Origin of the sequence: Cupriavidus sp. WGlv3 (assembly GCF_023952475.1) — a bacterium.
Taxonomy (GTDB): domain Bacteria; phylum Pseudomonadota; class Gammaproteobacteria; order Burkholderiales; family Burkholderiaceae; genus Cupriavidus; species Cupriavidus phytorum.
In genome coordinates, this window is the sequence record NZ_JALHRX010000026.1 from 1 (window position 1) to 56,949 (window position 56,949).

The 56,949-nt window shown below is 68.5% G+C and carries 46 protein-coding genes; 26 read left to right on the forward strand and 20 right to left on the reverse strand.

The features are described 5' to 3' along the window. Nucleotides 1-54: 54 nt before the first annotated feature. The 3 genes from MKD38_RS27195 to MKD38_RS27205 form a co-directional block, all read right to left on the reverse strand. Nucleotides 55-627, reverse strand: coding sequence for a hypothetical protein (locus tag MKD38_RS27195; protein WP_252681962.1), 573 nt, complete (start codon nt 625-627; stop codon nt 55-57). Between the two features lie 29 nt (nt 628-656). Continuing rightward, a complete protein-coding gene (locus MKD38_RS27200; RefSeq protein ID WP_252681964.1) occupies nt 657-1,814 on the reverse strand; it encodes an acyl-CoA dehydrogenase family protein in 1,158 nt (385 codons plus the stop codon). Between the two features lie 128 nt (nt 1,815-1,942). After that, nucleotides 1,943-3,724: an OPT/YSL family transporter gene (locus MKD38_RS27205; protein WP_252681966.1), complete on the reverse strand. Its 1,782-nt coding sequence runs from the start codon at nt 3,722-3,724 to the stop codon at nt 1,943-1,945. 186 nt (nt 3,725-3,910) lie between these two features. Between MKD38_RS27205 and MKD38_RS27210 the strand changes: the two genes are divergently transcribed. The 3 genes from MKD38_RS27210 to MKD38_RS27220 are packed head-to-tail and all read left to right on the forward strand — an operon-like array spanning nt 3,911 to nt 6,286. Further along, nucleotides 3,911-5,599: an FAD-dependent oxidoreductase gene (locus tag MKD38_RS27210; RefSeq protein ID WP_252681968.1), complete on the forward strand. Its 1,689-nt coding sequence runs from the start codon at nt 3,911-3,913 to the stop codon at nt 5,597-5,599. Further along, nucleotides 5,589-5,816 carry a hypothetical protein gene (locus MKD38_RS27215; RefSeq protein ID WP_252681970.1) on the forward strand — a complete coding sequence of 76 codons (228 nt, stop codon included), beginning with the start codon at nt 5,589-5,591 and terminating at the stop codon, nt 5,814-5,816. Before MKD38_RS27210 ends, MKD38_RS27215 begins: the two co-directional genes overlap by 11 nt. Then, nucleotides 5,813-6,286: a MarR family winged helix-turn-helix transcriptional regulator gene (locus tag MKD38_RS27220; protein WP_252681971.1), complete on the forward strand. Its 474-nt coding sequence runs from the start codon at nt 5,813-5,815 to the stop codon at nt 6,284-6,286. Before MKD38_RS27215 ends, MKD38_RS27220 begins: the two co-directional genes overlap by 4 nt. 4 nt (nt 6,287-6,290) lie before the next feature. Here MKD38_RS27220 and MKD38_RS27225 read toward each other — a convergent pair whose 3' ends face one another. From MKD38_RS27225 to zwf, 6 genes are all read right to left on the reverse strand, one after another. Continuing rightward, nucleotides 6,291-6,746 (reverse strand): YccF domain-containing protein, encoded by a 456-nt coding sequence (locus MKD38_RS27225; protein WP_252681973.1) that lies wholly within the window; start codon nt 6,744-6,746, stop codon nt 6,291-6,293. Between the two features lie 356 nt (nt 6,747-7,102). Continuing rightward, the gene (locus tag MKD38_RS27230) at nt 7,103-8,428 is read right to left on the reverse strand and encodes a sensor histidine kinase (RefSeq protein WP_252681975.1); all 1,326 of its coding nucleotides are present in this window, start codon (nt 8,426-8,428) and stop codon (nt 7,103-7,105) included. After that, nucleotides 8,428-9,141, reverse strand: a complete 714-nt coding sequence (locus MKD38_RS27235; protein ID WP_252681977.1) for a response regulator — start codon at nt 9,139-9,141, stop codon at nt 8,428-8,430. Before MKD38_RS27235 ends, MKD38_RS27230 begins: the two co-directional genes overlap by 1 nt. Nucleotides 9,142-9,143: 2 nt before the next feature. After that, nucleotides 9,144-10,157: a glucokinase gene (gene glk / locus MKD38_RS27240; protein ID WP_252681979.1), complete on the reverse strand. Its 1,014-nt coding sequence runs from the start codon at nt 10,155-10,157 to the stop codon at nt 9,144-9,146. 47 nt (nt 10,158-10,204) lie between these two features. Beyond that, nucleotides 10,205-10,885, reverse strand: a complete 681-nt coding sequence (gene pgl / locus MKD38_RS27245) for a 6-phosphogluconolactonase (RefSeq protein ID WP_252681981.1) — start codon at nt 10,883-10,885, stop codon at nt 10,205-10,207. 34 nt (nt 10,886-10,919) lie between these two features. Next, nucleotides 10,920-12,377: a glucose-6-phosphate dehydrogenase gene (zwf, locus tag MKD38_RS27250; RefSeq protein WP_252681983.1), complete on the reverse strand. Its 1,458-nt coding sequence runs from the start codon at nt 12,375-12,377 to the stop codon at nt 10,920-10,922. 218 nt (nt 12,378-12,595) lie between these two features. Between zwf and edd the strand changes: the two genes are divergently transcribed. Next, nucleotides 12,596-14,443, forward strand: a complete 1,848-nt coding sequence (gene edd / locus MKD38_RS27255; RefSeq protein WP_252681985.1) for a phosphogluconate dehydratase — start codon at nt 12,596-12,598, stop codon at nt 14,441-14,443. On the opposite strand, the gene MKD38_RS27260 is transcribed toward edd, so the two are convergent. The 3 genes from MKD38_RS27260 to MKD38_RS27270 form a co-directional block, all read right to left on the reverse strand. Beyond that, nucleotides 14,440-15,387 (reverse strand): mechanosensitive ion channel family protein, encoded by a 948-nt coding sequence (locus MKD38_RS27260; protein WP_252681986.1) that lies wholly within the window; start codon nt 15,385-15,387, stop codon nt 14,440-14,442. The genes edd and MKD38_RS27260 overlap by 4 nt on opposite strands. Nucleotides 15,388-15,707: 320 nt before the next feature. Next, nucleotides 15,708-16,586, reverse strand: coding sequence for a helix-turn-helix domain-containing protein (locus tag MKD38_RS27265; protein WP_252681988.1), 879 nt, complete (start codon nt 16,584-16,586; stop codon nt 15,708-15,710). Between the two features lie 168 nt (nt 16,587-16,754). Continuing rightward, complete coding sequence (locus tag MKD38_RS27270; RefSeq protein ID WP_115682062.1) at nt 16,755-18,002, reverse strand: MFS transporter; 1,248 nt, start codon at nt 18,000-18,002, stop codon at nt 16,755-16,757. Nucleotides 18,003-18,325: 323 nt separating this feature from the next. Between MKD38_RS27270 and MKD38_RS27275 the strand changes: the two genes are divergently transcribed. Continuing rightward, nucleotides 18,326-20,509, forward strand: coding sequence for a TonB-dependent receptor family protein (locus tag MKD38_RS27275; RefSeq protein WP_252681990.1), 2,184 nt, complete (start codon nt 18,326-18,328; stop codon nt 20,507-20,509). Nucleotides 20,510-20,594: 85 nt separating this feature from the next. Here the strand turns inward: MKD38_RS27275 and MKD38_RS27280 are convergent, their stop codons facing one another. Next, the gene (locus MKD38_RS27280) at nt 20,595-22,196 is read right to left on the reverse strand and encodes a peptide chain release factor 3 (protein WP_018005752.1); all 1,602 of its coding nucleotides are present in this window, start codon (nt 22,194-22,196) and stop codon (nt 20,595-20,597) included. A gap of 206 nt (nt 22,197-22,402) precedes the next feature. Further along, nucleotides 22,403-23,326 carry a YihY/virulence factor BrkB family protein gene (locus MKD38_RS27285; protein ID WP_501985981.1) on the reverse strand — a complete coding sequence of 308 codons (924 nt, stop codon included), beginning with the start codon at nt 23,324-23,326 and terminating at the stop codon, nt 22,403-22,405. 249 nt (nt 23,327-23,575) lie between these two features. Between MKD38_RS27285 and MKD38_RS27290 the strand changes: the two genes are divergently transcribed. From MKD38_RS27290 to MKD38_RS27300, 3 genes are all read left to right on the forward strand, one after another. Then, nucleotides 23,576-23,773 carry a hypothetical protein gene (locus tag MKD38_RS27290; RefSeq protein ID WP_252681994.1) on the forward strand — a complete coding sequence of 66 codons (198 nt, stop codon included), beginning with the start codon at nt 23,576-23,578 and terminating at the stop codon, nt 23,771-23,773. A 430-nt stretch (nt 23,774-24,203) separates the two neighbouring features. Continuing rightward, nucleotides 24,204-24,425, forward strand: coding sequence for a hypothetical protein (locus MKD38_RS27295; protein WP_252681996.1), 222 nt, complete (start codon nt 24,204-24,206; stop codon nt 24,423-24,425). Between the two features lie 99 nt (nt 24,426-24,524). Further along, nucleotides 24,525-24,935, forward strand: coding sequence for a hypothetical protein (locus MKD38_RS27300; RefSeq protein WP_252681998.1), 411 nt, complete (start codon nt 24,525-24,527; stop codon nt 24,933-24,935). A gap of 147 nt (nt 24,936-25,082) precedes the next feature. Here the strand turns inward: MKD38_RS27300 and MKD38_RS27305 are convergent, their stop codons facing one another. The 3 genes from MKD38_RS27305 to MKD38_RS27315 form a co-directional block, all read right to left on the reverse strand. Beyond that, a complete protein-coding gene (locus tag MKD38_RS27305) occupies nt 25,083-26,450 on the reverse strand; it encodes a sigma-54 dependent transcriptional regulator (protein WP_252682000.1) in 1,368 nt (455 codons plus the stop codon). Between the two features lie 125 nt (nt 26,451-26,575). Continuing rightward, nucleotides 26,576-27,034, reverse strand: coding sequence for a hypothetical protein (locus tag MKD38_RS27310; RefSeq protein WP_252682002.1), 459 nt, complete (start codon nt 27,032-27,034; stop codon nt 26,576-26,578). Nucleotides 27,035-27,704: 670 nt separating this feature from the next. Further along, nucleotides 27,705-29,069: an NCS2 family permease gene (locus MKD38_RS27315; protein WP_252682004.1), complete on the reverse strand. Its 1,365-nt coding sequence runs from the start codon at nt 29,067-29,069 to the stop codon at nt 27,705-27,707. A gap of 427 nt (nt 29,070-29,496) precedes the next feature. Between MKD38_RS27315 and MKD38_RS27320 the strand changes: the two genes are divergently transcribed. Both MKD38_RS27320 and MKD38_RS27325 read left to right on the forward strand, forming a co-directional pair. Then, on the forward strand, nt 29,497-29,700 hold the full coding sequence (locus tag MKD38_RS27320) for a cold-shock protein (RefSeq protein ID WP_115699322.1): 204 nt from the start codon (nt 29,497-29,499) through the stop codon (nt 29,698-29,700). 1,566 nt (nt 29,701-31,266) lie between these two features. Then, entirely contained in the window at nt 31,267-32,361 is a 1,095-nt protein-coding gene (locus MKD38_RS27325; RefSeq protein ID WP_010811148.1) for a replication protein RepA, read from the forward strand. Nucleotides 32,362-32,475: 114 nt separating this feature from the next. Here the strand turns inward: MKD38_RS27325 and MKD38_RS27330 are convergent, their stop codons facing one another. After that, complete coding sequence (locus MKD38_RS27330) at nt 32,476-32,679, reverse strand: cold-shock protein (protein ID WP_006159056.1); 204 nt, start codon at nt 32,677-32,679, stop codon at nt 32,476-32,478. A 377-nt stretch (nt 32,680-33,056) separates the two neighbouring features. On the opposite strand from MKD38_RS27330, the gene MKD38_RS27335 reads away from it, so the two are divergent. Both MKD38_RS27335 and MKD38_RS27340 read left to right on the forward strand, forming a co-directional pair. Further along, on the forward strand, nt 33,057-33,716 hold the full coding sequence (locus tag MKD38_RS27335; protein WP_252682034.1) for an AAA family ATPase: 660 nt from the start codon (nt 33,057-33,059) through the stop codon (nt 33,714-33,716). 2 nt (nt 33,717-33,718) lie between these two features. Further along, nucleotides 33,719-34,735 carry a ParB/RepB/Spo0J family partition protein gene (locus MKD38_RS27340; RefSeq protein WP_252682006.1) on the forward strand — a complete coding sequence of 339 codons (1,017 nt, stop codon included), beginning with the start codon at nt 33,719-33,721 and terminating at the stop codon, nt 34,733-34,735. Nucleotides 34,736-34,839: 104 nt separating this feature from the next. Here MKD38_RS27340 and MKD38_RS27345 read toward each other — a convergent pair whose 3' ends face one another. Then, nucleotides 34,840-36,450 (reverse strand): phage integrase family protein, encoded by a 1,611-nt coding sequence (locus tag MKD38_RS27345; protein ID WP_252682008.1) that lies wholly within the window; start codon nt 36,448-36,450, stop codon nt 34,840-34,842. Between the two features lie 530 nt (nt 36,451-36,980). Here MKD38_RS27345 and MKD38_RS27350 point away from each other — a divergent pair. From MKD38_RS27350 to MKD38_RS27400, 11 genes are all read left to right on the forward strand, one after another. Beyond that, nucleotides 36,981-37,826, forward strand: a complete 846-nt coding sequence (locus MKD38_RS27350) for a helix-turn-helix transcriptional regulator (protein WP_252682010.1) — start codon at nt 36,981-36,983, stop codon at nt 37,824-37,826. Nucleotides 37,827-38,044: 218 nt separating this feature from the next. Beyond that, nucleotides 38,045-38,590 (forward strand): DNA-binding response regulator, encoded by a 546-nt coding sequence (locus MKD38_RS27355; protein WP_252682011.1) that lies wholly within the window; start codon nt 38,045-38,047, stop codon nt 38,588-38,590. A gap of 95 nt (nt 38,591-38,685) precedes the next feature. Beyond that, nucleotides 38,686-39,000 carry a hypothetical protein gene (locus tag MKD38_RS27360; protein ID WP_252682013.1) on the forward strand — a complete coding sequence of 105 codons (315 nt, stop codon included), beginning with the start codon at nt 38,686-38,688 and terminating at the stop codon, nt 38,998-39,000. 509 nt (nt 39,001-39,509) lie between these two features. Further along, nucleotides 39,510-40,175 (forward strand): phosphatase PAP2 family protein, encoded by a 666-nt coding sequence (locus MKD38_RS27365; protein WP_252682015.1) that lies wholly within the window; start codon nt 39,510-39,512, stop codon nt 40,173-40,175. 115 nt (nt 40,176-40,290) lie between these two features. Further along, nucleotides 40,291-41,694, forward strand: coding sequence for an undecaprenyl-phosphate glucose phosphotransferase (locus MKD38_RS27370; protein WP_252682017.1), 1,404 nt, complete (start codon nt 40,291-40,293; stop codon nt 41,692-41,694). A 110-nt stretch (nt 41,695-41,804) separates the two neighbouring features. Next, complete coding sequence (locus tag MKD38_RS27375; protein ID WP_252682019.1) at nt 41,805-42,056, forward strand: acyl carrier protein; 252 nt, start codon at nt 41,805-41,807, stop codon at nt 42,054-42,056. Next, nucleotides 42,053-43,252, forward strand: coding sequence for an acyl-CoA dehydrogenase family protein (locus MKD38_RS27380; protein WP_252682021.1), 1,200 nt, complete (start codon nt 42,053-42,055; stop codon nt 43,250-43,252). Before MKD38_RS27375 ends, MKD38_RS27380 begins: the two co-directional genes overlap by 4 nt. A gap of 10 nt (nt 43,253-43,262) precedes the next feature. Further along, a complete protein-coding gene (locus MKD38_RS27385) occupies nt 43,263-44,264 on the forward strand; it encodes an amino acid--[acyl-carrier-protein] ligase (protein ID WP_252682023.1) in 1,002 nt (333 codons plus the stop codon). Beyond that, nucleotides 44,265-45,245: a DUF1839 family protein gene (locus tag MKD38_RS27390; protein WP_252682025.1), complete on the forward strand. Its 981-nt coding sequence runs from the start codon at nt 44,265-44,267 to the stop codon at nt 45,243-45,245. Nucleotides 45,246-45,289: 44 nt separating this feature from the next. Next, complete coding sequence (locus MKD38_RS27395; RefSeq protein ID WP_371925754.1) at nt 45,290-47,863, forward strand: glycosyl hydrolase 2 galactose-binding domain-containing protein; 2,574 nt, start codon at nt 45,290-45,292, stop codon at nt 47,861-47,863. A gap of 434 nt (nt 47,864-48,297) precedes the next feature. Further along, a complete protein-coding gene (locus MKD38_RS27400; protein WP_012354880.1) occupies nt 48,298-49,020 on the forward strand; it encodes a Crp/Fnr family transcriptional regulator in 723 nt (240 codons plus the stop codon). A gap of 76 nt (nt 49,021-49,096) precedes the next feature. Here the strand turns inward: MKD38_RS27400 and MKD38_RS27405 are convergent, their stop codons facing one another. After that, entirely contained in the window at nt 49,097-50,149 is a 1,053-nt protein-coding gene (locus tag MKD38_RS27405; RefSeq protein WP_252682028.1) for a DUF1839 family protein, read from the reverse strand. Nucleotides 50,150-50,562: 413 nt separating this feature from the next. Between MKD38_RS27405 and MKD38_RS27410 the strand changes: the two genes are divergently transcribed. The 3 genes from MKD38_RS27410 (at nt 50,563) to MKD38_RS27420 (ending at nt 56,513) form a co-directional block, all read left to right on the forward strand. Next, nucleotides 50,563-52,137, forward strand: a complete 1,575-nt coding sequence (locus MKD38_RS27410; RefSeq protein ID WP_371925753.1) for a mannose-1-phosphate guanylyltransferase/mannose-6-phosphate isomerase — start codon at nt 50,563-50,565, stop codon at nt 52,135-52,137. A gap of 111 nt (nt 52,138-52,248) precedes the next feature. After that, complete coding sequence (locus MKD38_RS27415) at nt 52,249-54,588, forward strand: polysaccharide biosynthesis tyrosine autokinase (protein ID WP_252682036.1); 2,340 nt, start codon at nt 52,249-52,251, stop codon at nt 54,586-54,588. A 110-nt stretch (nt 54,589-54,698) separates the two neighbouring features. Then, on the forward strand, nt 54,699-56,513 hold the full coding sequence (locus MKD38_RS27420; RefSeq protein ID WP_252682032.1) for an alpha/beta hydrolase family protein: 1,815 nt from the start codon (nt 54,699-54,701) through the stop codon (nt 56,511-56,513). Nucleotides 56,514-56,949: the final 436 nt, after the last annotated feature.

The following is a 56,949-nucleotide window of genomic DNA, read 5'->3' on the forward strand; positions in this document are numbered from 1 at the left end:
CAGGCGGCTTCCGTTACGTTGCGCCGGTCACGCCGGCCACGCCAATCACGCGGATCAATGCCATACCCGCGTCGCGTTGGCCCAGCGCGCCGCGCATGACTGCGCCACCGGCGCGTCGATGATGTCGTTGGCGGCATCGTCGGCCGGCGCCGCCGCGGCAGCCTCCAGCGCGGTGCGCCACAGCACCGCCGACACCAGCGTCTTGCACTGGCGGCGCTCGCCGTGCGCCAGCGCCAGCAAGCGCTCGTAGCCGTCGATCACGATCAGGCGGTCGCCGCGGCGCGGCTGCAGCGTGAGCGTGAACAGGTGGTCGCACTCGCACTGCATGCTGCCGCCGCTGACCGCCACCACGATGGCGCCGGGCAAGGCGATGCCGCTGCCCTGCACCTCGGTACGCAACCGCGCCAGGTGCGCCTGCACGCGCGGGTCCGGGGCGGCGCCAACGCTGGCCGCCATCTGTGCCGGCAGCGCGGAAAGCGCCATCAGCTCGGCCGGCGATACCGCCAGCGTGTACGCCTGCAGCGTGGGGCGATAGGTCGCCACCACCGCGCGCAGCCGGTGCGGCGCGCCGTCATCATGTCCTGCCTGCGGCGCACCGTCGCGCCCGCGGTACTGCATCGTGTCCATGTCGACTCCTGCCACGCGGGCCGTTGGGGTCAGTCGCGCAGCAGATGCTTGGCGATGATCATCTGCTGGATCTGCGTGGTGCCTTCGTACAGGCGCAGCAGGCGCACATCGCGGTAGAAGCGTTCGGCCTTGTACTCGGCGATATAGCCGGCGCCACCGTGGATCTGCACCGCGCGATCGGCGACGCGGCCGACCATCTCGGTACAGAACATCTTGGTGCAAGAGGCCAGCATGCTGACTTCCGGATCGCTCTTGCCGGCGGGCTTGGCGTCGTAGCGCTGGGCGCAGTCGCGCACCATCGACAGGCCCGCGTAGAGCTCGGCCTGGCTGTCGGCCAGCATCGCCTGGATCAGCTGGAAGTCGCCGATCGGGCGGCCAAACTGCTTGCGCTCCTTGGCATACGCCACGGCATCAGTGATGAGCCGGTGCGCCATGCCGCAGGCCAGCGCCGACAGGTGCAGGCGGCCGCGGTCCAGCACCTTCATGGCGGTCTTGAAGCCCACCCCCGGCACGCCGCCGATGATGTTGGCGGCCGGCACGCGCACGTTCTCCAGCACCACGTCGCAGGTCTTGGTGCCGCGCTGGCCCATCTTCTTGTCGGGCTTGCCCAGCGAGATGCCCGGGGTATCGGCCGGCACGATGAAGGACGAGATGCCCGCGGCGCCCTGGCCGCCGGTGCGCGCCATCAGCGTGAAGGCGCCCGCGCGCGGCGCGTTGGTGATGAAGCGCTTGGTGCCGTTGATGACGTAGTGGTCGCCGTCCAGCTCCGCTTTGGTCTGCAGCGAGGCCGCGTCGGAGCCGGCGTTGGGCTCGGTCAGCGCGAACGAGATGATCATCTCGCCGCTGGCGATGCGCGGCAGGTACTGCTGCTTCTGTTCCTCGGTGCCATCCATCAGGATGCCTTGGGAGCCGATGCCGACGTTGGTGCCGAAGACCGAGCGGAACGCGAACGCGGTATGGCCGAGGTCGTACACCACATCGCATTCCTGCGACATCGACAGGCCGATGCCGCCGTAGTTCTCGGGGATGGAGATGCCGAACAGCCCCATCTCCTTCATGTCGGCGACGATCTCGGCGGGCACGTCGTCGGTTTCCTCCAGCGTGTCTTCGGCGGGCTTCAGGCGTTCGTCGATGAAGCGCTGCACCGAGGCGCGCAGCAGGGCAAAGGATTCTTGGTCTAGGGCCATGGTGATTCTCCGGGTCAAGCCAGTACGTCAGTCTGGCCGCCTATGGTACGCCGGTGGCGCGATTTGACAATCCATTGGATCTTGGACAGAAGCGTCAGTGAAATTTGACAATCGGCCGCCTGGTGTTCTCAGCTGACGGACAGCAAGCCGACCATGCCGATGCCCAGCGCCGCCAGCGCATCGCCGGCAATCAGCCCGCCGCCCAGCAGCGACGCAGTGTTCATGTCGCGCGGCAAGCCTTGTCGGCGTACCCCGCGTGCGCCGACCACGGCGCCCATGGTGGCGAGCACACCGCCCGCCGCCATCCATGCCGCCGCCGCCAGGTTGACGAAACCGCCGAACGACGACGCATAGGGCGAAGGCAGGATTACGGCATCGAGCATGAAATCCGCCGCCTGCCCGCGCCGGCCCGACCGCGCAAAGCGCTGCCACGCAGGATGGCCGAGGATGGCGCGGCGCAACAGCGCCGTCGCCAGGCCGATCACAAGCCCCGCCGCGACCGCCAGGTACTGGCCGGCCCGGTCCTGCGACAGGCCATGGAGCACGCCCACGATCTTGTAAGTCATGGCCGAGGTCCAGCGCGCCGGCTGCTGGTCGGCCGGCAGGCTGGTCTGGTCCAGCGCCAGCACCGGATAGGCCTGCAGGAACAGCCGCGCCATCGCCACCGCGACCAGTGCGCCGACCACGATGCCCGCCACCTGGTAGCCGAACTGCACCATGCGGTCGCTGCCCAGGCGCCAGCCGGTGGAGCGGTCCTGCTGCATGTCGCTGGCTTCGGCGGTGGCCACCAGCAGCACCGTGGCGGCGATCAGGCCGACCTGCGGCGCACGCAGGCCGGCGGCCGCCATCAGGATCACCGACAGCACGAACGCCGATGAAATCGGGTTCTGGTCGACCATGCCGACCGAGATGCCATTGACCAGCGCGAACACCAGCGCCAGCAGCACGGCGATCAGCTGGAAGGCCAGCGGCTGCCCGAACCACGTCACGCCCGCCGCCACCGTGGCAGCACCCCACAGCAGCGCCCAGGCCGCGACCCAGCCCATGCCGGGTCCGCGCCGCGGCGGGTTCGGTTGCGGCTGGCGCCGCGCCCGAACCCGCCGCCAGGCCTGCGCCAGCAACTGCGCCAGGTCGACCACAGCCGCGCCCATGATCATGCCCAGCGCCACCAGGAACGTGGCCTTGCGGTACGGCTCGCCCGGCGCGAGCCAGCCGGCGTCGATAAACCACGGCGTCATGGCCCAGCCGGCCAGCCCGCCCACCAGCGCGGCAACACCCACGCGCGCGCCGACGATCATGCCGGCGCCGAAGGTGGCCGCGGACAGGTCCAGCGCCGCCAGCCACGGCACCCGCCCGGCCCCAAGCCCGCTGGCCAGGCCCAGCGACATGCCGCCGCCGAGGCGCGCCACCGAGCGCCGCAACAGCGCCGGATCGGTCAGCGCGCGCAGGATGTTGGCCACCGCCAGCCCCGACGGAAAGGTCAGCTGCATGCGGTCCACCAGCAGCGGCGTGTACAGCATGCCCACGCCCACCCCGAACATGCCGATGCACAACAGGTACAGCACCAGCTGCCACAGCGGCGGCTGCGCCATGCCCAGCCACGCCATCGCCTGCAGCACCACGGCCATGCCGCCCATGCCCGCCACCGATGCCGCCGCGGTCTGGATGTAGTTGGCGCCATGGCGGCCGGACGCGCCATAGCCGGCCGTCACCACCGAGCCCAGGATGCCCGCCAGCACCTGTCCGCCGACAAAAAAGCCCAGCGAGAAATTCATGTATGCCGCGGCAACGCCACCCAGCGGCCCCAGCACCAGCATGCCGGCCGCGCCCAGCATCAGGTGGTATTGCCAGCTGCGCGGCGGCGGCAGCCAGGCCACGCGAGGCGCGGCATCGGTCGGCAGGATTGGCATGGCGCGGTGCGTGGAGCGGAACAGTGTGCCTGCTGCGAAGCATAGGCGAAGGGACCGGCCGCGGCGGCTGCGACTGGTTTGCGTTGCCGCAGGGCCAGCGTTGGCCGGAGGGGTTTACACTAGTTTCGTGCGCAACTATATGGCCGATATAGTTGCGCCCACAACCACCCCACACCATAGTCCGCCATGCCAGACCTCCACCCACCTCACCTGCCGGTGCCGCCCGCACCACCGCCCGATTCGTCCCGTCCCTGGCCGCAGCGCATCCCGGTGCTGATCGCCGGTGGCGGGCCGGTCGGCCTGACCCTGGCCGCGCTGCTGGCGCGTCAGGGCATTGCCGCGCTGGTGGTGGAAGCCGACGACGGTTACTGCGCCGGCAGCCGCGCGATCTGCATGGCACGGCGCTCGCTGGAAATCCTGGGCTGGGCAGGCGCCGACCGGGCCACGGTAGCAACCGGCCTGCCGTGGGTCGGCGGGCGCAGCTACCACCGCGACACGCAAGTGCTGCACTTCCACATGCCGAGCGAGCCGGGCGAGCGCTTTGCGCCGATGGTCAATATCCAGCAGTACTACCTGGAGGCCTTCGCCCACGATGCCGCGCTGCGCGGCGCGTCGCCCGCCGAGGTGCGCTTCGGCGCGCGCCTGCGGACGCTGCGCCAGCACCCCGGCGGCGTAGTCGCCGAGATCGAGACCGGCGCTGGCGCGGTGGAGGTCGATGCGCAGTGGCTGGTGGCGTGCGACGGCGGCCGCAGCACGGTGCGCGAGCAACTGGGCCTGCGCATGGAAGGCACGCAGTACGAAGGCCGCTACGTGATCGTCGATATCGTGCAAAAGACGCGGCGCGAGGTGGAGCGGCTGGCCTGGTTCGACCCGCCCTCCAATCCCGGCTCGACCCTGCTGATGCACCGGCAGCCCGACGATGTCTGGCGCATCGACTACCAGATCCGCGACGACGAAGACCCCGACGAAGCGGTCAAGCCCGAGAACGTGCTGCCGCGCGTGCAAAGCCACCTCGACATGATCGGCGAAACCGAGCCGTGGCGGCCGCTGTGGATCTCCATGTACAACGCCAAGTGCCTGACCTTGCAGGACTACCGCCATGGCCGCGTGCTGTTCGCCGGCGACGCCGCGCACCTGGTGCCGATCTTTGGCGTGCGCGGGCTCAATTCAGGACTGGACGATGCCGGCAACCTGGCGTGGAAGCTGGCCTGGGTGCTGCGCGGCCAGGCCAGCGACAGCCTGCTCGATACCTACTCCGCCGAACGCCTGCACGCCACGCGCCAGAACCTTGCCTACGGCGCCAAGAGCACCGAGTTCATGGCGCCGCCCGACTTCGCCTTCAAGCTGATGCGCGAGGCCACGCTGCGGCTGGCGCCATCCGAGCCGGCGGTGCGTTCGCTGATCAATCCGCGGCAGTCGGCACCGATTGCCTATGTCGATTCGGCGCTGAACGGTCCCAGCGACTTCGGCGACGACTGCCCGGGGGCGGCACCGGGCGTGCCCGCGCCGGACCTGCGCGTGGACGGACCGGACGGCATCCGGCATCTGACGCAATCCTTCGGGCGGCGCTTCACGTTGCTTTGGTTCCGGCATGCCGCCGATCGATCTGTGCTGCCCGAGCCGCTGGCGGCGCTCACGCGGGAACATCCACAAGCCTTGCACGCGTATGAAGTAGTCACCGGCGCCCCGGCCGGCGCCACCGCGCTGGCCGACGTCGATGGCCAGGCCCATGCCCGCTATGGTGCCAACCCCGGCACGCTGTACCTCATCCGTCCCGATGGCTATGTGCTCGCACGCTGGCGCGAACCGTCATGGGACGCCGTGCGCGCCACCCTCGCCCCCCTGCTGCAAACCGGAGCCCGCCATGCAAGCTGAAGACCTCGACCAGGCCTATACCCGACTGTGCGAGGCCATGGGCCGCACCGGCGAAGCGCGCGCGCCGCTGCTGCTGGCGATGGTGTGCCTGGGCCTGATGAGCCGCCAGCAAGCGCTGGCGCCGGTGCTGGCGCTGATCGACGAGGCCGAGGCGCGCAGCCGGCAAGAGGCCGCGGGGGGCCCTGCAATGCCGACGCCCGAAACGGAAACGCCATGAAGCCACTGCCACGCCTCGAACAGTTCCTGACCTACCGCCTGCACCAGGTCAACAAGCTCAGCGACAAGGACAGCGCCGCCGCCTACCTGGAGCAATGCGGGCTGCTGCTCAGCGAGGGGCGTTGCCTGGCGGCGATCGGCGCTTTCGCGCCGCTGTCGGTCAATGCCCTGGCGCAGCGCGCCAACCTGACCAAGGGCCAGGCCAGCCGCTCGGCGCAGGCGCTGGTGGCGCGCGGGCTGGTCAGCAAGGAAGCCAGCGCGGCCGACGGGCGCGGCGTGGTGCTGTCGCTGACCCCGCAGGGCAAGCCGCTGTACCGGCAGGCGATCGCCATGATCGCCCGGCGCAATGAAGAGATCTTCGGTTGCCTGAGCGAAGCCGAACAAGCGCTGCTGGGCAGCCTGCTCGACCGGCTGGTGGCGCACGCCGGCCAGCAGGACGCGGAAGGCTCCGACGACGACGAGGACGCCTGAGCGCTCAGCGGCGCAGGCTGTCCACCTGCGCGCGCGCGCCGTCGCTGCGCGCGGCGTCGGCGATCTCGTTGCTGACCACGGTCTGTCCGATCGGCGCCAGCGCAATGCCGGCCAGCTTCAGGTGCTGGATCGCGAACGGGATGCCGATGATGGTGACGAAGTTGGCCAGCGCCGCCATCACATGCCCGATGGCCAGCCACACGCCGGCAAAGACAAACCACAGCACGTTGCCCACCAGCCCCAGCGCACCGGTGCCGACATCGTCGCGCCCGGTCAGTTGGCGCCGGCTGATGGCCTGCTTGCCGAACGGAAAGAAGGTGAAGCTGCCGATCACGAAGCAGGCCTTGCCCCAGGGAATGCCGATGATCGAAATGAAGGCCAGCAGCCCTGCCAGCCACCAGGCCAGGCCCATCACCACGCCGCCAAGGATGAACCAGAGGAAGTTGCCGATCGCGCGCATGCTGTCGTTGCACCAGTGAGGGGAGGAACTCGCATGATACGCAATGGCGTCGCGCCGGCGTGGCGCCAGAGGGCTTGCGCGGCAAAAGCGTACCCGATTCTGCGTGCCGCGGCGGGGCCAGTCAAAGCCATGCCGCGGCGCCGTCGGGCCCGCGATAGCGCTTGATTTGGCTGCGAATCAGTGCGCGCAATCGCGTCGCATTCCCGCCCTGCGGACGCAAAGCGTACCCGTTTCTGCGTGTCGATCGATGGGCTGTCGCCTTCGGTAAGCTTGCGCAGAGCAGAAGACAAACTGGATTTGCGCTCCCGCTTCAGCCAGTTGCGCAACGGGCGGGCGGCACTGTTTGCCGGCGCAGGCTAAGCCGGAAACACCACCCTGACCCGCAATCCCGGCCCGGCATCCTCCAGCACTACCCGCGCGCGATGCGACTGCGCGATCTCGGCGACGATGGCGAGGCCCAGGCCGCTGCCGCCGGTCGGCGCATCGGCGACGCGATAGAAGCGGTCGAACACGCGCGCGCGCTCCTCGGCGGGGATGCCCGGTCCGTTGTCGCTGACCACCAGTTCCACGCTACGGCCGTCGGCACCGCGCCGCGCCGCCACGTCGATGCGGCCGCCGGCGGGGATGTATGCGAGCGCGTTGTCCAGCAGGTTGGTCAGCAGGATGCGCAACGCATCGGCGTCGCCGCGTACCACGGTGGGGGTGGCGTCGGCGCTGCCGTCCAGTCCCAGGTCGATGTCGCGATCGAGCGCGGCCTGTGCCATCTCGGCGACCACGGCTGCGGCCAGCTGATGCATTTCCACCGGTTCGTGCGGGGGCACGGCCGCGCCGGGTTCCTGCCGCGCCAGCGTCAGCAGCTGCGTGACCAGGTGGGTCAGCCGCTCCAGCCCCTGGCGCAGCTTGGCGATGGCTTCGTCGCGCGCGGCGCCGTCGTCGGCACGTTCGACCAATTGTGCCTGCAGCTGCAGCGCGGTCAGCGGCGTGCGCAGCGCGTGCGCGGCATCGGCGACGAAGGCGCGCTGGGTGTCGATGGCATGCGAGAGCCGCGCCAGCAGCTGGTTCAGCGCCGCGCTCAGCGGCGCGATCTCGTCGGGCATCGGGCGTACCGCCAGCGGCGCCAGCGTGTTGGCGTCGCGCGCGCGCACCTCGGTGGCAATCTCGCGCAGCGGCCGCAGGCCGCGGCCCACCGCCATCCACACCAGCCAGCCCAGCAGCGGCAGCAACAACAGCAGCGGCGCCACGGTGCGCAGCGCCATGCGCGCGGCCAGCGTGCGGCGCGCGCTCATCGGCTGCGCGATCTGCACCACGGCGGGCCCCAGCTGCATGCTGTACAGGCGCCATTCGCCCTGCTGCGTGGTCACGTTCGAGAACCCGAGTTCGGCGCGCGCGGGCAGTGCCGGGTGCGAGTGCGACAAATAGAGGCTGCGTCCGGAGCCATCCCAGATATGGATCACCACATCCTCGTTGGCATGGGCCAGATCGCCGGGCGCGCCGACGAAGGGCGGCGCCAACGGGTTGGAGAACTGGCTCGGCAGCGCCGCCGCCATCTGCTTCATCTGGTAGTCGAACAGGGCGTTGGCTTCCTGCCGCGCCTGCCCGTAGATCAGCGCGGTGGCGATGGCGATGCCGACTACCAGGCCGGCCGCGAGCCACCCCAGCAGCGTTCGCTGGATCGAGCGCATCAGCCGCCCTCCCCGTCGCCATCCGCCGCCGCTTCGCTGTCCAGGCGCGGCACTACATAGCCCACGCCGCGGATATTGCGGATCAGCGCCGCGCCGAACTTCTTGCGCAGCGCGTGGATGTAGACCTCGACGGTATTGCTGCCGACCTCGTCGTCCCAGCCATAGAGCCGCTCCTGCAGTTGCGGCACCGACCACACCTTGCCCGGGCGCGCCATCAGCGCGGACAGCAGCGCAAACTCGCGCGCCGACAGCCGCACCGGTTCGCCGCGGCAGGTGGCTTCGCGCGTGGCGGGGTTGAGCACGATATCGCCATAGCTGACCAGCGGTTCGGCGCGCCCGGCGGCGCGGCGTGCCAGCGCGTGCATGCGCGCGGCCAGCTCCTGCAGGTCGAAGGGCTTGACCAGGTAATCATCGGCACCGGCATTGAGCCCGGCGACACGGTCGGCGACGGCGTCGCGCGCGGTCAGGATCAGCACCGGCGTGGGCACGCCGCGCGCCCGCAGCGCGCGCAGCACCTCCAGGCCGGGGAGGCGCGGCAGCCCCAGGTCGAGCAGGATCAGGTCGTAGCAAGCCTGCCCGTCCGCCGCGGTGCTGGCCGCGGCCAGGCCCGCATCGCCGTCGCGCACCCAGTCGACGGCAAAGCCTTCCTGGCGCAGCGCCAGCTTGACGCTCTCGCCGATCATGGCGTCGTCTTCGACCAGCAGTACGCGCATGGCTAACCGTTCCCGCCCGCGCCGCCAAGGCGTTCGGCCAGCGCCTGCGCCAGCCCTGCCAACGCCGGATGGCTGGCGGTAATGACCTGGACCGGCACCGCCTCGAGCCAGCCGCGCATGCGGCCCTTGGCGACAAAGCGCTCGGCGAACGCCGAGTCCCGCAGCGCCGGCACGAAGCGCGGCAGGATGCCGCCGCCCAGATAAACCCCGCCGCGCGCACCGATCACCAGCGCGATATCGGCCGCGACCGAGCCCAGCAGCCCGAAGAACACCGCCATGGCGCGCTGGCACAGCGGGTCGTTGCGCTCGAACGCGCCCGCGGTGACCTGCGCCGGCTGCAATGGCGCGAGCAAAAGCGTACCCGTTTCTGCGGCCAGCGCGGCATGGATATGCGACAGGCCGCTGCCGCTCAGGAGCCGCTCGGCCGAGACCCGGCCGACATTGCGATGGGCCGCGCGCCACGCGATCCATTCGTCGTCGGTGTCCGGCATCAGCTCGATATGTCCGCCTTCGCCGGCCAGCGCCACGGCCTGCGCGCCCGGTGCCGGCACCAGTCCGGAAACGCCCAGGCCGGTGCCGGGCCCGACCAGCGCCAGCGGCGCGGTCGGCACCGCGGTGCCGGCGCGCACCTGCGCCAGGCCGTTAGCGGGCAGGTGCGGCAGCGCCAGCGCCAGCGCGGTGAAGTCGTTGATCGCCACCAGTGTCTGCAACCCCAGCGCGCGCCGCATGCCGTCGATCGAGAAAGTCCAGTTGTGGTTGGTCAGCCGGACCTGGTCGCCGGTCACCGGATTGGCCAGGCCGATCGCGGCGTGGCGCGGCGTGGGCTGGCCCGCGCCGGCGAGGCCGTCGAGGTACTGGCGCAGCGCGGCCTCCAGCGACGGGAAATCCGCCACTTTCAGCGCCGTCACCGGCCCGATCCGCATGGGCGCGGTCTCCAGCGCAAAGCGCACGTTGGTGCCGCCTACATCGCCGAGCAGGCGCGGGAAGTCAGCGGAGAAGGATGCGGTAGTGGCCATGGCAGCGGATCTCGTTCCTCGCGGAAAAATGGGACAAGCGGCGGCGCTCAGGTCCTGAACACGTCAAACCCGTGCCGGTGTCGCGACAGCACCAGGCTCACCGGCAACGACGGCGTCGGGCCCTGCAGCGCGCGCTCCAGCACCGCGGCTTTGGCCGCGCCGGAGACGGACAGGAACACGCGTTCGGCGGCCAGCAGCGCGGCCAGGTTCAGCGTGATACGCGCATGCGGCGCCACCGACGGATGGGTAATGGCGTAGCCCGGCTGCGGCTCGCTCAGCGCGCTCTGCAGTTCGGGCGCATCGGGGAACAGCGAGGCAGTGTGGCCGTCCTCGCCCATGCCGAGCACCACCACGTCGGGCTGGCGGAACGCGGCGTTGGCGCGCGCCACTGCCTGCGCGGGGGCGGCGGCGTCCCGCCCATCGGCGATCAGCGGCACGAAGGCCGCAGTGGCCGCGGCCTCGCGCAGCAGGTGGGCGCGCACCAGTGCGGCGTTGCTGTCGGCGTGGTCGGGCGGCACCACGCGTTCGTCGACCAGCGTGACGGTCACCGCGTCCCAGCGCACATGCCGGTGGCGCAGCCGCTCGAACATCGCCACCGGCGAGCGCCCGCCCGAGACCGCCAGCACCGCCCAGCCCTTGACCCGCACGGCGAGCTCGAGCGCATTGCCGATCGAGATCGCCAGGGCCTCGGCCTGGTCCATCGGCGTGGGATGTTCAAACAGGCGCATGGCGGCTTCCTTTGCAGTGGGGCGAGCCGATGGCTCAGGCTTCTTCGTGCCACAGGCCGCCGTCGCGCGACATCAGCGCCGACGACGCCGCCGGCCCCCAGGTGCCGGCGGTATAGGGCTTGGGCGGGACGGTGCTGGCTTCCCAGGTGTCGATGATGGGCTCGACCCAGCGCCACGCCTGCACCTGCTCGTCGCGGCGCACGAACAGGCCCAGCCGGCCGCGGATCACGTCCAGCAGCAGCCGTTCATAGGCGCCGGCGCGGCGCACCTTGAACGAGTTGGCGAAGTCCAGGTCGAGCGAGGTGGGCGTCAGCTCCAGCGTATCGCCGGGCTGCTTGACCAGGCAGTACAGGCGGATGCTTTCCTCGGGCTGCAGCTGGATCACCAGCCGGTTCTGCGGCGACTGCGTCAGCGGCCGCGGGAAGATCGCGTGCGGCACGTCGCGGAAGTGGATCACGATCTCGGCCACGCGCGACTGCATGCGCTTGCCGGTGCGCAGGTAGAACGGCACGCCTTCCCAGCGCCAGTTGGCGATCTCGGCCTTGATCGCGACAAAGGTCTCGGTACGGCTGTCCGCCGCGATGCCCTCTTCCTCCAGGTAGCCCGGCACCGGCTTGCCGCCGATCGCGCCGGAGCGGTACTGGCCGCGCACGGTCTTCTCGGCCACGTCCTGCGGCGTGATCGGCCTGAGCGCCTTCAGGATCTTGATCTTCTCGTCGCGGATGGCGTCTTCGCTGAGGCTGGCCGGGGGCTCCATCGCCACCATGCACAGCAGCTGCAGCAGGTGGTTCTGCACCATGTCGCGCAGCGCGCCGGTGCGGTCGTAGAAATCGCCGCGCGTTTCCACGCCCAGTTCTTCGGCGATGGTGATCTGCACGTCCTGCACCCACTCGCGGCGCCACAGCGGCTCGAACAGCGCGTTGCCGAAGCGGATCGCCATCAGGTTCTGCACCGACTCCTTGCCCAGGTAATGGTCGATGCGGTAGATCTGCTCTTCGGCAAAGAATTTTGCCACCGCCGAGTTGATCGCCTCGTTCGATTCCAGGTCATGGCCCAGCGGCTTTTCCAGCACGATGCGCACATTGGGCGCGTGGCGCGTGTTCAGGCCGGTGCGAGCCAGCTGCTCGCAGATCGACACGAACAGGTGCGGCGCGGTGGCCAGATAGCACACCACCACCTCGGGCTTGCGCGACAGCAGCTGCTCGGCGAGCGCATCGAAGTGCGCCGGCACGCGTGCATCGGCCTGCACGTAGACGATGCGTGCGCAGAACCTGTCCCATGACTCGGGCGGCGCATGGGCCAGCGCGGGACGCACGCTCTGTTCCAGCGAGGCGATGTAGTCCGCGCTCGACATCGGCTGGCTGCCGGTGGCGAGGATGCGTGCGGCCGGATGCAGCAGCCCCGCGTGGTGCGCATCGAACAGGGACGGCAGCAGCTTGCGCCGCGCCAGGTCGCCGGTGCCGCCAAACAGCACCATGTCGAAATCAGGCATGCTCACCCTGCGCTCCTTTGAGGATTCGAGTTGTCGCGGCCGGCGCGCGATGGCCGGCCGGGTAGCGGCCAGTTTACGTGAGTCGCTACGGCTTGGCGAGGCAAGCGTACCCATTTCTGCGTGGTTCGCGTTGACTACCGCCTGCCGACCAGCAGGCCTCTGCCGTGCAGGGCCCGGCAAAGTGCGCTAGGCTGAAAGCTCCCCCGCAGGAGAACCCCATGCCACGTCATCCAGTGCTCGAGCGGGTCACCGCCCGCATCGTCTCCCGCAGCACCGCCTCGCGCCAGGCGTATCTTGACCGCACCCGCGCCATGGCCGGGCACAAGGTCGAACGCGCGCAGCTTTCCTGTACCAACCTCGCCCACGCGGTGGCCGCCATGCCGGACGCCGCCAAGATCCGGCTGAAGGCCGACGAGCGGCCCAACCTGGCCATCGTCTCGGCCTACAACGACATGCTGTCCGCGCACCAGCCGCTGGCCGCCTTCCCGCAATGGCTCAAGGAAGCCGCGCTCGACGCCGGCGGCACCGCGCAGTTTGCCGGCGGCACGCCGGCGATGTGCGACGGCGTCACGCAGGGCCAGGACGGCATGGACCTGTCGCTGTTCTCGCGCGACGTGATCGCGCTGGCCACGGCGGTGGCGCTGTCGCACCAGATGTTCGATGCGGCGCTGTACCTGGGCGTGTGCGACAAGATCGTGCCCGGCCTGGTGATGGGCGCGCTGTCCTTCGGCCACCTGCCCGCGGTGTTCGTGCCGGGCGGGCCGATGACCACCGGCATCAGCAACGACGAGAAGGCGCATACGCGGCAGCTCTACGCCGAAGGCAAGATCGGCCGCAAGGAGCTGCTCGAGGCCGAAACCCGTTCCTACCACGGCCCCGGCACCTGCACCTTCTACGGCACCGCCAATTCCAACCAGATGCTGATGGAAATGATGGGCCTGCATCTTCCTGGAACGGCCTTCGTCAATCCCAACACGCAGCTGCGCGAAGCGCTCACGCGCGAGGCCGCACGCCAGGCGCTGAAGCTGGTGCACGGCGGCGAGCGCTATACGCCGGTGGCCGAGGTGCTGGACGAGCGCGCCTTCGTCAACGGCATCGTCGGGCTGCTGTCCACCGGCGGCTCCACCAACCATACGCTGCACCTGATCGCGATGGCGCGCGTGGCCGGCATCGTGCTGAGCTGGGACGATTTCGACGAGCTGTCGGCGGTGGTGCCGCTGCTGGCGCGCGTGTACCCGAACGGCAAGGCCGACGTGAATCAGTTCCAGGCCGCCGGCGGACTTGCAGTGGTGATCCGCGGCCTGCTCGCACTCGGCCTGCTGCACGACGACGTCACCACCATCGTCGGCCAGGGCCTGCAGGACTACACGCGCGAGCCGGTGCTGCGCGACGGCAAGCTGACGTGGATCGATGGCCCGGCCGCGCCGCTCGACGACAGCATCGTGCGCGCCGCCGACGCGCCCTTTGCCCCGGACGGCGGCATCAAGCTGCTCGACGGCAAGCTGGGCCGCGCGGTGATCAAGACCTCGGCGGTCAAGCCCGAGCACCAGGTGGTGCAGGCACCGGCGATCGTGTTCGAGCATCAGGACGATGTGCTGCACGCCTTCAAGCGCGGCGAGCTGGAGCGCGACTTCATTGCGGTGCTGCCGTGGCAGGGCCCCGCCTCGTGCGGCATGCCGGAGCTGCACAAGCTCACGCCCACGCTGACGGTGCTGCAGGACCGCGGCTTCCATGTGGCACTGGTGACCGACGGACGCATGTCGGGCGCATCGGGCAAGGTCCCGGCCGCCATCCACGTCTGCCCGGAAGCGCTGCGCGGTGGCGCAATCGCGCGCGTGCGCAGCGGCGACATGATGCGCGTCGACGCGACCGCGGGCACCCTCGACGTGCTGGTGCCCGACGACGAATGGCAGGCGCGCACGCCGGCGCGCCCGGACCTGAGCGCCAATCGCCATGGCGTCGGCCGCGACCTGTTCGCGACCTTCCGCCGCCAGGTCAGCACGGCAGAAAGTGGTGCCTGCACGCTGTTCTCGGACGAGGGCGAGGCGCAGGACGCGCGCGGCTAGCCCGGTTGGCGCGCGGGCTGGCGCGGCGGCTGGTGCGTCGACGGCGCGGCCGGCCGCGGCGCAGCCGACGGCGCGCTGTCGGCCACCTTCACCACGCCGGGCACCGACGACGCGCCCGGCACGTGCAGCTCCTGGATCGGCACCGCCAGCTTGCTGCCGGCTTGCTCGAGCACCTGCTTGATGCGCTCGTAGAAGGCGAAGCGCACGTTCCAGTAATTGTCGTTCGAGGTCCAGTAGCGCACGTTCAGCGTAATGCCCTGCTGCGTGTAGTTGACCACCATGGTTTCGGGGGCGGGTTCGGCCAGCAGCCGCGGCTCGCGCGCCAGCATCGCGCGCAGCGCTTCCAGGCTGCGCTGCACGTCGCTGTCGAAGGTCACCGTGGCCTCGATGTCGGCGCGCCGCGTCGCGTTCTCGCTGTAGTTGGTGATGGCGCTGCCCCACAGCTTGCCGTTGGGCACGCGCAGGCAGACGCCATCGAAGGTAGTCAGCTCGGTCATGAAAAGCCCGGTTTCGCGCACGGTGCCGGCCACGCCCTGCGCGTCGATGTACTGGCCCACGCGGAACGGGCGCAGCAGCACCAGCATGATGCCGGCGGCAATGTTCTGCAGCGTGCCCTGCAGCGCCAGACCGATCGCCAGGCCTGCGGCGCCCAGCATGGCGATGATGCTGGCGGTCTGCACGCCGAACTGCGACAGCACCAGCACGATGGTCAGCACGCGCACCATCCACTGCAGCGCGTTGGCCAGCAGCGGACGCATGGTGGCATCGACATGGGTGCGGCCCAGCGCAGCACGCGCCGCGGTGCCGACGCGGCCCGACAGCCACCAGCCGATCAGCAGGATCAGGATGGCCGCCAGGCAGTTCATGCCCTGGTTGATGCCGAAGCGGACCAGGTAGGACCAGCCCGCCTCAAGCTGGTCGGCATCGATGAAGTTGAGATCCATGGGAGCGGCTCCGTTTGCGGTTGTTGTCAGGGTTGTCGACGGTGCTGGCCTGGGGCGGCGATGCGTACCCGTTTCTGCGTGCCGTGGCGATGTTCGGACAGACTTGCCGGAACGCTGGGCGGAGGTTCACGTTTGACAAATTAATGCACATTGAATGCACGATGTCAGACGATCACCGACAAAGCCGGAAACACGACACATAGAAGGGGACAAGCGAAGCGGAAGCGGGTTCCACGGAGTTGGGACCGGATTCGTGGGGTATCGGCGCCAGGCCTTGCGCCGCAACGGCTGGCGCCGGGCCGGCCGCAAGCGCGTAAGGGCTAAGCGCCCGCGCGCCAGACGCCAGGCGTCACGCCGAATGCGGCCTGGAAACGGCGGCTCAGGTGGCTGGCGGAGGCAAACCCGGCGCGGGCGGCCACTTCATGCAGCGGGCGGCGCGGATCGGCCAGCAGCCGTTGTGCCCGCTCCAGGCGGCTTTGCAGCACCCACGCATGCGGCGGCATGCCGAACGACACCCGGAACATGCGCGCGAAGTGGAATTCCGACAGGCCTGCCAGCGACGCCAGTTCGCCCAGCGTCGGGTTGCTTTCGGGATGGCTTTCGATCCAGTCGCGCACGGTCCGCCGTGCCTGCGCGGACAAGCCGCCGCGCCATTCGGTCGGGGCGGCGCGGCCGGCGTGGGTCAGCACCAGGTGGCTGAGTGCCTCGTGCGCCAGCGCATTGCCGGCCATGCGCGCTTCCGGCAACTGCCAGTCGAGCGCGGCAAGCCGCTGGCTCAGGCCATGCAGGCGCGGATCGTCGGCAAAGGTCAGGTCGCGCAAGGCCACCGAGCGCGGTTCGCGGTCGAGCAGGCGCACGCAGTGCCAGGCCAGGGTTTCGGGGCGGAAATACAGATGCAGGAAGCGCTGCGGGCCGCCGACGTGCCAGCGCGACTCATGGTCGGCCGGCAACAGGCACAGCCTGCCCGGGGCGCCCTTGTTGCCGGGCTGGTCGCGCCGGTACGTGGCGTGCCCACCCTGCAGGTAGACCGACATGGTGTGGTGGCCGGGCCGGGCATAGCCGGTGCTGTCGTTCCGGTTGCGCCACAGCGCCACGCCCAGGCCATCGCCCAGCGCCGCGGCGCGTTCCAGCGAAGCGCGCGAGCCGCTGAGCGCGGCGAACACCGCGTGGCGCCGGAGCGGATCGGTCGGCAAGGTCATATGGCGCAAGGCGTGGCGGGATGCGGGCGGTGAAGAGCGGCGCGACTTTCAGCGACGAAAGTTGGCGCGCGAGGCATCACTATACCGCCGTCAGCGCTGCCGCCGCGCACGCAGAAACGGGTACGCTCCGGGCATCGCCATGCAGGCCCGTACGCGCCATGCGGCCGTTCAGGCAGGATGTTCATGCAGCTTGTCGCGCGCCGCCAGCGCCGGGAACAAGCGCATCCACACGGCTACCACCAGCAGCGTCCCGACCCCGCCCAGGACCACCGCGCCCACCGGGCCGAACAGCGCGGCGGTGACGCCGGACTCGAACTCGCCCAGCTGGTTGGAAGCGCCGATGAACACCGAATTGACGGCGCCGACGCGCCCGCGCATATCGTCGGGCGTATCGAGCTGGACCAGCGTGGAGCGCACCACCACGCTGATCATGTCCGAAGCGCCCAGCACCACCAGCGCCGCCATCGACAGCGGCAACCAGGTCGAGACCCCGAACACCACCGTGGCGACGCCGAACACCGCCACCGCGGCGAACATCACGCGTCCGGCGCGCCGGTTCAGCGGATGGCGCGCCAGCCACAGCGCCATCGCCAACGCGCCGATGGCCGGAGACGAGCGCAGCAGTCCCAGCCCCCACGGCCCGGTATGCAGGATGTCGCGCGCGTAGATCGGCAACAGCGCCGCGGCGCCGCCCAGCAACACCGCGACCATGTCCAGCGAAATCGCGCCCAGCAGCACCGGGCGGCTGCGGATATAGGCGAAACCGGCAAAGACGGTGCGCACGCTGACCGGCGCGGTCAGCCGCTGCGCCGCCTGGCGCAGCGTGATGCCGCCCACCAGCAGCGCGGCGATCGCAAACAGCGTCGCGCTCAGCGTGTACACCACCCCCGGGCCGGCCACATAGGCGAAGCCGCCGATGGCCGGGCCGATGATGATGGCGGCCTGCCCCGCCGAGCTGGCCAGGGCCACCGCGCGCGGCAGCTGGCGCGGCGTGACCACGCTGGGCAGCAAGGCCTGCAGCGTCGGGTTCTCGAACGCGCGCGTGGCGCCGATCAGCGCGACGAAGACAAAGATGTGGTGGCTGTCGATCCAGCCGCCCAGGCTGGCGGCGGCCATGCCGGCGGCCAGCAGCGCCTCCAGCGACTGGCAGGTACGGACGATGCGGCGCCGGTCGAAGCGGTCCGCCACGTGGCCCGACATCAGGATCAGCGCCACCGACGGCAGGAACTGCACCAGCCCGACCATGCCCAGCATCAGCGGGTCGCGCGTCAGGTCGTACATCTGCCAGCCCACCGCCACGGTAAAGATCTGGTAGCCGATGGTGGTGCAGAGCCGCGCGAACCAGTAGCGGCGAAAGACGGAATCACGGAAGACGCTGTCCGGCTCGGCGGCCGGAACGGTGGCAGGGGAAGACATGGATTGGGGCAGGAAGGGAGCGGAGTTTGCGCAGGGGAAGCGGGTGCGCCATGCGCAAAGGGCAGATTCTAAAGCGTGCGCTTAATTGCTGCATGCAGATGCCCACGCCTGCACACGGAGTTTATTAAATGTGCCGAATAAAGCGCGAATATTGACTCGTTGTCAGCACAATGATGCAGAGACGCGACACGTGCCAGCGGCGCGACGCCACGCTTCTCGCTTTTGAGAATCACTCGCATTTATAATTGCCGCCCATTGGCGCGACCGTCCGGACCACCGCTTCCGGCGCAGCGGGACGCGCCGCTCTCCCCAGGAACCTCACCTTGCAGCCCGCTTTCCGCCTGACCGGGGGTGCCATCGGCGCCGCCCTGCTGTTTGCCCAGTTTGCCGCCATGCCGGCCCGCGCCGCCGAACCGGCTTCCGCAACGCCCGTCATCCCTGCCGCCGCCAGTGCCGAAGCCACGCTGAACACGGTCACCGTGGTTGGCAACTGGCTGGAAAACGCCAACGAGGCCAAGGTGCTGGAACATCCGGGCGCGCGTACCATCGTCGACCGCGAGACCTTCGCCGAAGCCGGCGCCAACAATGTGCGTGAAGTGCTGCGCCGCATCCCGGGCGTACAGGTTCAGGAGAACAACGGCACCGGCGGCAGCGATGTCTCGCTGAACGTGGGCGTGCGCGGGCTGGCCTCGCGGCTGTCGCCGCGCTCGACCATCCTGATGGACGGCGTCCCGCTGGCAGTGGCGCCCTACGGCCAGCCGCAGCTGTCGATGGCGCCGCTGTCGCTGGGCAACCTCGAGACCATCGACGTGGTGCGCGGCGCGGGCTCGGTGCGCTACGGCCCGCAGAACGTGGGCGGCATCATCAACTTCGTGACGCGCCCGATCCCCACGACCTTCGCCGCCGATGCCTCGGTCTCGACCGACATCTACAGCCACGGCGGCAACGTCAAGACCAACCCCACCGCGTTCATCGGCGGCACCAATGCGCAGGGGCTGGGCGGCGCGCTGCTGTACTCGGGCATCCACGGCAACGGCTATCGCGCGAGCAACGACCACGTCAATATCGACGACCTGCTGCTCAAGGGCGCGTACCGGATCTCGAAGACCGACTCGCTGAGCGCCGCGTTCCACTACTACGAAGGTACGGCCGGCATGCCAGGTGGCCTGACAACAGCGCAGTACGCGGCCGACCCGTTCCAGTCGGTGCGCCCCTACGACAACTTCAGCGGGCGGCGCCACGACTTCAGCCTGAAGTACAGCCACAACGACGCCGACCGCAAGTTCGAGGTGCTGACGTACTACACCGACAGCTTCCGCGGCAGCAATATCGAGCAGGAAGACGTCCGGAGCAACGCCGATCCCCGGCCGTTGCGCTTGACCGCGGCGCCACGCAACTACCATACATTCGCGATCGAGCCGCGCTACTCGCAGCTGTTTCGCGGCGACAGCATGAGTCATGAAGTCAGCGTCGGCTACCGCTTCCTGCGCGAAGCCAGCGACGAGCAGGCCGCGCGCACGGCCTTCTACCCGCCCGGCTCGCTCGATCCCACCACCCTGCCCTCGCCGGTCTACCAGTGGCGCACCGGCGGCACAACCGCCAACGCGGTCTATATCGACGACACTATCAACGTCGGCAACTGGACCATCACGCCCGGGCTGCGCTATGAGTTTATCCGCTCGTACGTCACCGACAACTTCAGTGGTGTGCGCCGCGACGTGTCTTCCAACGAGCCGCTGCCATCGCTGGCGGTGATGTACCACGTCAGCGACCAGTGGAAGCTGTTCGCCAACGCCGGCGTGTCGTTCGGTCCGTTGCAGTATTTCCAGATCGCGCAGACCACCAATGGGCTGACGCCGGAAAAGGCCAAGACCTATGAGATCGGCACGCACTTCAACGCCAATGGCTGGGGTGGCGAGCTGACGCTGTTCAACATCGACTTCGACGACGAACTGCAGTTGCGTGGCGCCACCGGCGGTTCGCCGGAGGCATGGACCAACCTCGGCGCCACCACCCATCGCGGCGTGGAATCGTCGCTGCGCTATGATTTCGGCGCACTCGACAAGTCGCTGATGGGCCTGTCGGCCTACGCCACCTACACCTACACCGAAGCCACCTACAACCAGGGCAACTTCGCCGGGCGCGACCTGCCGTTCTATTCGCGCCATGTGGCCACGGTCGGCATGCGCTACGCGCGCAACCGCTGGTCTTTCAACCTCGACGGCTTTGCGCAGTCCAAGCAGCATTCGCCGGGCGACCCGAGCAATTCGACCACCTACCAGACCGCGGAAAGCGCCAACGGCGCGCTGGGCGATATCCCGGGCTATGCGCTGATGAACCTGCGCGTGGGCTATGACTTCGGCAAGGCGGCGCAGAACCTGAAACTGGCGGTGGGCGTGAAGAACGTACTCGACAAGCGCTATTTCACGCGCTCGACCGACAACAATGCCGGCAAGTATGTGGGCATGCCGCGGACCTTCTATATCCAGGCGTCGCTGGCGTATTGATTGGCTGTAAAAGCGCCAGGCAAACCCCCAGAACAGCAAAACGGCTCGCCATGGCGAGCCGTTTTGCTTTGCATGAGCGCGATGATCAGACGATCTCGCGTGTCTCCAGGAACTGCAGCTCCGGGAACCGCTCCTGCGTCAGCCGCAGGTTGACCATGCTCGGCGCCAGGTAGACATGGTCGCCGGCACCGTCCAGCGCCACGTTGTGCCCGGCCTTGGCGATCAGCTTCTCGATCTCGGCCGGCGTGCCCTTGAGCCAGCGCGCGGTGGCGCATTCATGCGACTCGAAGATGGCATCGACGCCGTACTCATGCTCCAGCCGGTGCGCCACCACGTCGAACTGCAGGATACCCACCGCCCCCAGCACCAGGTCGTTGGAGGCCAGCGGGCGGAACATCTGCGTGGCGCCCTCTTCCGCCAGCTGCTGCAGGCCCTTCTGCAGCTGCTTGACCTTGAGCGGGTTGTTCAGGCGCGCGCGGCGGAAGAACTCCGGCGCGAACGACGGGATGCCGGTGAACTTGAGCGGCTCGCCCTCGGTGAAGACATCGCCCAGGCGAATGGTGCCGTGGTTGGGCACGCCGATGATGTCGCCGGCGTAGGCCTCTTCGGTGGTGTTGCGGTCCTGCGCCATGAAAGTGATGGCGTTGTTGATCGCCACGGTCTTGCCCGCCGACACGTGCAGCAGCTTCATGCCGCGCTCGAAGCGGCCCGAGCACACCCGCACGAAGGCAATGCGGTCGCGGTGGCGCGGATCCATATTGGCCTGGATCTTGAACACGAAGCCGGTGAACTTGGGCTCCTGCGGCTCGACCACGCGCGAATCCGTATTGCGCGCCAGCGGCGGCGGCGACAGCTCGCACAGCGCATCCAGCAGCGACTGCACGCCGAAGTTGTTGATGGCCGAGCCGAAATACACCGGCGTCTGCTTGCCGTTGAGGAAGGCCTCCTTGTCGAAGGTGTGCGAGGCGCCGCGCACCAGTTCGATTTCGATGCGCAGCTCTTCGGCCTGGCTGCCGAGGATGCGGTCCAGCTCCGGATTGTCCAGGCCGTCGAGGATCGCTGCCGTGCCCTTGTCGCCATGCGGGTCGAACAGCTGCACCTTGTCGTCGATCAGGTGGTACACGCCGCGGAAGGCCTTGCCCATGCCGATCGGCCAGGTCATCGGCGCGCACTGGATCTGCAGCACGTCCTCGATTTCATCGAGCAGCTCGATCGGCGAGCGGCCCTCGCGATCGAGCTTGTTGATGAAGGTCAGGATGGGGGTGTCGCGCAGCCGGCAGACGTTCAGCAGCTTGATGGTCTGCGCTTCCACGCCGTTGACCGAGTCGATCACCATCACCGCCGAGTCCACCGCCGTCAGCGTGCGGTAGGTGTCTTCGGAGAAGTCCTCGTGGCCCGGGGTGTCGAGCAGGTTGACGATGTTCTCCTGCGCCTTGCCGTCCGCGCTGTCGCGGCGGTACGGGAACTGCATCACCGACGACGTCACCGAAATGCCGCGCTGCTTTTCCAGCTCCATCCAGTCCGAGGTGGCATGGCGGTCGGCCTTGCGCGCCCGCACTTCGCCCGCGACCTGGATCGCGCCGCCGAACCACAGCAGCTTTTCGGTCAGGGTGGTCTTGCCCGCGTCGGGGTGGGAGATGATGGCGAAGGTGCGACGACGCGCAATTTCAGGAACGAGCGAGCTCACGGCAGCGGAATCAGACTGGGAAATATTGGGATGGCCCGGCGGTGGCCGGAACCAGGGCCGGCAGCGCCGCGGGCGGCCGCAGGGCCGGGCCCGGCGGGCACGCGAAGGGAATGGGGCGTTATTTTACCGGTTTGGGCGCCGCTACGGGATTTGCGTTGTCGCTGGCCGGGCCCGCACCCTCCGCCTTTCCGCTGCGCGCGCTGCCGCTACTCGGCCAGCTTGTCCGCCGGCTTGCCGCGCAGGCTGCCGAACTGCAGCGCGTACTGGCGCGTCAGCTCCGCGCCAAAGAAGAAGATCTGTGCCGAGTAATACACCCACAGCATCAGCGCCACCACCGAGCCGGCGGCACCATAGGACGAGGCCACGGCGCTGTTGCCCAGGTACAGCCCGATCAGCCGCTTGCCGATCGAGAACAGCAGCGCGGTGATGACCGCGCCCATGGTGACGTCGCGCCAGGCAATGCGCGCATTGGGCAGCATCTTGAAGATCACGGCGAACAGCGCGGTCACCACCGCGAACGAAAACAGCGAGGAGATGATTTCGGCCACCGGCGCAAACCACGACTGCGTCCACAGCTGGCCCCAGATGCGCTCGACCACCGCCAGCCCCGCATTGACGATCAGCGACACCAGCAGCATGAAGGCCAGCACCAGCACCAGGCTGAACGACAGCAGGCGCGTGCGCAGCAACTGGCGCCAGCCGGCGGTGTCGGGCACCGGCACGTGCCAGATGTCGTCCAAGCTGCTTTTGAGTTCGGCAAAGGCGCTGGTGGCGCCGACGAACAGGATGCCGGTCGCGATCAGCGCGGCCATGCCGCTGCCGCCGGCGCGGTGCGTCGCAGCCAGGATGCCCTCGATGGCGGCGGCGCCCTGGTCGCCGACCAGCCCTTCGAGCTGCGCGAAGATCTCGCCGCGCGCCGCCTCGGCGCCGAAGAACAGGCCGGCGATCGAGATCACCAGCACCAGGATCGGCGCCAGCGAGAACAGCATGTAGAAGGACAGCGCAGCACCCTTGCTGGCGGCGCGGTGCGCGAACCACGAGGTGATCGCGGCGCCCACGACGCGCAGCGTGCGCGCACCGGTGTGGCGGTCGGGCAGCCAGTGCGGGCGGTGCCGGCGCGGCGGCGGCACGCCTTCGGCGGCGGTCGAAGAGGAAGGTTCGGTCTTGTCAGTCACGGCCTGGTGCTGGCGCGATCCGGCGCGGGGACCGCGGATGGATTGCGCCTGCCCGCGCGGCGGGCGCTGCGTTCATCATACTGCGCATTGCGCCGCTTGCCCAAGGCGGGCCTGGCGCGGCGCGCGGCAGGCGACCTGCTACAGTAAGACCAGGCATACCTGCCGGCGCATCCGTTGCCCGCGCGCCGGCGCAAGGAGGCACCCGTGACCTGCAACCTCCGCGCACGCCCGGCGGCCGTGCTGGCATTCATCGCCGTGCTCGGCTGCGCCGGCTGCGAGCGCAGCCAGCCCGGACCCAAGCCCATCTCCGGCACCGCATCGGCCGCCCTGCCCTCGGCAGCGCCTGCCGCGGCACCGTCCAGCCCGACCAATCCCTCTGGCACTTCGGGCCAGCCCCGCTGACTGCACCCGGGCCGCGCCACCGCGCGTACCCGTTTCTGCGTGACCACGCACCGCCCTGTCTTACTGGCGCGATGCACCGCGGTTACTCGCGTGCATGACTGATGTAAGGCCGGTTTCAACCGTGCAACGGGCTGCGAGGCCGTCGCGCCATGCCTCGCGCCCACGGCAAAGCGCCGGCCAGTGCGCGCCAGCGGACGCCAGCGCCATGCCTGCGCCGCCACGGCGCCAGCGCAACGCGTTGCAGTGGCGAAACCGATTGATCCAGCGCCGCCGCGTAGTGGCGACCAGGTACTGCGAACCGTCTCGCAAAGCCGCGTGGCACAAGCGTTTGCGCCCCTTGGCACACTTGTCGCTCTGGCTTGCCCAAGGCGCACAGTGCAGGCCTGCGCCAGTTCCGTCAAACCCGTCGTTGCGCGCTGGAGATCACCACATGCGTCACCCGCCTTCCCGCATGACGGCGCGCCGGCGCGCATACCGCCTGGCCGGTCCGCCGCCATCAGAGATGGACCTGGTGTCGGCGCCGCTGCTGCCCTATCCGCGCGCGCGCGAGCAAGTCACGCGCAGCGCGCACGGCATGGCTTGCGTGGCGATCCGCAGGCCGGCGCAGGCCAGTCCGGCCTGCCGCCGGCATGCGGGCAAGCGGCGCGCATGACGGGCCCACACAACATGCGGGCACGCGAGCCAGCGTGACCGCGCGGATTAGTGTTCCGTCCCCCGGCGGGCACTTTTTTTCCACAGGGAGATGCCGACCATGAAAGCTGCAATGCTCGCCACGGCGCTGGCGATCGGCTCGGGCAGCGCGGCGGGCGCCAGCTACGCGTGGTTCGACCGCCCCGACGCGGACGACGCGAACAGCCACGCCGCGGTCAGTCATGACGTCTATGTGCGTGGCTTCGGCTGGGCCTGGGGAGAACTGCGGCTGGATCCGGACACGACCGGCAGCGAAACGCTGGCGCCGCCCGCGCGGCATGCTCGCGATGGCCAGCGCCGCCGCGACATCGTGCCGTGGCCTGCGCAGGATGCTTGCGAGCCGCCGCGGCGGGCGCGCGGCAAGATCAGCATGAACCTCGCCACCGTGCCCACGCAGGCGACCGGCGGCAGGTTCGCGGGCGGATTCGCGGACGGGAAGTGGGCCACCAGGCCCCCGCGGGTAGTGCGCTGACGTGCCGGCCGGCACGGGGAAAGGCGGAACCGGCGAGCGGACGTCGCCGGTTCCCCTTTCCCGCTGGCGCCTGTCATGGCCGAATGACCGGCCGTAGAGCAAGCGCCGCGCGACCAATGTCCCGGTTCCCTTGTCCGCCCTGGTCAGCTATTCCCCCGCCGGGGCGTGGCTCTCCACACGGATGTTGTGCTTGTGCATGAGCCGGTACAGGGTCACGCGGGACACGTTGAGTTCGCGCGCGGCCGGCACCACGTGAAAGCCGTGGCTGGCCATCACGGTGCGGATCGCTTCGCGCTCGGCCTCTTCGCGGATCGCATCGAGGGTCTTGCGCGGCAGTTCGGCGCCGTTGTGCAGTTGCAGGTCTTCGGCTGTGATCTTGCGGTTGTCGGTCATCACGATGGCGCGGCGCACGCGGTTGATCAGTTCGCGCACATTGCCCGGCCAGGCGTACTGCATCATCGCCTGCGTCGCGCAAGCTGAGAACCCGCGGATGCGCCGGTGCGCCTCATGGCCGTGCTCGGCCAGCACCGCATTGGCCAGCAGCAGGATGTCCTCGCCGCGCTCGCGCAGCGCCGGGATCGACAGCGTCAGCACGCACAGCCGGTGAAACAGGTCCGAACGGAAGCGCCCGTCGCCCTGTGCCGCCACCAGGTCCACGTGCGTGGCCGAGATGATGCGCAGGTTCAGCGGGATCGACTGGTGGCCGCCCAGCCGCGTGATCGTGCCCTGCTGCAGGAAGCGCAGCAGCGCCACCTGGCTTTCGAGCGGCAGGTCGCCGATTTCGTCGAGAAACAGCGTGCCGCCCTGGGCCTGTTCGATCCAGCCGATCTTGCGCTGGTTGGCGCCGGTGAACGCGCCCTTTTCATAGCCGAACAGTTCTGACTGGACCAGGTGCGAGGGAATGGCGCCGCAGTTGATGGCGATGAACGGGCCCTTGCGCCGGCTCGAGGCATCGTGGATCGCCTGCGCGGCCAGCTCCTTGCCGGTGCCGGACTCGCCCGAGATAAACACCGGCGCCTCGTTGTGCGCCACCTTGGCGAGCGAGCGGAACATTGCCCTCATCGCCGCGCATTCGCCGATCATGGTGCCGCGCGACGCGCTTTCCTGCGGGCGCGTGCCGTGCAGCGACGCCATGCCGCGCGCATGCCGCAGCGTGTACAGCAACTCCGGCATCGAGAACGGCAGGCGCACGTAGTCGACGCAATAGTCGCGGATCATCCGCCGTACGCGCTCGTCGGCCAGCATCGCATCGGAGGTGATCGCCACCCAGGTGATATGCAGGTACTGCAGCGCCTGTTCCAGCTGCGCGAACTCGGCCTCGCTGTAGTCGGACTGCAGGTCGATCACGCCGGCCGTGGGCGGGCAGGCGCGCACCGCGCGCTCGGCATCGCGAACCTGCGCGACGCGGCGGATTTCCCATTCCGTGCCGATCACGGACGGGTCGAAACCAAAATCTTCATGACGCGACACGACCACGAGCTGTGCAGTGCGTGACGCCTTGCACAGTCGGTCCATCACGATCTCCCGGACGTTAGGCTTGTTCTTGGTGCCGGCACCCGTGGCCGCCGCAGCGGCGCGCGTCCGAGGCGGACGGTGGGGCTGAACTGGCTGCGGGCATGCGCCCGCGGTCGACGTCGGTGTCACGAGCTGGACAGACTGCGGGTGGATTCATCAGGCGCGGCAAGGTAGTCCGCGCCCGGCTGGAGCTGCTCGCGGATGCGCCGCCGCACGGCCTCCTTCTCGCGCATCAACTCCACGCGAGGCGCCTGCGGCGACTGGCCGGAGTATTGGTAGTAGAGCGTCTTGTAGGTCAGCTGGCTCAGGATCCATTCCTGCAGCAGCGTGCGCTGACGCGCCAGTTCCCCTTCGAGCAGCCGATGGCGACGCAGCAGGTTGGACACCGCCGCACGGGCGCTGTCGCTGAGTTCGCTGTCTTCGGCAAGCAGGGCAACAACATCCGCGGTGGCCGCGTCGCTCACGGCCCGTTTGGCTGGCACTTCACCTGCGGCTTCCCCCACGGCGGCCCAGGCTCGGATGGATCGGTTACTGGACTCCCTGACAGGCCCGATGACGGGTCGCCGGATCTCTCCTGCGGTCATGATTATCCCCGTTGAACAACATCCCCCGGCACTGCACGTCTACGTTTACCACTTCTCAGTCTTGGAATTTTCTTGTCTGCGTGGCGCGCATGTTGTCCGCACGCTCCCGGATTGTGGACGGCGCCGTCATTGATATTAACGGTCTCTGTCGCGAAAGCGCTGCCGTCCTGGCGCATTGCGCCGACGCGCTTCCGGCGTGGCTCCGGCACCTTGCCGCATACACCGGAGTCAAGAAGGGGCGCTTGCCGCGCCCCTCTTTGCCACGCCTATAGTTCAGTGCATTTGCGGCGGTTTGTCCAGCCCCGTGTGGGTGACTTACAGCCAATCTCATCCATTGGTATGAGCCCTCGCGCACACACGCGAGAGCGCTGGCAGCGGCACGCCGCAGCGCGCATCCGCGTGCATACGACGCGAACATACTACGCAGAATCGGGTACGCTCCGACACCCCACCGCGGCAGGGACATGAACATGCCGGAGCCCTGCATCGCCGCCCAGGCCTGTACGCAGAATCGGGTACGCATCACCGGCCTCGCAACATCGGTCGCGCGCAGAAACGGGTACGCACCTGCATCGCGCGGACTGCAATGCGAGCCATCACGGCGATAAAAAAAGGCGGCCCCGGGGGCCGCCCTGCTCACGAGACTTGTCGCTGATCCGGCGCGTGCCGTTCAGTGCCCCGGGAGGTAATAGAACTTGAAGATAAACACGGCGGCAATGATCCACACCATCACCGGCACGCTGCGCGCGCGCCCGGTCAGCAGCTTGAGCGCCGCATAGCTGATAAAGCCGAACGCGACGCCGTTGGCGACGGAATAGGTGAAGGGCATGCCCAGCGCCGTCATCACCGCGGGCACTACCTCGGTGACGTCGTTCCAGTCGATTTCCAGCAGTTCGCGCAACATCAGGCACGACACATACAGCAGTGCCGGCGCGGTGGCATAGGCGGGCACGGTTCCGGCCAGCGGCGCGATAAACAGTGCCGCGAGAAACAGTACGGCCACCGTCACCGCGGTCAGGCCGGTACGTCCGCCGGCCTGCACGCCCGAGGCGCTTTCGATATAGGCGGTGGTGGACGACGTTCCCAGGAACGAGCCCGCCATGATGGCGGTGCTGTCGGCCATCAGCGCCTTGTTGAGCCGGTCCATCTTGCCGGCCTTGAGCAGGCCCGCGCGGTTGGCCACGCCCATCAGCGTGCCGGTCGCATCGAACAGCTCCACCAGGAAGAACACCAGCACCACGTTGATGATGCCGATCGACAGGGCCGCGGTGATATCGAGCTTGAACAGCGTCGGGCTCAGCGACGGCGGCGCGGAAAAGACACCGTGGAAGGTGTTGCCGGCAAAGGCGAAACTCAGCAGCGTGGTGAGCAGGATGCCGATCAGGATGGCCCCCTTCACGCGCAGGTGGTCCAGCGCCACGATCACGAAGAAGCCGAGGATCGCGAGCACCGCCGAAGGCTGGTGCAGGTCCCCTATGGTCACCAGCGTGGCCGGGCTCGCGGTGACGATGCCGGCGTTCTTCAGCGCAACGATGGCCAGGAACAAGCCGATGCCCGCGGTGATGGCCACGCGGATCGAATGCGGTATGCCATTGACAATCATCTCGCGCACGCGGAACAGCGTCACCAGCAGGAACAGGCAGCCGGAGATAAAGACCGCACCCAGTGCCGCTTCCCACGGGAAGCCCATGCCCTTGACCACCGTGTACGCAAAATACGCGTTCAGGCCCATGCCGGGCGCCATCGCGATCGGATAGTTGGCGTAGAAGCCCATGATCAGCGTGCCGATCGCCGCGGCCACGCAGGTGGCGACGAACACCGCGTCCTTGGGCATGCCCGCATCGCCGAGGATGGAGGGATTGACGAAGATGATGTACGCCATCGTCAGGAACGTGGTGATGCCGGCCAGGATCTCGGTACGGACATCGGTATGGTGCTCGCGCAGCCTGAATATCCGCTCGAGCAGCGACGGCGCGGCGTGGGGCGCTGCGGGGGTGGATGTGCCCGGCTTGGAAGCGGGATCCGGCATCGACATGAATGGTCTCCTGGTGTCTTATCGTGTCCGCGGCAACTGCAACCCGTGGTCAGTACCGATGCCGGTCGGGCTGGGCCTGCCGCCGCGCATGCCCCGATCGGCAAGCGTACTCTGTACCGCCCGGCCCGGCGCCGTCATGGCGGGCACGAATAAGCAACATGCAAAAGGCGTGATGATCCCATGACGCGCCCGCGACGGGCCAGTCCCGGCACTCGCGCGGCCAGCAGGGCATGGGGCCGGCCCCATCTTGACGCTGGCGGCAATCCCCCGTATAAACGCGGCTAGATTCAAGCGACGAGGCAACAGTTCATTCGTTAGCCACCGTCTGGTACTTCGGTTGTCCATGGTGTCCTTTCCTTGAGTTCCCCGTGTCGGATGACGTGTTCGTCATGCGATCTATTTTTGTCCTTTTTCTGGAAAGCAAATCATGCAAACCGGTATCGTCAAGTGGTTCAACGACGCCAAGGGCTTCGGCTTCATCAAGCCGGACGCAGGTGGTGACGACCTCTTCGCTCACTTCTCGGAAATCCGCTCCGAAGGCTTCAAGTCGCTGCAGGAAAACCAGCGCGTGCAGTTCGAAGTCAAGAACGGCCCGAAGGGCCTGCAGGCCGCGAACATCACCCCGCTGTAAGCGTTGACTGCTCCGGCGCACCTGGTGTGCGCCGCACAGCGTAAGAACCCCGCCCATGGCGGGGTTTTTTGTTTTCTGTCGCAGCGTCACGGCGCGGCCCGGTTTCCCTCCTCCTTTCCCTCCCTCTTTCTCGTCTCTTCGCGCTCCCGGCCTGATCGGAAGCCGCTCGTCGACTCCGCGCCCGCTTCGCAGAAACGGGTACGCACTGTTGCAGCGCAGGGCAACAGACCCTGGGCCGTCGCGCGCAGAAACGGGTACGCGCTGTCACTGAGGCCGTCCCTTCGGCCGAACAGCCACGCAGAAACGGGTACGCATTGACCCGTCGCCTCGCCATGTGCCTCCGTTGGGTACGCAGAAACGGGTACGCAGCAAAAATTTTTTGTGCCCCGATCTGGGCTTCCCAACCCCTTCCAGGCCCTGATCTATCCACATCCCAGGCGCCGGGCAGCCAGCGCAGAAACGGGTACGCACCGTGTTGCGACGCAGAACCCGGCCTCTGGTGCCTCCCCATGCCGCCTCTTCGCAGAATCGGGTACGGGAGTGCGCCGATTGGCCAGCAGGCGCCTTCGCAGAATCGGGTACGCGCCGACGCAGCCTTGCCATGGGGCCACTTGTGGATGCAAGGACTACCTCCATGAGCGTCGCAGAAACGGGTACGCCGCGGCGAAACCTCGTCTTATCACGTATACGTTGGGTGTGAGCACTAGCTTTTTGTATGAGGTAGGTATATAATGGAAACTTGGTGAAAGATCCGTCGGCGCTCGAGTCAGAATTGACGCAGAAATGGGTACGCCCCGCTGGACCGTTTCATCATCGGAGCACGCAGAGACAGGTACGCCGAAGAGAGAAACCAGGCACGAGGCTCCGATCGCAGAAATGGGTACGCCGCAGAAACAGGTACGCTGGTGCAACCAGCTCGGGCCGATCTGAGGCTGGCGCAGAAACGGGTACGCTTTGACGGGGGTTTTCGCAGAATTGGGTACGCGGGCGCAGTTCAGGGTGCCAGTTGTGCACTGGCGCGCGAACTTGTTTCTGCGGGGATAACCGCCCGGCGGCGCAGTTATCCACCGTTTTTGGGCGGGAACCGGCGCCCTGCGTGCCTGGCAGTCAGGGATCCCGCAGAATTGGGTACGCTTTGCGGGGGCCTGCCTGTGGAGAAGCCTGTGGGAGACGGCGGTTATCCCCGCAGAATCCGGTTCGCGCCGGCCGCAGATACAGGTTCGGCTGGCCGCAGATACGGGTTCGGCCCTTCGCTGAATCGGGTACGGACCGCCGCAGAATCGGGTTCGCGGGGCGGTGATTTTCCCTTACGAATCAACGGGCTTGGCTTCACGTATACGGTTTACAAGTAGTTAACCCGTATCGGTATCGTTTACTGGTAGCTGATGGCTGGCGAACCGTGGACAACCCTGCCGGGTTGCCCACCGTCCGCCACCATGCGACCAGCCATTAGATCCTCCCGGCAGGCAAGAACCCCGTGAGCAATGCGGTTGCTTGTGTACCTGTTTCTGCGTGACAAGCTTTGCGGCTTCGAGTACAAAGGCGGGTAATCCGAAGCAAGCCACTATGCCCATCAAACGCTCCCCGGCCACCACGGGGGATCGAAGCGTCCTCGATCTGGACGCCGAACCCTCCCGCATCATTGTTCCCGGCAACGAGAACAACCTGGTTCCGTCCGAGAAATTCCAGCGCCTGTTTGACGAAGCCCAGGCCATGGAGCGCGAAGACGCCTGGCAAAGCGGCGAGGTCGGCTTCCTCAGCCGCGCCAGCGTCCAGGTCACGCTGCCATATCGCGCGCCCAAGGGCGCGCCGCCGGTCTGGACCCGCACCAGCGGCAATATCTCGCTGATGATCCAGCCGGGCTATTTCACGCAGCAACGCTCCGAGCGCGCCGCTAACGGCCGCCAGAAGCTGGTGTCGGAGACAGTGTCGCTCGGATACCCGTATGGGTCCTATCCGCGCCTGATGCTGGCCTGGATCGGCAAGGAGATCATGGCGAAGAAAAAGCGCGGCGAATTCACCGGCACGGTGGAAGACCGGCGTATCTCGCTTGGCAATTCGCTGTCGGAGTTCATGTACAACCTCGGCATCCCGATGGCCACCGGCGGCAAGCGCGGCACCATGACGCTGGTACGCCAGCAGATGATCCGCCTGTTTTCGGCGACCATCGCCATCGTGCAGAACAAGTCGACGCCGAGCCAGAACCAGAACCCCAACCACGAGCCGCTGTCGATCGATCGCGTGGGCTACCTGCTGGCCGACCAGCTGTCGACCTGGTGGGATCCGATGCAGCCCGGCCAGGGCTCGATGTTCGAAAGCTTCGTGGTGCTGTCCGAGCCGTTCTTCAACGAGCTGGTCAACCGGCCGGTGCCGGTGGACATGCGCGCGCTGAAGGCGCTCAAGCAGTCGCCGTTCGCGCTCGATGTCTATTCGTGGCTGACCTACCGGTTCTTTACGATCCAGCGCCGCACCGAGATTCCCTGGGAAGCGCTGCAGATGCAGTTCGGCACGGAAACCGAAAGCGAACGCAAGTTCCGCGCGCTGTTCCGCAAGGCTTTGAAAGACGTGCTGGTGGTCTACCCCGGTGCCAAGGTGGACGCGGATTCGTCCAAGGCGCTGATCCTGCAGCCGTCGCGTACCAGCGTGCGCAAGCTGGGCTGACATCGGCCCCGGGCAGACCGGCCCGGACGCAAAAAAGGCAAGCGCGAAACGCTTGCCTTTTTTGTTGTCCGCTGCGAACGCGTCGCGGCGGGTGAGGGCTCAGCCGAGGCTGGATCAGGCCGGCTTGATTGCCGAAGCCTGCAGGCCCTTCGGGCCTTGCTTGACTTCAAACGTCACGCGCTGCCCGTCCTTCAGGGTCTTGAAGCCCGAGCCCTGGATTTCCGAGAAGTGCGCGAACAGATCTGCACCACCGTCGTCCGGGGTAATGAAGCCAAAGCCCTTGGTCTCGTTGAACCACTTGACCGTACCGGTTGCCATAGGAATTTCCTTTTCGAAGCAAGTTCTTGTACACAACGCAAACAACCGTTCAAGCACGTTGAGTTCTCGTAGATACCGAACGGAAGCCGACGAGGTGACACGACTTGACTCGACTGTAGCGCGCATCATAACCACTTTGGATTACGGTGTCATGTGCGGCGTAATGCGCACTACAGATACTTTAGGCACATTCCGGTCCGATTTTCAAGCAATTTTACCGACTTGCGTGATTTCCCCCATCTTAAGGACAATTCGACGGCAGCAACCTTGAAATACTTTTTTTGTTAAATTGGGAAACGGTTGATACGTCACCTGGTTTTGGCTACAGTTGCGCCTTAAGAATCAACCGCGCTTTCAGCGCTGAAAGAGAGGTCGCAGTGCCAGCCAAAATCATTACGGTCTTCAACCAGAAAGGCGGTTGCGGCAAGACGACGGTCAGCATGCACCTTGCCGGCACGCTGGGCTTGCGCGGTGCGCGCTCGATGCTGGTCGACATGGACGAGCAAGGCACCGCCACCCGATGGGCGGCGCAGGCCAGTGACGAGCGGCCGTTCCCGGCCTCGGTGATCGGGCTGGCGCCATCCGGCGGCGCCATGCACCGCGAGGTTCGCAAATTCGTCCAGGATTATGACTACATCGTTGTGGATTGCCCGCCGGCAGTCCATTCGGCGGCGCCATCCAGCGCATTGCTGATCTCCGACCTCGCCATCATTCCGGTCGTGCCTTCCCCGCCCGACCTGTGGGCGGCGGTGGCCGCCAAGACGCTGGCCCAGCACGCGCAGGTACAGAATGAATCGCTGCTGATCCGGGTCATGGCCAATATGGTCCAGCGCCGGGTGTCGATTGCACGCCAGGCGATCGAGATTCTTGGCGACGATGGCGACGTCCCGTTGTTGCATTCGATGATCGGCTCGCGTTCGGCGTTCCGCGAATGCCAGGCGATCGGCTGCACGGTCCACGGCGTGGCCGGCGCGCGCGAGGCGGTGCAGGAGGTCGACATGATGGTCGATGAAGTGTTGTCTTTGATTGAGCAATAGGCATGGCTACCAAACTAAAAAGCCTGAAGGCCGGCATGCTTGCGGGCATGGCGGCCGAGAAGAGCCGGAGCGATACGATGGACCGCTTCGCAAGGGCGGAAGCGGCTATTTCCCAGCATCCCAACGGCCTGCTGCAAGGCAGGGGGGCTGCCGAAACGTCGCCCGGTTTCAGCGCTGAAAGTCTCGACGACGTCGCCGCGGGCCGGCAGCTGATCCGGATTCCGCTGGCGCAGCTGCATGACAATCCGCTGAATGCGCGTCGCATCTACGATCCTGCCGTGGTGCAGGAGCGTGCCGCGTCGATCGCCACACACGGCCAGAAGACGCCAGGCCTGGCGGCGCCGGATCCGGCGCGCCCGGGCCACTACATCCTGATCGACGGCCATTACCGCAAGCGAGCCCTGGCATCCGCCGGCAAGCTCGAAATGGAATGTTTTGTCGAGAACGACCTGAGCGACCTGGATTTCTACCGGCTGTCGTTCATGCTGAACGAGCAGCGCTCGGACCAGTCCGCGCTCGACAATGCCATTGCGTGGCGGCAGCTGCTCGATGAAGGCAAGGTCCAGAAGGAAGAGGAAATCTGCGAGCTGACCGGCATCTCCGCCGGCACCGTGAACAAGACCCTCGCCTTGCTGCGCCTGCCGGAGTCGGTGCTGGGCGTGATGCGCGAATGCCCGAGCGCGATCGGCATTGCCGCCGGCTATGAACTGACGCTGTACTTCAAGCTGGCGGGCGAAGAGCGCACCCGTGAACTGGCGGGGCGCATCATCCACGACGGGCTGTCCAGCCGCGAGGTCGAGGCCATCCGCAAGCAGGCGCAGGAAGGCAAGGCGCGCAAGGTCAAGGAGATCAGCCGCCAGTACAAGATCCGCACCGACAGCGGCCAACTGCTCGGCACCATCAAGGAATGGGATTCCGGACGCGTGATGCTGGACGTGCAACTGACCGACCGCAGCGCGCGCGAAGCCCTGGTTGAAGCCCTGAAGTCTCGCTTCGGACTCGACAAGACGTTGCTTTGAAATTCTGAAGCGGATGGCGGCCAGTTCGGCTCCGCGGTGACGCGGGTGCCGACATGCCAGGCGGGCCAATATGCGGGGCAGTGGCGACACTGCCCCCATTGTTTTCAGGCCATCAGATCCCGTGGCGAACGTGCCGCGAATGCCGGATCACAGCGCTCGCGATAGCGCTCCAGCATGGCCGCCAGCAAGGCATGCAGGCCGCGCGCCGAATACCCGCCCAGCGGTTGTGCCGCGCGCTTGCGGCGGGCACGCCCCGTGGGCGGCGCCGTCGGCGGGCCGATCAGGCATGCGTCTTCCATGCCTGGACCCTCCCATTGCAGATTGCGGTCCTGCCAGTGGCGCGCCAGCGCCGTTCGTGTCGCGGGCGCAAGGCCGCTCCCCGGGCAGGGCGCGTGCACGTGATTGCCGAGGGTGGATGGTTCGATGGCCATGCCGTCTGCGGGCCCGGCTAGGGACAGCGATCGCGCCGTCGCCGATGACAACTGATCCAGGCTGAGCTCACGCTCGCGCAACAGCAGGATGGCGGCGCGCGCGGCGCGGTAGCGCTGGCCGTCGCTGGCCTCGGCTTGCGATGTCAGCCATGACAGGAAGGCAGCGACGCTGTCTTCCGGCAGCGGAGCGCGGGCGGTCGGCGTAGCCGCCGCCGCGTCCGGCGCCGTCGCCGTCGTCATTTCGGCCCCGATCTGCGCCGGCCAGCGCGCCGCGCAAGGGTAGCCGTTATCGTGCATCCACCGGAACAACGCGGCCAGCACGCGCAGGCTGTGGCGCTGGCTGGCCGGGCTCAGCGCGCCGGTCAGCGGCCGCCATGCGGCCTGGTGGCGCGGCGCGCGCGGTCCGCACCAGCGGCTGGCGGGTTCCGGGCTGGCCAGGAACGCCAGGTAGCCCCGGCGGTCGTCCAGGTCCAGTTGCGACAGCCCCTTGCTGCGCTCGAGCGCAGCCCACAGCAACAGCCGCTCCGCCTCTTTGCGATACGCGGCAAAGGTGCTGCCCTGGCCGTCGGTGGTATCGCGCAGCCACGCCTTGACCACCGTTACGCCGTGGCTGTACGGGCAGGCGTCGCCGGTGCCGATAGCCGCTGCCGGCGCCTCGCTCAACCACTCCAGCGGCAACGGCTGGCGCAGGGCCGGACCCAGCGCCGCCGGTTGCAGCGGTGCGCGGTTGCCGACGTGCGCGTGCAGCAGCGGCGCGCCCTCCGCGCCCTTGAAGACCGAGCGATGCTCGCCGAGCCAGCGATTGATGGCGGTGCCAGCGAGCGCGCCAATGCGCGGCACGGCTCGCCACCAGGCGGTACCGCGTTGATTGGCTAGACCAAAAAGAGCTTTAAGCGTCACAATATCGGCATTGCGCAGACGCCGCGCCAGTGCCGGAGCAAACCACAGTTCCACACTATGCTGGGCCTGCGGAGCCGCCGTGCCCAGTCTTTCCAGTTCGCCGAGTGCATCCACCCGACGATCCATCCCCCGGTTCGACCTCCCCGGGCCGGCCAGCAGCAGGTCGGCCAGGTCCGCGCGTCCGTGCAGGTGCGCGAGCTGGACCATGCGGTCGCGCAAGGCCAGCAAGATGCGCAACGCCGACTCGGCGCCGGCGTCATCGTCGTCCGTGTCGTCGGAGAGATAGCGGGGGACTACCATCGCCGCCGGCATGCCCTGGACATAGGCGCGCACGGCGGCGAACTCGCTTCGGGTGAGGCTGACAGAGGGCGCGGCAGGAATCATCGGCAGCTTGGGCAGTATCGCTAACTTATTGATTTATAAGGCACCCGGGCAGAGCCTGAAATCGTCCGACCCGAAATGCATAGCAAAAGGCAATGCCGATAATTCTATGCGCGATGACGCAGGATGCACAGGCCCGCCGGCAAGGTTTCGTCCGTATGCTGCAGTGAGCCGGCAACAGACCAGGCGAGCCGCGGCGCAAAGCGCCGGTTGGGGATTACCCGCTGCAGCGCACCATCACCTTGCATTCGCCGGACGCGTTTCATATGCTGCAGGTCAGGAGTTATAAATACTTAGATCAGACTTCAGCCGAATCTAAGGCTCTTGCAACAGAAGCGTTTCACACGCACACCGGGGCGATCCGGTATCTCCAGGGGAAAGGACGATCTGCAGCCAGACGGGAAGGCTGTACGGCGTCCCCGGAGCACTGGCGGATCGTAGGGAGGTGCAACCGCAGGATAGCGGGGCACATCCGACAAGCAGGCACGGATTTTCGCGGGGTTCGTGCTTGCCGCAATAATAAGAGAGCGGCCATGGCCACCATCCTCTTGATCGAGCCTCACCCCCTCCTGCGCCTGGGTCTGCGCCACCTGCTGGCCCAAGCACACCTCGACGGCGACCTGCTGGACATCGATCCGCTGGCACCCATCGACTCCGACCTGTGGCTCAACGATGCCGACCTGATGGTCTACGGACTGCCGGCCGATCAGGCCAGCGGCTGGTCCATGCTGGAGCAGTTGTGCCAGCGGCTGCGGCCACAGCGGGTCCTGGTCCTCAGCGAGCAGGCGATGCCGGCGCTGCCCGAGGCTGGACTGCCGGAGCCGGTGCGCGGCTGCGTGCCCAAGCATTGCAGCGCCGACGCGCTGGATGCGGCGGTGCGGCTGGTACTGGCCGGCGGCGAATGCTTCCCGGCATCGAGCCAGTCGTTACCGGGCCGGCACGCCGGCACGGACGCCGCCGCGGCACGCCTCGCGCCGGCGGCTCCCGGCGATGCCCGGGTGGTGACGCTGCGCCCGGGCGTGGACGATGCCGGCCACGACAGCGCGGCACCGGTGGCGCAACGCCAGTTCGCCGCGCACGCCACCGCCTACGAAACGCCATCGGCCGGCGCGCACCTGCTCAACATCACCGAGCGCCAGTACGAGGTGCTGGCATTGCTGGCGCGCGGCTATCCGATCAAGACCGTCAGCCGCATGCTGAATATCTCGATCGCCACGGCCAAGACGCATGCCTGCACCCTGTATCAGCGTCTCCATGTGCGCAACAAGGGCGAAGCGGTCTACGTGGCCCTGCAAAGGGGTGCCACGCTCAACTGGGCGGGACCGGACCCGGCCGCAGCGCCCGCGCGTATGCCGGCGCCGGTAGGCCAGGCGGCTTGAGCCGGTTGCGCGCGCCTCATCCTTCTGCTGGGCGATGCTCCGCCAAAAGCATGAGGCAGGGGTGGCAGCGGCTTGCTACCTTCTGAGGGAAGACATCCGCACAGACCGACGCCGGCGGTTGGCGCTGGTGCGATGCCTTCCCCGCCGGGCCGCCCGCAGCCTGGCTCCGACCGCGCGGCCGCTGCCATGGCCGCCCGGGTTGCCGCCGGACCAAGTCAATGCCGACCTACCTGATCGCCAGCAATGAAATGATGTGCCGGGTGCTGGCACGACGCCTGCACGCGCTCGACCTGCCCAGGCCGATCAACTGCCGCACGCCGCAATGGCTGCAAGCCCCGGCGCACGCCCCGTCATTGGCTGCGCCGGCGCAGACCGCGACGCACGACCTTCAGGCCGTCCCTGGCCACGCGCCCCCGCATGCCGCCGCGCAGCTGCCGCCGGATCCCGCGGATATTGCCGTGATCGATTGCAGCGGCCTCGAAGGCGATCCCCGCGCATGGCTGGACCAGCTGCACGCGCGCCTGGCGCCGCGGCGCTGGCTGGTGTTGTCCGATCGCCTCGACCCCGCGCTGATCCTGCATGCGGCGCTGCTCGGTGCCAGCGGCTGCCTCGCGTTGCCCGCGGCGATGGACCTGGTGTGCGCCGCCTCTGCGCTGGTGTGGGCCGGCGGCCAGTGTTTCCCGCGCATGGCGCTGTCGCTGGGCGGGGCGCGTGCGCCCGCGCCCTCCCTCCTTTGTGCGACCCCTCCTACAACCACCGGATGAGGGCGCAATATCGCTGATGGCCTATGCTTGATTCGCCCGGAGGCAGAAGCTGGCCCTCATTTGCAGGCTGGCCGTCCCGGGGACAAGGGGGTCGTATGGAGGCCGGACTGGAGTTCCTCGTCGTGCGCGGCTTTGCCGTGCGCGAGGGCCGGGGAAAGTGGGCGTGCTGCTTCGAGATCAGGCTCGCCGCCCATCGTGAGGAAGGTTGCGGCGCGGATGGCGCTGCCGGCAGCGATGAGCCGCTGCTGTACCGGGGAGAACTGCACGGGCGCCAGTTCGATTGCGAGCTGGCCGCCGCCGATGCCGCGCGCGCCGCCGGCGAGCGCGAAGCCTTGCTGCGCGTGGAAAGCCTCAAGGCGCTGATCATCGCGCAGCATCGGCATCGCGTGCCGCCGTCCATGGTGAGCTGAACCTGCAGGCACGCGCAGCTGTTGTGCAGCGGCACCCGGCGCGAGCGCCCGGTGCCGCTGTGCGTTTGTGCGGGCCGCATTGGGTTGGCCGCATTGGGTTGGCTGCATTGGGTTGGCCGCACTGATGGGGCGCACTGATGGGCCGCATTGTTCGGTCCGCCTGGTGTCGGCCGCATGATCTTGCCGTTGCCGCCGCCATCTCGACCATGCCTTCCGGGCCGGAAAAAAAAGAAGCCCGCCGACCGGGGGACCATGCGGGCTTTGAAAACGCTGCCCCGATGATGCAAGGGCAGCGATCCCGATTGAACATATCGAATTGCGCGAAGACTCTCTATCCACCAGACGGCCAATGCAGTCATGCACTCTCAACCTGTCTGCACCCTGACCAGCGCAGTCGGGGGCCGCGCTGCGCGTGCGTGCGGCGCTGGACCAAGCGGCCGATGCCGCCACGCGCGACGCGGTGGTACGCTGCGCCACCAGACCCTGACGCTTGCTGCTTGCGCCCGCCCATGAGCCATTGGCATCTCGTTTCCCTGTTCGGCGAATCCGCCTACCTGCTGCCCTGCGCCGTGTTCCTGGCGTTGTGGCTGTACTGGCGCGGCGCGCCCGCCAGCGCGCGCCACTGGGTGCTGGCGTTCGCCGCGGCCGCGCTGCTGGTGCTGGCGTCCAAGCTCGCGTTCATGGGCTGGGGCATCGGCAGTGCGGCGCTGAACTTCACCGGTTTCTCCGGCCACGCGATGATGGCGGCGTCGGTGCTGCCGGTGCTGCTCTACCTGGCGGTGCCGGCCGCATGGCGGCGCCTGGGCTGGCTGGCGGCGGCCGCGGGCGTGGCCCTGGCGTTGCTGGTGGGGGTGTCGCGGCTGGCGCTGCATGCGCACTCGGTGTCGGAGGTGGCGGGCGGCCTGGGCGTGGGCCTGTGTGTGAGCCTGCCGTTCATCCTGCGGCGCACCACGCCGCACGGTCCGCTGGCGATGGTGCTGGCAAGCGTGGTGCTGGTCACCGCGCTGGTGATGCCGATGACCGGCACCGTGGGCGCCTCGCACGCGCTGATCCAGCAGCTTGCCATGCTGCTGTCCGGCCGCGACCGCCCCTTCCAGCGCGGCGAATGGGCCATGCACGGGCGCGCGACCGGGTACGCCAAGGTGCACGCCGCGGTGCGCACCGGGACCTGCTGAGCGCGGCCGCGCGCGCTGATTTCCCCGCCACAGGCTGTGTGCGCCCGCCAACAGACACTGGCGGGCGGCTCGGCAACCATCGCTGCATCGAGCATTGCATTCGCGGTGGGCAGCCATGGCATCCAGTTCGACTTTTGCGGCAGAGCGCCACACGGCGCTGCACCTGTTGTACCGGCTGGCCGACGCGGTGCTGGTCGGCGCTTGCGCGGTGATGATCGGTGCGCTGTACTTTCCCGAGGGCATCCGCGGCGCCGCGCCGGTGCACGGCTTTCTTGCCGCGCTGTGTTCAATCGGGGTGCTGGCGGTGTTTCCCGCCTTCGGCATCTATGAATCGTGGCGCGGCCGCAGCCGTGCGGCGCTGGTGCTGCGCCTGCTGGCCGCGTGGACCACGGTATTCATCGTCGGGCTGATGACGGCGTTCCTGATGCACCAGATCGCCGCGGTGTCGCGGGTCTGGTCGCTGGGCTGGTTCGGTTCCAGCCTGCTGGCGCTGGCGGGAGTGCGCGCCGTCATGTTCCGCATGCTGGGCAATGTGCGCGAGCAGGGCATCAACGCCAAGCGCGTGGTGATCTTCGGCTACGGGCCGCTGGGGCGCGAGATGTACCTGCGCGTGGACCAGATCCGCGCCGCCGGCTACCGCGTGGTCGGCATCTACCATGAGGAGCCGATCGCTGTGCCCGACGGCGTGGTTTCGCTGCGCACCATGGACGAGGTCAACCTGTTCGTGCGCAGCCAGGCCGTCAGGGAGATCTGGCTCACGCTGCCGATGGTGGCGTGCCGCGACCTGTACGACGTGGTGCGGCAGTTCCGCAACGAGCTGATCGACATCCGCTGGATCCCCGACGTGATGTCGGTGGAGCTGCTCGGCCACCGCTTCAGCGAGTTCCTCGGCCTGCCCGTGATCGACCTGAACAGCCCGCCGGTGTCGGGCATCACCGGCCTGCTCAAGGCCAGCTTCGATCGCGCCTTTGCGCTGGCCGCGCTGATCGGGCTGGCGCCGCTGCTGCTGGTGGTGGCGGCGCTGGTAAAGCTGTCGTCGCCCGGGCCGGTGCTGTTTCGCCAGCGCAGGCTGGGCATGGACGGGCGCCCGTTCGAGGTCTTCAAGTTCCGCACCATGCGCCAGCACGCCGACGTGGGCGTGACCCAGGCGGTACGCGGCGATGCGCGCGTGACGCGGGTCGGCGCCTTCCTGCGCCGCACCAGCCTGGACGAGCTGCCGCAGTTCTTCAATGTGCTGCGCGGCGAGATGTCGGTGGTGGGCCCGCGCCCCCATGCCATGGAGCACAACGAGCTCTACAAGGAGCTGATCGACCGCTACATGCTGCGGCACCGGGTCAAGCCGGGCATCACCGGCTGGGCCCAGATCAACGGCCTGCGGGGCCAGACCGATACCGTCGAGAAGATGCGCCGGCGTATCGAGTTCGACATCTACTACATCCAGCACTGGTCGTTCCAGCTCGACCTGCAGATCATCCTGCGCACCGCGCTGCACGGCTGGACCGGCGCCAGTGCGTATTGAGGCGCAGCTGCGGCGGTACCCGGGGGCGCACGGATTGGTGCGCAAACGTACCGAAGCCGCAGCCTGTTAAGCGTGCAATAGGCCGCGCTCATAAAAACCGGAGGTGTTCCATGAAAGCAACCATCCGCAGCATCCTGGGCGAAGTTGCCCGGCTCGATGTGCCGCTCGCCGAGCTGGCAGACAGCGATGACCTGTATGCCGCCGGCCTGTCGTCGCTGGCCACCGTGCACGTGATGCTCGCGCTCGAGAACGCTTTCGACATCGAGATTCCGGACCAGATGCTGACGCGCCAGCTGTTCCGCAGCGTTGATTCCCTGGCCGCCGCGGTCGAGCAGATCCGGCAGCAGCAGGAGGCGGCATGACCCCCGTGGCCAGGGTCGCACTGGCGCACTCGAGCGCGGGTGCCGTGTGCGTGCGCGCCGACGCGCTGCTCGCTGCCGCCGAGGCCGCTGGCGCGGTCGCGCAGGCCCATGCCGACGCCGTCGACCGCGACGCGCGCTTTCCGCAGGAAGCCTTCGACAGCCTGCGCGAGCACGGCCTGATCGGCGCCATGGTGCCGGCCGCGCAAGGCGGTGCCGGCGCCTCGCTGGCGACGGTGGCGGCAATCTGCCGCGTGCTCGGCGCGGCGTGCGCGTCGACCGGGATGATCTACGCCATGCACCAGATCCAGGTGGCCTGCGTGCTCGAACACGGCACCGCCAGCCCCTGGCACCAGGGCCTGCTCGCGCGCATTGCCGCCGAGCAGCTGCTGCTGGCTTCGGCCACGTCCGAGGAAGCCATCGGCGGCGCGCTGCGTAGCAGCGGCTGCGCGCTCAACGTCGACGGCGAGCGCTTTCACCTGCTCAAGATGGCGCCGACGATTTCGTATGGCGCCCACGCCGACGGCATCCTGATCACGTCGCGCCGCCATGCCGACGCCGGGCCATCGGACCAGGTGCTGGTGTGCGCGATGAAGCCGGACTACACGCTGCAAAGCCTGAACACGTGGGACACGCTGGGCATGCGCGGCACCTGCAGCAATGGCTTCCGGCTCGAGGCCACCGGCGCGCTGGCGCAGGTGCTGCCGGTGCCGTTCGGCGAGATCGCCGACGCCACCATGACGCCGGTGTCGCACATCCTGTGGAGTGCGCTGTGGCTTGGCATCTGCAGCGATGCGGTGGCGCGCGCCAAGACCTACTTCCAGGGGCAGGCGCGCGCGCGGCCGGGCGCGCTGCCGCCGTCGGCGGCACGCGTGGCCGAAGCGGTCAGCCTGCTGCAGCTGATCGAAGGACGCCTGGAACTGGCGCTGGAGCAACAACGCCGGCGCCATGCCGAGCCGCCGGTGGCGAGCGCGTTCGCGCTGGCTGCGGGCATGAACGGGCTCAAGACCGCGGTGTCCACGCTGGCGCTGGAGGCGGTGCAGCAAGCCATGCTGGTGTGCGGCATGGCGGGCTACAAGCACGGCACGCCGTTCAGCCTGGGCCGCCACTTGCGCGATCTGTGGTCGGCGCCGCTGATGATCAACAACGATCGCATCCTGACCAACACGGCCAATCTGTTGCTGGCCGATCGTTCCTGAGGGAGATCGCATGGACCTCCATACCCTGACCGACGGCAGCGCCCAGGGTGGCGCCGCGGCCGAGCCAAGCGCCGCGACGACGCGCGGCAAGCCGGCGCCGCGCGCATCCGGCCCGACGTTCCTCGAGCAGCTGGTGGCCGAGGGCCTGATGATCCCGACCGGCGTGCCCGGCCTGTATGGTCGCAACACCACCTTCGAATCGATCTGCGAAGGCATGAACAACGTCATGACGCACCTGGGGCGCGGCCTCGGCGCGGAAACGCTGCACTTCCCGCCGGCCATGGGCCAGGCGGATTTCGAGACCAGCGGCTACATGAAGAGCTTTCCGCAGCTGGCGGGCACCGTCCACAGCTTCTGCGGCGACGACAAGGGCCACCGCCGCCTGCTGGCGCGGCTGGAGGACAAGGACGACTGGACCGACCAGCAGCAGCCGACCGGCGTGGTGCTGACCCCGGCGGCGTGCTATCCGGTCTACCCGGTGATCGCGCGGCGCGGCCCGCTGCCCGAGGACGGCAAGGTGGTCGACGTGATGTCGTACTGCTTCCGCCATGAGTCCTCGCTCGAGCCGACCCGCATGCAGCTGTTCCGTCAGCGCGAGTATGTCTGCCTGGGTACGCCGCAACGCATCGCCGCGTTCCGCGAGCAGTGGCTCGAGCGGGTGCCGGAGCTGGGCACGGCGCTGCAGCTGCCGGTGGAGATCGACGTCGCCAACGATCCGTTCTTCGGGCGCGGCGGCAAGCTCGTCGCCGAAAGCCAGCGCGAGCTCAGGCTCAAGTTCGAGCTGCTGGTTCCCATCAACGACGGCGCGCCGCCCTCGGCGTGCATGAGCTTCAACTACCACATGGACCACTTCGGCCACATGTGGGATCTGCGCAGCGCGGACGGCGCCACTGCGCACACGGGCTGTGTCGGCATCGGCGTCGAGCGCATGGCGCTGGCGCTGCTGCGCCACCACGGGCTGGATCCGGCACGCTGGCCCCAAACCGTCCGTGACACGCTGTGGGGGGGGTAAATGTACGGCGACGGCAGGGCCAGGGTTCGCGCAGGCCGCTCCACCTGGCATGGCGGCAATCCGGTCTGGTCCCATGCGAACCAGCAGATCGACCTGTGGGTCGAGCTGCTGCAGGGCTGGGACCTGGAACCCATTGCCGCGCTGCCGTTCACCGTGGCGCAGGACTTCGAGGGCGACCAGTTCACGCTCTCGGCCTTCCCCGCCAATGACCTCGAGCGCCTGTACGGCATCGTCACGCACGAGCTGTCGATGTATGACCGGCTCGAGGCGCATGTGGCCACCCAGACCGCGCGCGGCAACGTGGTGCTGCTGGAAGTCGACAGCTACCAGCTGCCGCAGCCGGCCGGCACCTATCGCCGCCAGCATATGCGCTCGTGCATCGGCATCGACGTGCTGGTGCCCGAGGCGGCCGCCGTCGGCTACTTCCATGGCGATGGCTACCACACCGCCAGCGGCGAGGACTATGCCGCCATCTTCCGCCCGGCGACCGTGGGCTACGGCGAGGTGTCGGCGTTTCCGCATGCGTCGGTGGCACGTCGGCGCTTCGCCGCGCTGACCGATGCCGCGCTGATGCGGACTTCGCTGGAGCTGCTGCGCCATCACCTGTCGCGCCGACCGCAGCACAACCCGATCAGCGTGTTCCGCATGGCGTTCCCAGGCCATCTCGAACACCTGATGGCGCGCGGCGAACCCAACTTCCAGGTCTACGCGGCCAGCGTGCTGCGCCAGCTGGGCGTCAATTTCGAGCTGCTCGGCCGCTACCTGCGCTGGCTGGTGCTGCACGGGCACTCGCTGCCCGATTGCATCGGCGAGGCCTGCTACACCATGGCCTCCGAAGCCATGGTGATGCAGTTCCGGCTGATGCGCGCGGTGATCAGCCGCAAGTCTGATCCCTGCCAGGACTGCCTGGACCAGCTCGAGCAGGCCTACCAGGGCACGGTGCCGGCGCTGGCCTCGCACTTCGGCGCGAGCGTGGCATGAGCGCGCGCGACCCGGCGGCACTGGTGCCGGGCCAGTCCGCGGGAATGCCCAGCGCCACCACCGCCGCCACCTCCGTTGCAACCGCCTCGAGCGACCTGGCGCTTGCCGCCGGCGTGGCCGTGGGCCCGTGCGCCCTCGCCGGCGAATGGTGCTGGCTGGAAACGCTCGCGGGGGCGGCGCAGGCGCCCGCACAGCTGGCACCCGATGCGCCATGGCTGCCCGCGCCCGTGCCCGGCACCGTGGCCGCGGCCATGCGTGCGGCGGGCCGCTGGGACGACAGCGCGCCGCCGCCGTTGCACCGGCATGACTACTGGTACCGCGTGCGCTTTGCCGGCAGCGGCGCGCGCACGCTGCGCTGCAATGGCCTGGCAACGCTGGCCGAAGTATGGCTCAACGGGGTGCTGGTGCTGACCACGCGCCATATGTTCGCCGCCCACCAGGTGTCGGTGCAGCTGGCCGGCGACAACACGCTGCACCTGTGCTTCCGCGCCTTGCATCCGTGGCTGCGCACGCAGCGCGGCCAGGTCCGCTGGAAGCCGCGCATGATCGTGCCGCCGACGCTGCGCGCGGTCCGCACCACGCTGCTGGGCCATATGCCGGGCTGGTGTCCGCCGGTGCATGCGGTCGGTCCGTGGCGCAGCATCGAGCTGCTCGATCCGGCCAGCGCCGAGCCGCTGCACGGCGTGCGCGCCGAGGCCAGCACGCAGCTGGACGGCACCGACGGCATCATCGCCCTGACGCTGCATTTCCCCGGTCCGGCGCCGGCGCAGGCGCGCTGGCTCGCAGCGCATGGCGACAGCGAAGTGTGGGGCAGCCTGGCGCGCACGTCGGAGCATGTGCTGGCCGGCACGTTGCGCGTGCCGCATGCCCGCCGGTGGTGGCCGCATACGCATGGCGAGCCCGCGCTGTACCGGGTCGAGGCGCGCCTCGGCACGCAGGCGCTGCATTGCGCGCAGGTGGGCTTTCGCACCGTCGAGGAAGACCGCGACGGCGAGCCCGGCGCCTTTGCGCTGCGCGTCAACGGCGAGCGCATCTTCTGCCGCGGCGCCTGCGTGTCCAGCCATGACCTGCCCGGACTGGCCGACAGCGACGAGGCCGTGGGCCGCTGGCTGCGGCTGGCGCGCGACGCGGGCATGAACATGGTGCGGGTCAGCGGCGTCACCTGCTACCCCGGCGAGGCTTTCTACCGCGGCTGCGACGCGCTGGGCCTGCTGGTGTGGCAGGATTTCATGTTCGCCAATTTCGACTACGGCGCGGACCTGCAAGCGTCGCGCGGCCTGATGGACGATGCCGCGCGCGAAGTCGGCCAGTGGCTGCAGTCGACGCGCGCGCATCCGGCCATCGCGGTGCTGTGCGGCGGCAGCGAAGCCGAGCAGCAGGCGGCCATGCTCGGCACGCCGCGCGGCGACTGGCGCCAGCCGCTGTTCGACGAGCTGATTCCCGGCCTGGTGGCCCGGCACCGTGCCGACGCGGTCTATGTGCGCAACTCGCCCAGCGCTGGCGCGTGGCCGTTCCAGCCCGACACCGGCGTCACCCATTACTACGGCGTGGGCGCCTACCAGCGCCCGCTGGCGGATGCGCGGCTGGCCAGCGTGCGCTTTGCTGCCGAATGCCTGGCCTTTGCCAACGTGCCGTGCGCGCGCACGCTGCGCGAACACGGCCTGACCCAGCCGCTGCACGATCCGCGCTGGAAGGCGCGGGTGCCGCGCGATGCCGGCGCGGCGTGGGACTTCGAGGATATCCGCGACTTCTACCTGCGCGCGCTGTACCAGGTCGATCCGCCGCGCCTGCGTTATGAACGCCCGGCGCGCTACCTGGCGCTGTCGCGCGCGGTGGTGGCCGAGCTCATGACCGAGGTCTTCAGCGAGTGGCGCCGCGTGGGTTCGACCTGCGCCGGCGGGCTGGTGTGGCTGTTGCAGGACCTGCTGCCCGGGGCCGGCTGGGGCATCGTCGACGCGTGCGGGCGCCCCAAGTCGCCCTGGCATGCCTTGCGCGCGGTGTGGCAGCCGCTGCAGGTGCTGCTGACCGACGAGGGCCTGAACGGCCTGCATGTGCATGTCATCAATGAAACCGCGCAGCCGCGCATGGTGCGTCTGACGCTGCGCTGCCTGCGCGACGGCGAGGCGGTGGCGGCGCAGGCGCAACAGGTGCTGACGCTGCATCCGCGCGAGTCGTGCCGGATCGCGGCGGCGGCGATGCTCGACCGGTTCTTCGATTTCACCTACGCCTATCGCTTTGGGCCGCCCGCCCACGACGTGGTGCTGGCCACGCTGCATGCCGATGACGACAGCGCCGGCACGCCGCTGAGCCAGGCGGTCTATCTGCCTGACCGCAGTGCGGCCGCGCTGGCGGCGCCGGAACTGCATGGCAGCGTCGAATGCGTGCAGGGCCAGTGGTGGCTGCACGTCGGCACGCGCCGCTTTGCGCGCTGGGTGCATATCGAGGACCACGCCTTCCTGCCGGAGCAGGACTGGTTCCACCTGGGTCCCGGTGAAACGCGGCGCATCCGCCTGATGCATGAGAGCGGCCCGGACGCGCCGTCCGGCGCCATCCCTTCGGGCGAGATCTACGCCATCAACGCCGACCGGCCCGCCAGCTACGACGGGTCGGCCGCATAGGGCGTACAGGCCCCACCAGCCGCCCCTGCCGGCCGGTTCCTCCGTTGTCATGACTGGCCTGGCAGCGTGTCGTCGCCCGGCCGATGCCGGCATGCCGGCGCCCCGGTACTTGCATTCGCCGCCAGCCGCGGGCGCCACGTTGGCCTGCTACCAACCAACCAAAGGATGAACGAGTACCAACCGTCTGCCTACTGTCGTTTCAGTGCGCCATAGCACTTAATACAGTCAAACGACGAGGCAGGCACACAGCGCACCGCAGGGCTTGCGCGTCGGGACGGAAAGCGGATCGCGGCCGTCATCAGTCAGTCATACGCGGTGTCAACAAGTCGGTAAGCATCAGTCACGGGTGGAGCGGTACAGCCGGGCTTTGCACCACGCAGCCAGTGCGCGAGCGGCGGCCCAGTGCCGGTCCCGGGTCAACGGGGAGAATCAGCATGATCACGCAACGGTCGGACCTGCATGTCAATCATCTGCTCAATGCCCTGCCGCGGCAGGAATGGGAAACGCTGTCGCGCCACTTTGAACTGGTCCGGCTGCGTGCCGGCGAACTGCTGACTGACACCAGCCAGCGCATCGTGCATGTGTATTTCCCGACCACCTCGGTGGTGTCGCTGCTGTCGCTGCTCGAGGACGGCGCCACGGTCGAGTTCGCCGCGGTCGGCAATGAAGGCCTGGTCGGCATTCCGGTGGTGACGGGCGGCGATACCATGCCCAGCCGCGTCGAAGTGCGCAGCCCGGGCTTCGCCTACCGCATTCCGGCGCGCGCGCTGCGCGCCGAGCTGTCCTATCTGCCGACCCTGCAGCGCGTCACGCTGCTGTATGTGCAGGCGGTGCTGACGCAGATCGCGCAGACCGCGGCATGCAACCGCCACCACTCGCTCAACAAGCAACTGTGCCGCTGGTTGCTGCTGGCGCGCGACCGCATGAACTCCAACGAGCTGGTCATCACCCAGCAGGTCATCGCCAATATGCTGGGCGTGCGCCGCGAAGGCGTTACCGAAGCGGCCGGCAAGCTGGAAAACCTGGGGCTGATCCACCATAGCCGCGGCCATATCACCATCCTCGATCATTGCGGGCTCGAGAAGCATTCCTGCGAATGCTACAAGCTGGTCAAGCGCGAGTACGACCGCCTGTTGCCCGCGCTGGCCCACGCCTGAAGCACCACGGGCGCGCGGCACGGCAGGGGCCGTGCGCCCGCGGCGTTGGCAACGTTGGCGGCGCTTGCCGTTGGCGTCAGGCGCAGGCCGGCTGTGCGGGATCGGCGGCGCCAAATGACGACAGCAGGCCGGCGATGACCGTTTCATAAGCTGACTCCATGGTGTCCAGGCACTCGCTGCAGCGGTCCGGACGGCCGCGCGCGGTGGCCCGGGCCAGGCGGAACTGCAGCACCTTGCTTTCCGCGGCGATGCCGTTGGCCGCCCGTGCGACGCGCGCAGGCACATCGTAACCATGCTCGCCGAACCAAGCGAGGCAGTGATGCAGCATTTCGAAGTTCGCCCCCAGCTGGCGCGGCAGGTTGAAGCCGTAGTGTTGGAAGTAGGCATCGCCGCGCGCCAGGATCACGGCGACGTGCTGGTCGAAGTCGGCGCGCCAGCGCGTGACCGGGTTCAGCGCCGGACGGCGGCCCAGGTGGTGGCGCATCAGCGCCGCGGCGGCATCGGCCGCGGCCGCACCCCGCAGCGGCGCGCGCACGCGCTTGGCGTATTCGGCGTACGGGAACAGGATGTTGCCGTCGCGCAGCTCGGGCGTCAGCCGCAGCAGGCCGCGGTAGTCGTCGTCGGCGGCGGTGTGGTAGCCGAGGCTGTGGTAGTAGGACAGCCGCTGCGCACCGGGGTCGATCCAATCAATGGCGACGGTGGTCTTCACGTGCGCCTGGCGGTAGGCGGTGGCGCGCGTGTCGGGCAGGTAGTAGCTGTCCATCTCGACCAGCACGGTGTGGCCGCGCCCGACCTGTTCGACCAGGTGGGCCTGCAGCGTGTCGTAGACCGCCATCTCCTGCACCACCGTGCCGTACAGCAGCTCGATGTCCGCCGGCGGGTACTTGAAGAAGGTGAAATGGTCGCCCTCGTAGTCTTGCGCCACGGTGAACGCCAGCGCCGCGCGCGGGTCGAGCCCCCAGCCATACAGCAGCTCGATCCACAGGTCCATGTAGCAATTGCTCTCCTGCCAGACCGAGGCTTGATCGTGCAGCCGTCTCTGCACCGGCCTGGCCACGTGGCACGGCAACTGGCGCGTGTAGTGGTAGCCGCCGCGGTCGGTGGCCGTGCTTGCCGTGGTCGCTGCCATTGGCGCGATCGTCGCCGTCGTTGCCGTCGTTGCCACCGCCCGCTCCATGTCGTTCCTCCGCAGTGCGCGCATGGCGCCGGGCCGCGATCGCAGGCGCTGCGCCTGCACGGCCCACTGTATTGCAACGCCGGCGGCCGTGGCTATCGGTGCGTTCTCCAACAGAGCGGGCGCGATCGCAGGCCACTGCCGCACGCGTGCGCGCGGCCTGCCGCGGCGGCGCAAGTAGCGTGTGCGGAATCGAACAGATTGCGCCAGGACGCCTGCCTAGACTGGCTGGCATCCCCGTCATGGCGGTCAGGGACCGCTGCCGGGCGTACCCGTTTCTGCGAGGCCATCGCGGTGGTTGCGCAGGGCCGGGCCTCACGCGCGGGAAGCGCGGGACGCTTGGAACAGTCGACACCCCAGGAGGCATGATGCGAATTCGGACCCGGGAAGAGAACCAGACGCCGCCGCCGGTCAACGGCGAAATCCATGCAGCGCTGCAAGGGCTGGGCGACAGGGCGGCGCATTGCGCCGCGTTGCCGGTGGTGCAGCCCGTGATCCTCGCCGGCGGCGCCGGTACGCGCCTGTGGCCGCTGTCGCGCGAGCAGTTCCCCAAGCAGCTGCTGAACCTGATTGCCGAAGACACGCTGCTGGAAGCCACGGCCAACCGCCTCGCCGGCGTGGCCGCACTGGCGGGCCGTCCCGACGGCATGGAAGCGGCGCAGATCGTGGTCTGCGGTGAAGAACACCGCTTCATGATCACCGACATGATGAAGCGCGCCGGCAAGCCGGCGCGCGTGTTGTCCGAGCCGTGCGGGCGCAATACCGCGCCGGCGCTGACGGTGGCTGCGCTGCATGCGCTGGCGGCCGCGGGCGAGGGCGGCGATGCGGTGCTGGTGGTGACGCCGGCCGACCACAGCGTGGCCGACGTCGCGTCGTTCCGCGAGGCCATCGCCACCGCGATCCAGCACGCGGACCACGGTGCCATCGTCACGCTGGGCGTGAAGCCGGTGGCGCCCGAGACCGGCTTCGGCTACATCCGCGCGGCCGGCGGCGCCGACCAGGGCGCCTTCATGCTGGACCGCTTCGTCGAGAAGCCGCACCTGGAGCTGGCCAAGCACTATGTCGAGTCTGGCGAGTTCTGGTGGAACAGCGGCATCTTCGTGGTGCGCGCCTCGGTGTGGCTGCGCGCGGTCGCCGAGTTGCAGCCCGAGATGGCGCGTCAATGCCGCGCCGCCTACGCGGCGAGCGAACACGCCGCCTGCGCCGGCGAGGTCCTATGCCTGGGCAAGGATGCCTTCCACGCGTGCCCGTCCGACTCGATCGACTACGCCGTGATGGAGAAGCTCGAGACCCTGCCGGATATCGCCGGCATGCTGGTGCCGCTGGATGCGGGCTGGTCGGACGTGGGCTCGTGGGCGGCGATCTGGGATATCGCACCCAAGGACGCCAGCGGCAATGCCGGTCGCGGACGCGTGCTGTTCGACGGCGCGAGTTCGTGCCTGGCCCATTCCGAAGGCCGCCTGATCGCGTGCGTCGGGGTGCAGGACGTGGTGGTGGTGGAAACCGCCGATGCGGTGCTGGTGGTGGACAAGGCCCACGTGCAGGACGTGAAGAACATCGTCCAGCGCATCCGCTCCGAGCATGGCAATGAAGTGGTGAACCACCGCAAGGTGCGCCGGCCCTGGGGCTGCTATGACTCGATCGACCACGGCGACCGCTTCCAGGTCAAGCGCATCGTGGTCGAGCCCGGCGCCAGCCTGTCGCTGCAGATGCACTACCACCGCGCCGAGCACTGGGTGGTGGTGCGCGGCACCGCGCGCGTGACCTGCGGCGACAACATCAGCATTCTTTCGGAAAACCAGTCGACCTATATCCCCATCGGCACCCTGCACCGGCTCGAGAACCCGGGCAAGACGCCGCTGGAGATCATCGAGGTGCAGTCGGGCGCCTACCTGGGCGAAGACGACATCGTGAGGTTCGAAGACAACTACGGGCGCAAATAAGGGGTCGGCGGCCAGTGCATGCGCCCGGGTGCCGGCAGGCGCGCGGGCACGCACCGGTGGCTGCGTGATTGGAGTGAGGCAGCGTGTGGCGGGAGAGATGTCGTGAGCAGAATGTCATTTGCCGGAGCCGTACCGGTACCCGACCAGGTGTCGCCGCGCAGCGGCGCGAACGCGCGCGTGCTGCTGGACCACGCAGGCTGGATCCTTGCCGCCGGGCTGACCGGCGCAGCCCTTGCCTGGCTGGCGTGGCTGTCCACCCCTGACCTGTATCGCGCCAAGTCGCTGGTGCAGCTGCAGACCCGCGACGCCGCCGGCCGCACGGCCACACCGCAGCTCGACCTGGGCATGCTGAAGAGCCGCGCCGTGGTCGGCCCGGTGGTAGAGCGCCTGCACCTGGACATCGAGATCCAGCCGCTGCGTGCGCCGTTGCTGGGCAGCCTGGCCAACCACTTCGCCGAGCCCGGCAAGCTGCGCGGGCCGTGGCCGGCGGAGCTGGGTTATGCGTGGGGCGGCGAGCGCGTGGCGGTGGAGCGCCTGAACGTACCGGCACGCCTGCTCAACGTGCCGCTGACACTGGAGATCCTGCCCGACAACGGCTTCCGGCTGAGCGGGCCGGAGGCGCAGGTCGAGGGCCGCGCCGGCCAGGTGGCCGAGGCCGGTGGCATCTCGATGCTGGTGGGCCGGATCGAGGCGCGCCCGGGCACGCGCTTCCTGGTCACGCGGCGCGACCTGACGCTGACCGTCGATGCCGTCACGCGCGAACTGCGCGTCGACAGCGAATCGAGCGACGCCACCACGCTGCGCATCAGCTGGCAGAACCGCGACCCTGCCACCGCGGCGGCGCTGGTCAACGGCATCGCCGATTCCTATATCAAGGGCCAGGCCGAGCAGCGCCAGGACGACACCGCCGCGACGCTGGCCTTCCTGTCGGGCGAACTGCCGCGCGTGAAGGCGGAACTGGAGCGCGCCGAGAGCGCGCTGACGCGTTACCGCTCGCGCTCGGGCTCGCTGGCGCCGAGCCAGGACGTGCAGTCCTACCTGAACGGCAGCATGGAATACCAGCGCCAGATCGCGCTGCTGCGGCTGGAGCGCACCAAGCTGCTGCAGCGCTTCACCACCGAAGCCAACGAGGTCCGCACCGTCGATAGCCAGATCCAGCAGCTTACGCGCGAGCGCCAGGAGATGGACGCGCGCATGCAGAACCTGTCGGCGTCCGAGCGTGAATCCGTGGCGCTGACGCGCGACGTCAAGGTGGCCGAAGACATGTACATGACGCTGCGCAACAAGGTCGAGCAGCTTTCGCTGGCGCAGCTCGACCGTACCGGGCAGGTGCGCATCGTCGACAACGCGCTCACGCCGACCGTGCCGGTCGGCCTGGGGCCATGGACGCCGGCGGCCGGCGGTGGCGTGCTGGGCATGCTGCTGGCGGCCGGGGCGCTGACGCTGCGCCAGCGCGTGCGGCCCACCGTGGCCACCGCCAATGACGCCGAGGACAAGCTCGGCATCACCATGCTGGGCGACATTGCCTTCAGCCGCGAACAGGCCGCGCTCGAGCGCATGGTCTCGGCCAAGGCTTTGCTGGGCGTGGCCGCGGGCTACGCCGCGCCGCCGTCGGCGCGCCTGGAGCGGCCGCGGCCGTCGAGCGCGGTGATCGACGTGTCTGCGCTGGATGATGACAGCGCCGAGCGGATGCTGCGGCTGGGCCTGCACGACCAGTTCCTGCTGGCGCGCAACGCGCCGCACTCGCTGGCGGTGGAAGGGCTGCGCAATATCCGCGCCGCGGTGCATTTCGCGCTGCGCAGCGCGCCCGACCATGTCATCGCCATCACCAGCCCGGCCCCGGGCGCGGGCAAGACCTTTGCGTCGGTGAACCTGGCCGTGCTGTTCGCCGAAGCCGGCCAGCGCGTGCTGCTGATCGACGCCGACCTGCGTCGCGGCCGCGTGGCGAGCTGGTTCGACCAGCCCGCCGAATCCGGCCTGGCCGAACTGCTGACCGGGCATGTGCCGCTGTCCGCCGCGGTGCGGCCCACGGTGGTCAACGGCCTGTCGATCCTGCCGGCGGGTTTGCCGCCATCGAATCCGTCCGAACTGCTGATGCGCCCGGGCATGGCCGAAGCGCTGCGCCAGTGCGCGGCCCGCTTCGACCTGGTGCTGATCGACACGCCGCCGGTGCTGGCGGTGGCCGATGCCAGCCTGGTCGCGAACCTGGCGGGGTCGACCCTGGTGGTGCTGCGTGCCGACGCAACGCTGCCCGGCCAGGTCGATGAGACGCTCAAGCGCCTGCAACGGGCCGATGCGCGCCTGCTGGGCGGCATCCTCAACTGTGTGATCGCCAAGCGCAGCAACCGGGCCGAGTTCAACAGCGTCAATCCTTACCTCGGCATGCCGGCGACCGCGCCGATCTCGCGCCGGATCGGGCAGGCGCTGCATCGCGAAGAGAAGAAAGAATAAGGGGCCGCTGCCGCCGGTGGGCGTACCTGTTTCTGCGTGCGCTTGCGGGTCGGGTTCCATCGGTTCAGCGGCCGACCATCCGCTCGCCAGGAGGCGACATGAGGCGGCTTATGTTTGAAGGCTGTGCCGGCTGGCTGCACGAGGCACAAGGAACAACCGGGGTAGTGCTGTGCGCGCCGCTGGGCCACGAGGCCATGTGGTCGCACCGGGCATGGCGGCATCTCGCCGACGATCTCGCCGCGGCCGGCATGCCGGTGCTGCGCTTCGACTATCCCTGCACCGGCGACTCCGCCGGCGCCTGCGACGCCGCGCATTTCCTCGGCCGCGCCGCTTCGAGCATCGTCGCCGCGGCCGCGCAGCTGCGCGCGCTGGCCGGGGTGGAGCGCATCGTATTGTGTGGGCTGCGCGCCGGCGCCAGCCTCGCGGTGCAGGCCGCCGAGGCGATGCGCTCGCACCCGGCATGGCAGGGCGGCGTTGCCGGGCTGGTGCTGCTTGCGCCCGTGGTCAACGGCCGCGCCTACCTGCGCGAGCTGCGTGCGCTGCATCTGAACTGGCTCAACAGCGTCGGGCCGACCGAAACCCCGCCGCCCGCGCCGGCTGGCGGGCTCGACGTGCTAGCCTTCCGCTTCACCGCCGCCACCGTGCGCGAACTCGAGGCGCTGCGCCTGGACCGTGGCACGGCCTGCCCCGCGCCGCATGTGCTGGTGCTCGACCCCTGGCCGGGCACCACCTCCGCGGCCGGCGCGCTGGCGCAGTACTACACCGACGGTGGCGTGAAGGTCGATACGGCCGCGTTCCCCGAATACGCCGACATGATGCAATCGGCCGAGTTTGCCGGAGTGCCGGCGCAGGCCTGGCGGCAACTGGTGCAGTGGCTGGGGTCGACCCCGGCCGCGCTGCCGGCGGCGCTGCCGGGGGCGCGTTGGCACATGCCCGGCGCGGGACGTGGGGCGTCCCCGCGCGTGGCCGTCGATGGCGTGGCCGAGGAGCCGGTCTGGCTCAACGCGCGGCGCCAGTTCGGCGTCCTGTGCATGCCGCGCGACGCGGCGCCCGCGCCGGTCGCGGTGATCTTTCCCAATACCGGCGGCAACCACCATGTCGGCGATGGCCGCATGTTCGTCACGCTGTCGCGCCGGCTGGCAAGGCTGGGCGTGGTCTCGCTGCGGCTGGACGTGTCTGCGCTGGGCGACAGCCCGCGCGCGCCACGCAGCATGAGCATTTCCGAGATCTACTCGCCCGGGCCGCGCGCGGACGTGAGCGCCGCAGTGGACTGGATGCGCGCGCGCGGTTTTCGCTGCATCGTGCTGGCCGGGGTGTGCTCCGGCGCGTTCCTGAGCCTGCATGCCGCCTTGGCCAACCCCGGCGTGAACGGGCTGGTGCTGGCCAACCTGGTGAAATTCCGCTGGGACCGCGCCGATGACCGGAGCGCGGGCAAGGGCGCGCGATCGTGGCAGGGCTGGCTGTCGGCCGCGCGCCGTGGTGGCAACTGGCAACGGGTATTGCAGGGACAGGTGCGGATCGGCCCGCTCGCCGCGGCCATGGCGCGCCATGCATACCGGCACGCCACCGAACGCGTGGCGTTCCGCCTGACGCGGCTGCGCGGTGGCGAAGACCTGGCCTCAGCGACGGCTTACGCGCGAGCCGCGATGCGGGGCCTGAATGAGCGTGGGGTGCGCACGGACATGCTGTATGGGTCGGACGACATGGGGCTCGAAGAGGCTCAGCTCCGTTTTGGCAGAGACCTGGAAGCGCTGGCGGCGTTTACGCATATCACTGTGCATCGGCATGGGTGTATGGATCATGCGTTGTTTCTGGCGGGGGGGAGGCAGGTTTTTTGTGACCAGGTGGTCAAGCATGTGGTGGCGAGATTGGCGGCGATGGAGGCGGTGGGGGATGGGTTGCCGCAGGGGGCTAAGGTGTGTTGAGGATTTTTTCGGGTTGTTGCTGTTGGTGACATGCTGTTGGCTGTTGAACCACGTGGTTCGGAGCTGTCCGCATTTTTGTGTGCGAGGCGCATTCTGAATTCCCGTCAGCCACGTGCAACCGGCGCGTAGCGGAGTTGCAGGCGTCCACGGGTGGATACTGGCGGCTGCCTGCGCACAGCACGGGAATCGGAATCACGTGCGCGCACCACAAGAGCCAAGCGAGCGCAGCGATGCGTTCCGTGCCAGGCCCCCGACCTACGATACTGACCGCGCGAAGCGCAGCCGTAGGCGTTCCTACGCTAAGGCCGGCAGCAGGGACCACTCCGCGCTCTGGGCTCGTTCAATCCCCACTTCAACGCTCCTCGCACCGTCGCGCACCACCGCGGCAGGCAGTCCAGCTATGTGAGGAAGCCAAGCCCCGTACGAAAACCCCCAC

What these genes read in the sequence shown, in the direction of transcription:
- MKD38_RS27195 (WP_252681962.1), bottom strand. Translation starts at nt 627, where the DNA reads ATGGACACGATGCAGTACCGCGGGCGCGACGGTGCGCCGCAGGCAGGA.
- MKD38_RS27200 (WP_252681964.1), bottom strand. Translation starts at nt 1,814, where the DNA reads ATGGCCCTAGACCAAGAATCCTTTGCCCTGCTGCGCGCCTCGGTGCAG.
- MKD38_RS27205 (WP_252681966.1), bottom strand. Translation starts at nt 3,724, where the DNA reads ATGCCAATCCTGCCGACCGATGCCGCGCCTCGCGTGGCCTGGCTGCCG.
- MKD38_RS27210 (WP_252681968.1), top strand. Translation starts at nt 3,911, where the DNA reads ATGCCAGACCTCCACCCACCTCACCTGCCGGTGCCGCCCGCACCACCG.
- MKD38_RS27215 (WP_252681970.1), top strand. Translation starts at nt 5,589, where the DNA reads ATGCAAGCTGAAGACCTCGACCAGGCCTATACCCGACTGTGCGAGGCC.
- MKD38_RS27220 (WP_252681971.1), top strand. Translation starts at nt 5,813, where the DNA reads ATGAAGCCACTGCCACGCCTCGAACAGTTCCTGACCTACCGCCTGCAC.
- MKD38_RS27225 (WP_252681973.1), bottom strand. Translation starts at nt 6,746, where the DNA reads ATGCGCGCGATCGGCAACTTCCTCTGGTTCATCCTTGGCGGCGTGGTG.
- MKD38_RS27230 (WP_252681975.1), bottom strand. Translation starts at nt 8,428, where the DNA reads ATGCGCTCGATCCAGCGAACGCTGCTGGGGTGGCTCGCGGCCGGCCTG.
- MKD38_RS27235 (WP_252681977.1), bottom strand. Translation starts at nt 9,141, where the DNA reads ATGCGCGTACTGCTGGTCGAAGACGACGCCATGATCGGCGAGAGCGTC.
- glk (WP_252681979.1), bottom strand. Translation starts at nt 10,157, where the DNA reads ATGGCCACTACCGCATCCTTCTCCGCTGACTTCCCGCGCCTGCTCGGC.
- pgl (WP_252681981.1), bottom strand. Translation starts at nt 10,885, where the DNA reads ATGCGCCTGTTTGAACATCCCACGCCGATGGACCAGGCCGAGGCCCTG.
- zwf (WP_252681983.1), bottom strand. Translation starts at nt 12,377, where the DNA reads ATGCCTGATTTCGACATGGTGCTGTTTGGCGGCACCGGCGACCTGGCG.
- edd (WP_252681985.1), top strand. Translation starts at nt 12,596, where the DNA reads ATGCCACGTCATCCAGTGCTCGAGCGGGTCACCGCCCGCATCGTCTCC.
- MKD38_RS27260 (WP_252681986.1), bottom strand. Translation starts at nt 15,387, where the DNA reads ATGGATCTCAACTTCATCGATGCCGACCAGCTTGAGGCGGGCTGGTCC.
- MKD38_RS27265 (WP_252681988.1), bottom strand. Translation starts at nt 16,586, where the DNA reads ATGACCTTGCCGACCGATCCGCTCCGGCGCCACGCGGTGTTCGCCGCG.
- MKD38_RS27270 (WP_115682062.1), bottom strand. Translation starts at nt 18,002, where the DNA reads ATGTCTTCCCCTGCCACCGTTCCGGCCGCCGAGCCGGACAGCGTCTTC.
- MKD38_RS27295 (WP_252681996.1), top strand. Translation starts at nt 24,204, where the DNA reads ATGCGTCACCCGCCTTCCCGCATGACGGCGCGCCGGCGCGCATACCGC.
- MKD38_RS27300 (WP_252681998.1), top strand. Translation starts at nt 24,525, where the DNA reads ATGAAAGCTGCAATGCTCGCCACGGCGCTGGCGATCGGCTCGGGCAGC.
- MKD38_RS27305 (WP_252682000.1), bottom strand. Translation starts at nt 26,450, where the DNA reads ATGGACCGACTGTGCAAGGCGTCACGCACTGCACAGCTCGTGGTCGTG.
- MKD38_RS27310 (WP_252682002.1), bottom strand. Translation starts at nt 27,034, where the DNA reads ATGACCGCAGGAGAGATCCGGCGACCCGTCATCGGGCCTGTCAGGGAG.
- MKD38_RS27315 (WP_252682004.1), bottom strand. Translation starts at nt 29,069, where the DNA reads ATGTCGATGCCGGATCCCGCTTCCAAGCCGGGCACATCCACCCCCGCA.
- MKD38_RS27320 (WP_115699322.1), top strand. Translation starts at nt 29,497, where the DNA reads ATGCAAACCGGTATCGTCAAGTGGTTCAACGACGCCAAGGGCTTCGGC.
- MKD38_RS27325 (WP_010811148.1), top strand. Translation starts at nt 31,267, where the DNA reads ATGCCCATCAAACGCTCCCCGGCCACCACGGGGGATCGAAGCGTCCTC.
- MKD38_RS27330 (WP_006159056.1), bottom strand. Translation starts at nt 32,679, where the DNA reads ATGGCAACCGGTACGGTCAAGTGGTTCAACGAGACCAAGGGCTTTGGC.
- MKD38_RS27340 (WP_252682006.1), top strand. Translation starts at nt 33,719, where the DNA reads ATGGCTACCAAACTAAAAAGCCTGAAGGCCGGCATGCTTGCGGGCATG.
- MKD38_RS27345 (WP_252682008.1), bottom strand. Translation starts at nt 36,450, where the DNA reads ATGATTCCTGCCGCGCCCTCTGTCAGCCTCACCCGAAGCGAGTTCGCC.
- MKD38_RS27350 (WP_252682010.1), top strand. Translation starts at nt 36,981, where the DNA reads ATGGCCACCATCCTCTTGATCGAGCCTCACCCCCTCCTGCGCCTGGGT.
- MKD38_RS27355 (WP_252682011.1), top strand. Translation starts at nt 38,045, where the DNA reads ATGCCGACCTACCTGATCGCCAGCAATGAAATGATGTGCCGGGTGCTG.
- MKD38_RS27360 (WP_252682013.1), top strand. Translation starts at nt 38,686, where the DNA reads ATGGAGGCCGGACTGGAGTTCCTCGTCGTGCGCGGCTTTGCCGTGCGC.
- MKD38_RS27365 (WP_252682015.1), top strand. Translation starts at nt 39,510, where the DNA reads ATGAGCCATTGGCATCTCGTTTCCCTGTTCGGCGAATCCGCCTACCTG.
- MKD38_RS27370 (WP_252682017.1), top strand. Translation starts at nt 40,291, where the DNA reads ATGGCATCCAGTTCGACTTTTGCGGCAGAGCGCCACACGGCGCTGCAC.
- MKD38_RS27375 (WP_252682019.1), top strand. Translation starts at nt 41,805, where the DNA reads ATGAAAGCAACCATCCGCAGCATCCTGGGCGAAGTTGCCCGGCTCGAT.
- MKD38_RS27380 (WP_252682021.1), top strand. Translation starts at nt 42,053, where the DNA reads ATGACCCCCGTGGCCAGGGTCGCACTGGCGCACTCGAGCGCGGGTGCC.
- MKD38_RS27385 (WP_252682023.1), top strand. Translation starts at nt 43,263, where the DNA reads ATGGACCTCCATACCCTGACCGACGGCAGCGCCCAGGGTGGCGCCGCG.
- MKD38_RS27390 (WP_252682025.1), top strand. Translation starts at nt 44,265, where the DNA reads ATGTACGGCGACGGCAGGGCCAGGGTTCGCGCAGGCCGCTCCACCTGG.
- MKD38_RS27395 (WP_371925754.1), top strand. Translation starts at nt 45,290, where the DNA reads ATGCCCAGCGCCACCACCGCCGCCACCTCCGTTGCAACCGCCTCGAGC.
- MKD38_RS27400 (WP_012354880.1), top strand. Translation starts at nt 48,298, where the DNA reads ATGATCACGCAACGGTCGGACCTGCATGTCAATCATCTGCTCAATGCC.
- MKD38_RS27405 (WP_252682028.1), bottom strand. Translation starts at nt 50,149, where the DNA reads ATGGCAGCGACCACGGCAAGCACGGCCACCGACCGCGGCGGCTACCAC.
- MKD38_RS27410 (WP_371925753.1), top strand. Translation starts at nt 50,563, where the DNA reads ATGCGAATTCGGACCCGGGAAGAGAACCAGACGCCGCCGCCGGTCAAC.
- MKD38_RS27415 (WP_252682036.1), top strand. Translation starts at nt 52,249, where the DNA reads ATGTCATTTGCCGGAGCCGTACCGGTACCCGACCAGGTGTCGCCGCGC.
- MKD38_RS27420 (WP_252682032.1), top strand. Translation starts at nt 54,699, where the DNA reads ATGTTTGAAGGCTGTGCCGGCTGGCTGCACGAGGCACAAGGAACAACC.